51 protein-coding genes, 3 tRNA genes and 1 pseudogene (1 of these 55 only partly in view) are annotated in these 56,665 nt (G+C 68.3%); 26 read left to right on the forward strand and 29 right to left on the reverse strand.

The genetic code is table 11. The features are described from left to right. Positions 1 to 357, reverse strand: the start of a protein-coding gene (locus KL771_RS12960; protein ID WP_261968981.1) for a GntR family transcriptional regulator. Its footprint begins 411 nt before the window's first position; the window shows 357 of its 768 coding nt (coding positions 1–357); the start codon lies at positions 355 to 357; the stop codon falls past the left edge of the window. A 231-nt stretch (positions 358 to 588) separates the two neighbouring features. On the opposite strand from KL771_RS12960, the gene KL771_RS12965 reads away from it, so the two are divergent. Both KL771_RS12965 and KL771_RS12970 read left to right on the forward strand, forming a co-directional pair. Beyond that, a complete protein-coding gene (locus KL771_RS12965) occupies positions 589 to 1,620 on the forward strand; it encodes an aminopeptidase (RefSeq protein WP_261968982.1) in 1,032 nt (343 codons plus the stop codon). A 28-nt stretch (positions 1,621 to 1,648) separates the two neighbouring features. Then, positions 1,649 to 2,641 (forward strand): Gfo/Idh/MocA family protein, encoded by a 993-nt coding sequence (locus tag KL771_RS12970; protein ID WP_261968983.1) that lies wholly within the window; start codon positions 1,649 to 1,651, stop codon positions 2,639 to 2,641. A 4-nt stretch (positions 2,642 to 2,645) separates the two neighbouring features. Here KL771_RS12970 and KL771_RS12975 read toward each other — a convergent pair whose 3' ends face one another. Beyond that, complete coding sequence (locus KL771_RS12975; protein WP_261968984.1) at positions 2,646 to 3,617, reverse strand: D-2-hydroxyacid dehydrogenase family protein; 972 nt, start codon at positions 3,615 to 3,617, stop codon at positions 2,646 to 2,648. 505 nt (positions 3,618 to 4,122) lie between these two features. Between KL771_RS12975 and KL771_RS12980 the strand changes: the two genes are divergently transcribed. From KL771_RS12980 to KL771_RS13020, 9 genes are all read left to right on the forward strand, one after another. Beyond that, positions 4,123 to 4,785: a GntR family transcriptional regulator gene (locus tag KL771_RS12980; RefSeq protein ID WP_261968985.1), complete on the forward strand. Its 663-nt coding sequence runs from the start codon at positions 4,123 to 4,125 to the stop codon at positions 4,783 to 4,785. Positions 4,786 to 4,900: 115 nt separating this feature from the next. Further along, positions 4,901 to 5,782 carry an alpha/beta fold hydrolase gene (locus KL771_RS12985; RefSeq protein WP_261968986.1) on the forward strand — a complete coding sequence of 294 codons (882 nt, stop codon included), beginning with the start codon at positions 4,901 to 4,903 and terminating at the stop codon, positions 5,780 to 5,782. Positions 5,783 to 6,034: 252 nt separating this feature from the next. Continuing rightward, positions 6,035 to 7,222, forward strand: coding sequence for a CoA transferase (locus KL771_RS12990; protein WP_261968987.1), 1,188 nt, complete (start codon positions 6,035 to 6,037; stop codon positions 7,220 to 7,222). Positions 7,223 to 7,232: 10 nt separating this feature from the next. Beyond that, positions 7,233 to 8,450, forward strand: coding sequence for a CaiB/BaiF CoA transferase family protein (locus tag KL771_RS12995; RefSeq protein ID WP_261968988.1), 1,218 nt, complete (start codon positions 7,233 to 7,235; stop codon positions 8,448 to 8,450). Then, on the forward strand, positions 8,447 to 9,628 hold the full coding sequence (locus KL771_RS13000) for a thiolase family protein (protein ID WP_261968989.1): 1,182 nt from the start codon (positions 8,447 to 8,449) through the stop codon (positions 9,626 to 9,628). Before KL771_RS12995 ends, KL771_RS13000 begins: the two co-directional genes overlap by 4 nt. A 6-nt stretch (positions 9,629 to 9,634) precedes the next feature. Further along, positions 9,635 to 10,030 (forward strand): Zn-ribbon domain-containing OB-fold protein, encoded by a 396-nt coding sequence (locus KL771_RS13005; RefSeq protein ID WP_261968990.1) that lies wholly within the window; start codon positions 9,635 to 9,637, stop codon positions 10,028 to 10,030. Further along, the gene (locus KL771_RS13010) at positions 10,027 to 12,669 is read left to right on the forward strand and encodes a CaiB/BaiF CoA-transferase family protein (RefSeq protein ID WP_261968991.1); all 2,643 of its coding nucleotides are present in this window, start codon (positions 10,027 to 10,029) and stop codon (positions 12,667 to 12,669) included. The genes KL771_RS13005 and KL771_RS13010 overlap by 4 nt, the downstream gene beginning before the upstream one ends. Positions 12,670 to 12,706: 37 nt before the next feature. Continuing rightward, positions 12,707 to 13,618 carry an SMP-30/gluconolactonase/LRE family protein gene (locus KL771_RS13015; RefSeq protein WP_261968992.1) on the forward strand — a complete coding sequence of 304 codons (912 nt, stop codon included), beginning with the start codon at positions 12,707 to 12,709 and terminating at the stop codon, positions 13,616 to 13,618. A gap of 14 nt (positions 13,619 to 13,632) precedes the next feature. Continuing rightward, positions 13,633 to 14,403, forward strand: a complete 771-nt coding sequence (locus KL771_RS13020) for an alpha/beta fold hydrolase (protein WP_261968993.1) — start codon at positions 13,633 to 13,635, stop codon at positions 14,401 to 14,403. A gap of 251 nt (positions 14,404 to 14,654) precedes the next feature. On the opposite strand, the gene KL771_RS13025 is transcribed toward KL771_RS13020, so the two are convergent. Next, entirely contained in the window at positions 14,655 to 15,200 is a 546-nt protein-coding gene (locus KL771_RS13025) for a hypothetical protein (protein ID WP_261968994.1), read from the reverse strand. Positions 15,201 to 15,517: 317 nt separating this feature from the next. Continuing rightward, positions 15,518 to 16,525, reverse strand: a complete 1,008-nt coding sequence (locus tag KL771_RS13030; protein WP_261968995.1) for an Ldh family oxidoreductase — start codon at positions 16,523 to 16,525, stop codon at positions 15,518 to 15,520. A 213-nt stretch (positions 16,526 to 16,738) separates the two neighbouring features. On the opposite strand from KL771_RS13030, the gene KL771_RS13035 reads away from it, so the two are divergent. The 4 genes from KL771_RS13035 to KL771_RS13050 all read left to right on the forward strand — a co-directional run bounded on the left by KL771_RS13035 (position 16,739) and on the right by KL771_RS13050 (position 19,947). Continuing rightward, on the forward strand, positions 16,739 to 17,788 hold the full coding sequence (locus tag KL771_RS13035) for an amidohydrolase family protein (protein ID WP_261969285.1): 1,050 nt from the start codon (positions 16,739 to 16,741) through the stop codon (positions 17,786 to 17,788). Further along, positions 17,785 to 18,522 (forward strand): SDR family NAD(P)-dependent oxidoreductase, encoded by a 738-nt coding sequence (locus KL771_RS13040; RefSeq protein ID WP_261968996.1) that lies wholly within the window; start codon positions 17,785 to 17,787, stop codon positions 18,520 to 18,522. Before KL771_RS13035 ends, KL771_RS13040 begins: the two co-directional genes overlap by 4 nt. A 314-nt stretch (positions 18,523 to 18,836) precedes the next feature. Next, complete coding sequence (locus tag KL771_RS13045; RefSeq protein WP_261968997.1) at positions 18,837 to 19,607, forward strand: alpha/beta fold hydrolase; 771 nt, start codon at positions 18,837 to 18,839, stop codon at positions 19,605 to 19,607. 266 nt (positions 19,608 to 19,873) lie between these two features. Further along, positions 19,874 to 19,947 (forward strand) — tRNA-Gly (locus KL771_RS13050). A 120-nt stretch (positions 19,948 to 20,067) separates the two neighbouring features. Here KL771_RS13050 and cysE read toward each other — a convergent pair. The 4 genes from cysE to KL771_RS13070 all read right to left on the reverse strand — a co-directional run bounded on the left by cysE (position 20,068) and on the right by KL771_RS13070 (position 23,024). After that, on the reverse strand, positions 20,068 to 20,931 hold the full coding sequence (cysE, locus tag KL771_RS13055; RefSeq protein WP_261968998.1) for a serine O-acetyltransferase: 864 nt from the start codon (positions 20,929 to 20,931) through the stop codon (positions 20,068 to 20,070). A gap of 348 nt (positions 20,932 to 21,279) precedes the next feature. Then, positions 21,280 to 21,364: transfer RNA gene (locus KL771_RS13060), tRNA-Tyr, on the reverse strand. A 230-nt stretch (positions 21,365 to 21,594) separates the two neighbouring features. Then, positions 21,595 to 22,056: a hypothetical protein gene (locus KL771_RS13065; protein WP_261968999.1), complete on the reverse strand. Its 462-nt coding sequence runs from the start codon at positions 22,054 to 22,056 to the stop codon at positions 21,595 to 21,597. Between the two features lie 242 nt (positions 22,057 to 22,298). Continuing rightward, positions 22,299 to 23,024 (reverse strand): hypothetical protein, encoded by a 726-nt coding sequence (locus tag KL771_RS13070; protein ID WP_261969000.1) that lies wholly within the window; start codon positions 23,022 to 23,024, stop codon positions 22,299 to 22,301. Between the two features lie 313 nt (positions 23,025 to 23,337). Between KL771_RS13070 and KL771_RS13075 the strand changes: the two genes are divergently transcribed. Then, positions 23,338 to 24,171: a TrmH family RNA methyltransferase gene (locus KL771_RS13075; protein WP_261969001.1), complete on the forward strand. Its 834-nt coding sequence runs from the start codon at positions 23,338 to 23,340 to the stop codon at positions 24,169 to 24,171. A 35-nt stretch (positions 24,172 to 24,206) separates the two neighbouring features. Here the strand turns inward: KL771_RS13075 and KL771_RS13080 are convergent, their stop codons facing one another. Continuing rightward, a complete protein-coding gene (locus tag KL771_RS13080; protein WP_261969002.1) occupies positions 24,207 to 24,716 on the reverse strand; it encodes a DUF1203 domain-containing protein in 510 nt (169 codons plus the stop codon). Between the two features lie 279 nt (positions 24,717 to 24,995). Between KL771_RS13080 and KL771_RS13085 the strand changes: the two genes are divergently transcribed. The 3 genes from KL771_RS13085 to KL771_RS13095 all read left to right on the forward strand — a co-directional run bounded on the left by KL771_RS13085 (position 24,996) and on the right by KL771_RS13095 (position 27,217). Continuing rightward, positions 24,996 to 25,070 (forward strand) — tRNA-Thr (locus tag KL771_RS13085). A 232-nt stretch (positions 25,071 to 25,302) separates the two neighbouring features. After that, positions 25,303 to 26,271, forward strand: coding sequence for a thymidylate synthase (locus KL771_RS13090; RefSeq protein WP_261969003.1), 969 nt, complete (start codon positions 25,303 to 25,305; stop codon positions 26,269 to 26,271). Between the two features lie 28 nt (positions 26,272 to 26,299). Further along, the gene (locus tag KL771_RS13095; protein ID WP_261969004.1) at positions 26,300 to 27,217 is read left to right on the forward strand and encodes an alpha-glutamyl/putrescinyl thymine pyrophosphorylase clade 3 protein; all 918 of its coding nucleotides are present in this window, start codon (positions 26,300 to 26,302) and stop codon (positions 27,215 to 27,217) included. A 13-nt stretch (positions 27,218 to 27,230) separates the two neighbouring features. Here the strand turns inward: KL771_RS13095 and KL771_RS13100 are convergent, their stop codons facing one another. From KL771_RS13100 to KL771_RS13115, 4 genes and pseudogenes are all read right to left on the reverse strand, one after another. Next, positions 27,231 to 28,331, reverse strand: coding sequence for an ImmA/IrrE family metallo-endopeptidase (locus KL771_RS13100; protein WP_261969005.1), 1,101 nt, complete (start codon positions 28,329 to 28,331; stop codon positions 27,231 to 27,233). Next, on the reverse strand, positions 28,331 to 28,660 hold the full coding sequence (locus tag KL771_RS13105; RefSeq protein ID WP_261969006.1) for a hypothetical protein: 330 nt from the start codon (positions 28,658 to 28,660) through the stop codon (positions 28,331 to 28,333). The genes KL771_RS13100 and KL771_RS13105 overlap by 1 nt, the downstream gene beginning before the upstream one ends. Positions 28,661 to 28,702: 42 nt before the next feature. After that, a complete protein-coding gene (locus KL771_RS13110) occupies positions 28,703 to 29,059 on the reverse strand; it encodes a hypothetical protein (protein WP_261969007.1) in 357 nt (118 codons plus the stop codon). Positions 29,060 to 29,278: 219 nt separating this feature from the next. Then, a pseudogene (locus KL771_RS13115) lies at positions 29,279 to 29,398 on the reverse strand (transposase); the annotation flags it as partial. Positions 29,399 to 29,606: 208 nt separating this feature from the next. Here KL771_RS13115 and KL771_RS13120 point away from each other — a divergent pair. Next, complete coding sequence (locus tag KL771_RS13120; protein WP_261969008.1) at positions 29,607 to 30,902, forward strand: VWA domain-containing protein; 1,296 nt, start codon at positions 29,607 to 29,609, stop codon at positions 30,900 to 30,902. A gap of 21 nt (positions 30,903 to 30,923) precedes the next feature. Here KL771_RS13120 and KL771_RS13125 read toward each other — a convergent pair whose 3' ends face one another. The 4 genes from KL771_RS13125 to KL771_RS13140 form a co-directional block, all read right to left on the reverse strand. Further along, positions 30,924 to 31,529 carry a winged helix DNA-binding protein gene (locus KL771_RS13125; RefSeq protein WP_261969009.1) on the reverse strand — a complete coding sequence of 202 codons (606 nt, stop codon included), beginning with the start codon at positions 31,527 to 31,529 and terminating at the stop codon, positions 30,924 to 30,926. Next, positions 31,529 to 32,836, reverse strand: coding sequence for a TRAP transporter large permease (locus KL771_RS13130; RefSeq protein WP_261969010.1), 1,308 nt, complete (start codon positions 32,834 to 32,836; stop codon positions 31,529 to 31,531). Before KL771_RS13130 ends, KL771_RS13125 begins: the two co-directional genes overlap by 1 nt. 12 nt (positions 32,837 to 32,848) lie before the next feature. After that, positions 32,849 to 33,382, reverse strand: coding sequence for a TRAP transporter small permease (locus KL771_RS13135; RefSeq protein WP_261969011.1), 534 nt, complete (start codon positions 33,380 to 33,382; stop codon positions 32,849 to 32,851). Positions 33,383 to 33,458: 76 nt separating this feature from the next. After that, a complete protein-coding gene (locus tag KL771_RS13140; RefSeq protein WP_261969012.1) occupies positions 33,459 to 34,436 on the reverse strand; it encodes a TRAP transporter substrate-binding protein in 978 nt (325 codons plus the stop codon). A 136-nt stretch (positions 34,437 to 34,572) separates the two neighbouring features. Between KL771_RS13140 and KL771_RS13145 the strand changes: the two genes are divergently transcribed. Next, positions 34,573 to 38,193, forward strand: a complete 3,621-nt coding sequence (locus tag KL771_RS13145) for a hydantoinase B/oxoprolinase family protein (RefSeq protein ID WP_261969013.1) — start codon at positions 34,573 to 34,575, stop codon at positions 38,191 to 38,193. A 3-nt stretch (positions 38,194 to 38,196) separates the two neighbouring features. Here the strand turns inward: KL771_RS13145 and KL771_RS13150 are convergent, their stop codons facing one another. The 9 genes from KL771_RS13150 to KL771_RS13190 form a co-directional block, all read right to left on the reverse strand. Continuing rightward, positions 38,197 to 40,425: an SUMF1/EgtB/PvdO family nonheme iron enzyme gene (locus tag KL771_RS13150; RefSeq protein WP_261969014.1), complete on the reverse strand. Its 2,229-nt coding sequence runs from the start codon at positions 40,423 to 40,425 to the stop codon at positions 38,197 to 38,199. 393 nt (positions 40,426 to 40,818) lie between these two features. Beyond that, a complete protein-coding gene (locus KL771_RS13155; protein ID WP_261969015.1) occupies positions 40,819 to 40,989 on the reverse strand; it encodes a hypothetical protein in 171 nt (56 codons plus the stop codon). Between the two features lie 108 nt (positions 40,990 to 41,097). After that, positions 41,098 to 41,829, reverse strand: a complete 732-nt coding sequence (locus KL771_RS13160) for a hypothetical protein (protein WP_261969016.1) — start codon at positions 41,827 to 41,829, stop codon at positions 41,098 to 41,100. A 135-nt stretch (positions 41,830 to 41,964) separates the two neighbouring features. Continuing rightward, the gene (locus KL771_RS13165) at positions 41,965 to 42,156 is read right to left on the reverse strand and encodes a CsbD family protein (RefSeq protein ID WP_261969017.1); all 192 of its coding nucleotides are present in this window, start codon (positions 42,154 to 42,156) and stop codon (positions 41,965 to 41,967) included. Between the two features lie 127 nt (positions 42,157 to 42,283). Next, the gene (locus tag KL771_RS13170) at positions 42,284 to 43,639 is read right to left on the reverse strand and encodes an L-serine ammonia-lyase (protein ID WP_261969286.1); all 1,356 of its coding nucleotides are present in this window, start codon (positions 43,637 to 43,639) and stop codon (positions 42,284 to 42,286) included. Between the two features lie 93 nt (positions 43,640 to 43,732). Continuing rightward, a complete protein-coding gene (locus KL771_RS13175) occupies positions 43,733 to 44,293 on the reverse strand; it encodes a sarcosine oxidase subunit gamma (RefSeq protein ID WP_261969018.1) in 561 nt (186 codons plus the stop codon). After that, entirely contained in the window at positions 44,283 to 47,285 is a 3,003-nt protein-coding gene (locus KL771_RS13180; protein WP_261969019.1) for a sarcosine oxidase subunit alpha family protein, read from the reverse strand. The genes KL771_RS13175 and KL771_RS13180 overlap by 11 nt, the downstream gene beginning before the upstream one ends. After that, positions 47,282 to 47,596 (reverse strand): sarcosine oxidase subunit delta, encoded by a 315-nt coding sequence (locus KL771_RS13185; RefSeq protein WP_261969020.1) that lies wholly within the window; start codon positions 47,594 to 47,596, stop codon positions 47,282 to 47,284. The genes KL771_RS13180 and KL771_RS13185 overlap by 4 nt, the downstream gene beginning before the upstream one ends. Positions 47,597 to 47,616: 20 nt before the next feature. Then, positions 47,617 to 48,915, reverse strand: a complete 1,299-nt coding sequence (locus KL771_RS13190) for a sarcosine oxidase subunit beta family protein (protein WP_390866708.1) — start codon at positions 48,913 to 48,915, stop codon at positions 47,617 to 47,619. 248 nt (positions 48,916 to 49,163) lie between these two features. On the opposite strand from KL771_RS13190, the gene KL771_RS13195 reads away from it, so the two are divergent. From KL771_RS13195 to KL771_RS13205, 3 genes are all read left to right on the forward strand, one after another. Then, the gene (locus KL771_RS13195) at positions 49,164 to 49,592 is read left to right on the forward strand and encodes a ketosteroid isomerase-related protein (protein WP_261969022.1); all 429 of its coding nucleotides are present in this window, start codon (positions 49,164 to 49,166) and stop codon (positions 49,590 to 49,592) included. Between the two features lie 162 nt (positions 49,593 to 49,754). Beyond that, a complete protein-coding gene (locus KL771_RS13200) occupies positions 49,755 to 50,204 on the forward strand; it encodes a c-type cytochrome (RefSeq protein WP_261969023.1) in 450 nt (149 codons plus the stop codon). A 75-nt stretch (positions 50,205 to 50,279) separates the two neighbouring features. Beyond that, complete coding sequence (locus KL771_RS13205; RefSeq protein WP_261969024.1) at positions 50,280 to 51,194, forward strand: cytochrome c; 915 nt, start codon at positions 50,280 to 50,282, stop codon at positions 51,192 to 51,194. Between the two features lie 90 nt (positions 51,195 to 51,284). Here KL771_RS13205 and cutA read toward each other — a convergent pair whose 3' ends face one another. After that, the gene (gene cutA / locus KL771_RS13210) at positions 51,285 to 51,629 is read right to left on the reverse strand and encodes a divalent-cation tolerance protein CutA (RefSeq protein ID WP_261969025.1); all 345 of its coding nucleotides are present in this window, start codon (positions 51,627 to 51,629) and stop codon (positions 51,285 to 51,287) included. 189 nt (positions 51,630 to 51,818) lie between these two features. On the opposite strand from cutA, the gene KL771_RS13215 reads away from it, so the two are divergent. After that, entirely contained in the window at positions 51,819 to 52,601 is a 783-nt protein-coding gene (locus KL771_RS13215; protein ID WP_261969026.1) for an NAD kinase, read from the forward strand. A gap of 85 nt (positions 52,602 to 52,686) precedes the next feature. After that, positions 52,687 to 53,247: an Hpt domain-containing protein gene (locus KL771_RS13220; RefSeq protein ID WP_261969027.1), complete on the forward strand. Its 561-nt coding sequence runs from the start codon at positions 52,687 to 52,689 to the stop codon at positions 53,245 to 53,247. 64 nt (positions 53,248 to 53,311) lie between these two features. On the opposite strand, the gene KL771_RS13225 is transcribed toward KL771_RS13220, so the two are convergent. Further along, positions 53,312 to 54,766, reverse strand: a complete 1,455-nt coding sequence (locus tag KL771_RS13225) for a DUF2336 domain-containing protein (RefSeq protein WP_261969028.1) — start codon at positions 54,764 to 54,766, stop codon at positions 53,312 to 53,314. A gap of 134 nt (positions 54,767 to 54,900) precedes the next feature. Continuing rightward, on the reverse strand, positions 54,901 to 56,577 hold the full coding sequence (locus tag KL771_RS13230; RefSeq protein WP_261969029.1) for a hypothetical protein: 1,677 nt from the start codon (positions 56,575 to 56,577) through the stop codon (positions 54,901 to 54,903). Positions 56,578 to 56,665 lie beyond the last annotated feature (88 nt).

The raw sequence follows: 56,665 nt of genomic DNA on the forward strand, positions 1-56,665 counted from the left end.
GATCTCGCGGATTTCGGCCAGCGCCGGCGAGGCGACACGCGGCCGCTTGCGCGGCGGCACGTCGACCAGCCCCTCCTTCTCCAGCAGCATCAGCGCCTCGCGGATCGGCGTGCGGCTGGTGCGGTAGCGTTTCGACAGCTCGACCGAGTTCAGGTCGTCGCCCGGCCGGCGGATGCCCTCGATGATCTCCGCGCCGGTCTCCGACGCGATCCGCGCGACCAGGGACGGCCGGTCGTGCCGCTCGGCCACGATCCGGGTGACAAGGGCCTGGGCGCGGGCGAGCGACTTGAGGTCGGGGTCGCGCGCCGCGGCTCCCCCGGTCGTCGCCTCGATCGGCCCTTCGCTATCGGCGCGCATTTCGATCTTCACCCCTCAGAACGTCCCGGAATCTACCAAGACGCCGCGGCTCCCGCCAGACCCTGCCGCCGCGGCATCGACGCCCGTCGGGTGGCTGAATGTCCACACTTAATGCCAACATAGATGATATGCCTTCCAAATTGTCCGCCTCTGTGCATCATAGTGTCGACATATTGAAGATCGACCCCAACAAGAGCGAGGGAGCGAGACGCCATGGTCGGTGGAGCATTGTTGACGGGAAACATGGAACACCTGCGCCGCCCGCTGGTGCGCAACGTGAAGAAGGGGCAGCGCGCGCTGGTTCTCAGCGACACGGCGCACGACCCCCGCGTCTGGCAGGCGGTGATGAGCATCCTGCAGGAGATCGGGGCGGACGTGACCGTGACCCTGTTTGAGCGCCGCCCGGCCGACTACTACGATCCGCCGGCCGCCGTGTGCGAGGCGATGCTGAAGTCGGACGTGAACGTGCTGATCGCCTCGACCGGCATGCTGCATTGCGCGGCGAGCCTGCGCTCGATGGAGGCCGGCATCCCGTCGATCTGCCTCGACGGCGGCATGCAGCTCGAATGGATGCAGTCGGGCGCGATCACCGAGGACATGCGCCAGGTCGCGGTGCGCAAGCACTATGTCGGCGCGCGCATCTTCGGTGCCGATGCCAAGATGTGCCGCGTCACGTCGCGCTATGGAACCGATTTCACCTATAGCGTCGAGAACAAGATCTGGGTGCCGCCGCTGCCCGGCCCGGACTACGACGCCTACAAGATCGTCAACTTCCAGAAGGACGAGAACCGTCCGGCCGGCAAGCTCTACTACTATCTGTACCCGACCGGCGAATTCAATGTCGCGCCGAACGAATATACCGCCAACGGCAAGCTGGTCATCGACCTGACCATGCACCATCTCGGCCGCCTGTCGAGCCCGATCGAGCTGACGGTCGAGGCCGGCAAGGTGATCAAGATCGACGGCGGCGCGGATGCCCGCATCCTGCGCGACTTCCTGGCCACCTATGGCGACGAGAACGCCTATATGTGCCCGGCGGAAGCCTCGGTCGGCGTCAACGCCAAGGCGGTCATCCGCGGCATCCAGCGCGAAGACAAGAACATCATGGGCACGATGCATTTCGGCCTCGGCACCAATGTCGATGTCGGCGGCTCGATCTTCTCCAAGATCCACATGGACGGCGTGATCCTGCACCCGACCCTCTATGTCGACGGCGTCAAGCGCATCGAGGACGGCAACTTCCTGGTCGACATCGAGGGGTAGCCGCACAAATCCAACGGGAGGAACCGTCGTGCGCGTCGCATTCGCCGGGGCCTCCCATTGGCATCTGCCGCTCTATCTGGAACCGCTGCGGCGGCTCGACGGCATCGACCTCGTCGGCATGGCCGATCCCGACCCGGACTGGGCCGCGGCCTGCCGGGAGCGCCACGGCTGCCCGGGCGAGACCGATCTCGGCACTCTCCTCGCCCGCACCCGTCCGGATTTCGTCTTCGCGCTCGGCCAGCATGCCGACATGGCGCGGCAGGCCGCCATCCTGATCGAAGCCGGCATTCCCTTCGCCCTGGAGAAGCCCTGCGGCCTCGATGCCCGTGAGGTGTCCGGCATCGCCCGACAGGCAGAAGCGCGTGGCAGCTTCGCGGCCGTGCCGCTGGTGCTGCGCAATGGCGGCTTCCTTCCGCACATGAACCATCGGCTGGCGGACGATCCGCTGCATTACGCCAGCTTCCGCTTCGTCGCAGGCCCGCCGCAGCGGTATCGCGATACCGGCTGCGCCTGGATGCTCGACCCGGCCCGGGCGGGCGGCGGCGCGCTGATCAATCTCGGCGTCCATTTCATGGATATCGCGCGCTGCTGGCTGCCCGGCGCGCAGACCCGCGTCATCGCGTCTGTGATGGGCAATGCAGCCGCCGGCCTGCCGATCGAGGACTATGCCGCCGTGACCGTTTCCGACGGCCGGCGCACCGTGACGGTGGAGACCGGCTACCTGACGCCGGCCGCCACCCACCAGTTCGACATGCACTATGCCGTCGATATGGCAGGCGGCTACGTCACCGTTGCCGGACCCGGCGCGGTCGACATCGCCGACCGGTCGGGCGGCCGCGAGACCCTCGCCATGCCGACCACCAACGTGCCGCTCTACGAGGTCTTCGTCGCCGACGTGCTCGACCGCGCCCGGTCAGGGCGCCCGCCCCTCGCCGGTCTCGACGCCATGGCAGAGGCTTTCGGGCTGATCGACCAGGCCTATGCGATGGCCGCGCCGTTCCGGGTCGCCCGGCCGGCGTGAGCCGTCAGGCGCCCCGCGGCGCATTCAACGGGCGGACCGGGGTGCCGGCCTGGAAGCCCTCCACGGCTTCGATGGTATCGGCATAGATCAGCCGGTAGTTCTCCTCGACGACATAGCCGAGATGCGGCAGCAGGACGGCGTTGTCGAGGCTGCGCAGCGGGTGGTCGGCCGGCAGCGGCTCCAGATCGAAGACGTCGAGGCCGGCGCCGGCGATGCGGCCGGCCTGCAGGTGGGCGACCAGCGCGGCCTCGTCGACGATCGGTCCGCGCGAGGTGTTGATCAGATAGGCGGTCGGCTTCATCAGACCGAGTTCGCGCGCGCCGATCAGGCCGCGGCTGCGCTCGGACAGGCGCAGGTGGATGGAGACCACGTCGGCGGCGGCGAGGAGGTCCTCCTTGTCGACACGGATCGCCCCTGCGGCGGCGGCCTTCTCGTCGGTCAGGTTGGCGCTCCAGGCGATCACCTTCATGCCCAGCACCTGCCCGAAAGCCGCCATCCGGCTGCCGATGGTACCGAGGCCGATCAGCCCCAAGGTGCGGCCGTGGAGGCCGACACCGACGGTCTCCTGCCAGCGCCCGGTGCGCATGCCGAGCGCCTCGCGCGGGATGTGGCGGACGAGCGCGAGCATCAGGCCGAGGGTCAGTTCCGGCGTCGCATGCGGCCAGCTGCGGGTGCCGCAGACCTGGACGCCATGCGCGGCGGCGGCCTCCAGGTCGATCGCCGCATTGGCCATGCCGGCGGTGACCAGCAGGCGGAGCCGGGGCAGCCGGGCGAACAGGGCGGCGGGAAAGGGTGTCCGCTCGCGCATCGCCAGGATGGCGTCGTAAGGGGCGAGCCGTTCGGCCACCCGGTCGATGTCGCCGATCGGCCCGTCGAGCGCGTCGACGGTCACGGCCGGCGCCAGCCGCTGCCAGTCGCCGAGGGACAGGGCGACCCCCTGGTAGTCATCGAGAAGGGCGAGACGCACGGAACGCAATCCTCCGGAGGGCGAACGAATTCGGTCGGACAGGGACGCAAGTCGTCCCCGGGACGGGCAGCCGGACACGCGACGCGGCACCCGGCCGCACGATCCCATGCGGACGGACCGCAAACGGATTCGAAACGCGTGCAAAAGCCGCGCATCAGCCCGGCTAGGACTTGCAGGGCGTTGCACGGATTGCAATGGCCTGCACGGTGTATCCGGGCCGCGTCGATCGCGCATCCAAGCCGGAGACGGGGACGGCAATGGACCCGGCACCCGCGCCGGATGCCCGACCCGGGATCAGCCCGAACCTCCGGCCCCGGTTCGGGATGGGTAGCGGACGACGGGCCGCAGCCTCCCGACGGCCGGGCCGGCAAGCCGCCAACGGGTGGCGGCCGACGGGTGGCGGCCGACTGGGCGCCCGATGCGACCCTGCGTCAATGCGCTTGCGTTCGCAAGCCCGATCGTCGACCATAAAGAATGCATTGTCCATCGGCCGCAGGGCCCATCGCGGATCGTCATGGCAGCCATCACCAAGCAGGACTGGGTCGCGCAGGTGCTGCGCGAGCGGATCATTGCCGGCCAGTATGCCCGCGGCGACAAGCTGAAGCAGGCCGAACTGGCCGCCGAACTCGGCGTCTCGATCACTCCGGTGCGCGAGGCGCTGCTGACCTTGCAGGCCGAGGGCTATGTCGGCGGCAACCCGCACAAGGGCCTGATCGTGCCTCATCTGGTCGCCGGCCAGGTGCGCGAGATCTACGACCTGCGCCTGATGCTGGAGCGCGAGCTGACCGCGATCGCGGTGGCGCGGATCACGCCCGGCCGGTTCCAGGAACTGCAGGACCTGCAGCGCGACGTGGTCCGCGCCATCGAGGCCGGCGACCTGCTCGCCGTGCGCACCGCCAATGTTCGCTTCCATTTCGGGCTCTATGCCATGGCCGAGCGGCCGCAGACGCTGCATTTCGTGCGCGTGCTGTGGTCGAAATATCCCTTCACGGCCCAGGACACCCGGCACGACCGGCCGAACCGGATGCGCCACGAGCATGACGACATTCTGGCCCGCATCGCCGACGACGACCCTTCCGGCGCGGTGGAGGCCATGGTGGCCCATATCCGCAGCGGCTGGCGCGAAGGCCGCCACGGCCTCGCCGCCGTCCCGGCGACCGGCGCCGTGACGGCGTGACGGGCATCGAACTGCCCTCGCCGTCCCACGCCGCGGCGGCCGCCGTCCCGCCCGCCCCACTCCCCGCCCGCCCCACTCCCCGCCCGTCCCCTCCCCGACCGGATACCGACCGACCATGAGTTCTGCCGAAAATCCGCCGTGTGCCGCCGCGATCCCCGCCGCGACATCCACCACGGTGCCCGCCCCGATCGCCGCCCTGGACGCCACCGCCGAGCGGATCGCGACGCCGTGCGGGGCCGGGGCGATGGTCTGGCGCGCCTGGGGCGCGGGGCGGCCTGTCGTCCTGCTGCATGGCGGCTACGGCTCATGGCAGCACTGGGTGCGCAACATTCCGGCGCTCGCCGCCCGGCGGCGGGTCTATGCGGCCGACATGCCGGGGCTGGGCGATTCGGCCGATGCGCCGGAGCCGGTCGTGCCGGAGACGATCGCCGCGATCCTCGCCCGCGGGCTCGACGCGATCGGGCTCGCGGCTGCCGAGACGGACCTGGTCGGCTTCTCCTTCGGCGCGCTGATCGGCAGCCATCTGGCGGCGCTGCGGCCGGGCCACCGCTCGCTGACGCTGGTCGGGGCCGGGGCAATCGGCGCGGCGCGGCGCGCGATCACGCTGGAGCGGACCGATCTCGACCTGTCGCCGGCCGACCTCGCCGCCGCCCAGCGGCGCAACCTGAACCGGCTGATGATCGCCGATCCGGCCCGCATCGACGATCTCGCCGTCGCCATCCAGACCGACAACGTCGCCCGCGCCCGGGTCAAGAGCCGCCGCTTTGCCGCCTCCGCGTCGATCCTGGAAGCGCTCCGGCGCGCCAAGATTGGGCAGTTGCATGTCGTCTGGGGCGAGCATGACGCGATCGCGGCCGGCAATTTTCCGGAGCGCGAACGCCTGCTCCGGGCCATCCGCCCCGACCTGACCTTCGACCTCCTGTCCGATGCCGGCCACTGGGCCGCCTACGAGCAGCCCGAGGCCTTCGACGCCCTGCTCGAACGTCGGATCGGCTGACACCCCCTCCATTGCAGGCAAATCCGCTATGCCGGCCACGTCGGTTGCCGCACGATTTTATAGAATGCATTCTTCCTCGGCGAGACGGGCCGCAGACCTCCTGAAGGGGTCGGCTACAAGACCCCGCCGCCCGAGGAGGCCGAATTGATGCAGGACGACGCGGCGCGATCGGCCGGAGACGGACCCGAACGGCCCCATGCGGGCTCACGTCCGGATGCCGGCGCGGGCCCCCGCCCCTATGCGGGCACACGGGTGCTCGATCTGACCCGCCTGTTCGGCGCCTACGCCACCCGGCTGTTCGCCGATCTCGGCGCCGAGGTGATCCGGGTCGAACCGCCCGGCGGCGCCTCCGACCGGCGCCTGCCGCCCGCCGGCGCCGGCGCACTGACGGCCGGACATGGCGGCGTGCCCTTCGCGTTTCTGGCCCTCAACAAGAAGAGCGTCGTGGTCGATCTGGCCGCGCCGGAGGGCCGCGACATCCTCAGGGCCCTGGTGGCGACCGCGTCCGTGGTGGTGGTCGAGCCGGAGGCCGATGACGGGCTCCTCGCCGACATCCTGGCGGTGCCGGGCGTGCGCGTCGTCACCGTCATCACCCCGTTCGGCCTGACCGGCCCCTATGCGGGCTTCGCCGCCTCCGACCTGGTCGTGCAGGCGCTCGGCGGCATCGTCTGGCTGTCGGGCGAGCCGGGCAAGCCACCACTCAAGATCGCCGGCGAGCAGAGCCTGTTCGTCGCCTCGCTCTATGCCGCGGCCGCCACCGCCATCGCTCTCTGGGACGCGGAGACGCGCGGCGCCGGCCATGTCGTCGATGTCTCGGCGCAGGAATGCATCGCCCACTCGCTGCAGAACGCCGTGCAGGTCTACGACCTCGAAGGCCGCGTCTCCACGCGCGGCGGCGAGGGCACCCGGGACGCGACCGAAAGCGCCTTTGCGTGCCAGGACGGATGGGTCTTCCTGGCCGCGCCGCTCGCCCTGCAGGCCTCCTGGGCCGGCCTTCTCGCCTGGATGAAGGAGGAAGGTTTCGACGGCCATGCCGTGCTGACCGGCGCCCCCTGGCAGGACCGGCCGCGCCGAACGACGGCGGCCATGAAGGCGGAGTTCAAGGTGCTGATCGAGCGCTTCCTGGCCGACAAGACCCGGGCGCGCTGCGCCGCCGAGGCGCTGAAGCGCAAGATCGTGATGGCCCCGGTCGCCTCGATCGCCGAACTCGGCCAGGACCCCCAGCTCCTGTTCCGCCGCTTCTTCCAGACCGTCGCGATGCCGGGCATCGGATCGGACGTGACCATCCCGGGCGCGCCCTACCGCCTGTCCGAACCGGTCTGGGCGATCGACCGCCCCGCCCCGCGGCTCGGCGAGCATGACGGCGAGGTGCTCGGCCTCCATCGCCATGATCAGGACCATCCGGGCCGCGCCGATCCGGCCGGCCGGGCGAGCGCGTGAGGAGACGGCGATGACCCCCGATTTTCTGGCCGGCATCCGTTTCGCCGACTTCACCTGGGCCGGCGCCGGCCCCTTCTCGACCAAGCTTTTTTCGGATTTCGGCGCCGAGGTCCTGAAGATCGAAGGCGTCGCACGGCCCGATCCGGTCCGCGTCGGCGGACCGTTCAAGGACGGCGTCTTCGGCATCAACCGCAGCGGCTACTTCGCCTCGCGCAATACCGGCAAGAAGAGCGTCGCGATCAACATGAAGAACCCGGACAGCCGGGCGACGCTCTACGAGATCATCCGGCAGTCCGACATCGTCAGCAACAATTTCGGACCCGGCGCCATGGAACGGCTGGGGCTCGGCTATGACGACCTCGTTCGGATCAAGCCGGACCTGATCTATCTGTCGATGCCGATGTATGGCGAGGACGGGCCGCTCGCCGGCATGACCGGCGTCGGCATGACCATCAGCGCCGTCACCGGGCTGATGGCGGCGACCGGCTACGAGGGCGAGGGCCCGCTCGGCCCCGGCACCCATTTTCCCGACCATGCCGCCAATCCCTACCACGCCGCCTTCGCGGTGATGGCCGCCCTGCGCCACCGGCGGGCGACCGGCCGGGGCATGAAGATCGACCTGTCGCAGGTGGAATCGACCATCAACTGCATGGGGTTGGCGGTGGTCGAGACGGCCGCGACGGGTCGCGAGCAGCCCCGGCTCGGCAACCGCTCGCTGCACCATGCGCCGCACGGCGTCTTCGCCTGCGCCGGCGAGGACAGCTGGTGCGCGATCACGGTGCTCGACGACCGGCACTGGCGGGATCTGTGCGCCGTGATGGGCGATGCCGCGATGGCGACCGATCCGGCCCTCAAGACCGAAGCCGGCCGGCTCGCCGCCGTCGACCGGGTCGAGGCCGCGGTTTCGGCCTGGACCCGGGGCCTGTCGGCGGAGGCCGTCATGGCGGCCTGCCAGGCGCGCGGCGTGCCGGCGGGCGTCGTCTCCACCTCGCGCCGGCTGATGGAGGATGATCCGCAGCTCCGCCACCGCGACTACTGGCAGGTGGTCGACCATCCGGAGATCGGGCCGGCCCGCTTCACCGCCCCGCCCTTCCGGGTCGACGGCGAGCGGATCGCGCTGAAGCGCCCGCCGCTGATCGGCGAGCATACCGACAGCGTCCTCGCCGACCTGCTCGGCTACAGCGCCGAGCGCATCGCGTCGCTTCGCGCCACAGGAGTCCTCGAATGACCGCCCGCGATCTGGCCAGGGTCGGCGCCGTGATCGGCGTCGGCGAGAGCGACTATGTCGGCGACCATGCCCGCGTGCGCGCCGGCGAGAAGCCGGCGGATTCCTACGGCTATGCGGCGACCGCCTTCCGGGCGGCGCTCGCCGATGCCGGGATCGGCCGCGACGAGATCGACGGCCTGATCGTCGGCCCGACGCTCGCCTACGAGCGCACCGGCGAGATCCTCGGCATCAATCCGCGCTGGGGCGGCCAGGCCGACGCCATGCTGGCGGTGATCGAGGCCTGCATGGCGATCCGCTCCGGCCTCGCCGAGGTGGTCGCGCTGGTCTACGGCAACGACCAGCGCTCCGCGGCGATCCAGTATGGCGGGCCGGAGGCGATGGGCGGGAACATGTTCCTGTCCTACGTCTACCACGCGCCCTGGGGCTTCACCTCGCAGGGCGCCCTCTACGCCATGATGTTCCGCCGCTTCGGCGAACTGACCGGCTGCACGGAGCGCGATCTCGGCGAGGTCGCCGTCGCCCAGCGCCACGCGGCCAGCCTCAATCCGCATGCCCTGATGCGCAAGCCGATCACCATCGAGGACTACATGGCGGCGCGCTACATCTGCGAGCCGCTGCGGCTGTTCGACTATTGCCTGATCAACGATGGCGGCGTGGTGCTCATCATCGCCGAGGCCGAGCGCGCGCGAAAGATGGCCCGCAAGGCGCCGGTGCTGATCCACGGCGTCGGCCGCTCCGACCTCAACCGCGGCGCCACCAGCCTGGAGCCGCGCCTGCTCGAATTCTACCGCCCGGCCCAGGAGGCCTGTGCGGCGCAGGTCTATGCCATGGCGGGCGTCGGCCCCGAGGACATGAGCGCGCTGCAGATCTACGACAGCTTCTCCTGCCACGTCCCCTTCGCGCTCGAAGGCTACGGCTACTGCCGCCCCGGCGATGTCGGCCGCTTCATGCGCGAGGACGGCATCGGGCTCGGCGGGCGCATCCCGGTCAATACCGGCGGCGGCCATCTGTCAGAAAGCTACATGCAGGGCTGGGCGCACCAGGTCGAGGCCGTCCGGCAGGTGCGCGGGGAATGCGGCGCCCGGCAGGTCGCGGCGCGCGGCGCCGGCGACAGCCGCTTCGTCCATTACAATTCGGACGTGGCCGGCAAGGCCGTCTCCATCATCTACGGGAGCTGAGCCGCCATGGCCAATTCTGCCGCCGTCATGTCCATGTATGACGAGCCGATGTGGGAGAGCATCCGCGCCCATGACTGGCACCTGCAGCAATGCGACGACTGCGCGGAATGGCGCTATCCGCCGGGGCCGTGCTGTCCGCATTGCCTGTCGCCGCGGTCGACCTGGCGTCCGCTCTCCGGACGCGGCGAGATCGCCTCCTGGGTGGTGTTCCACCGCCAATATTTCGACAACTGGCCGCCGCCCTACAATGTCGTCGCCGTCAAGCTCGCCGAGGGACCGCTGGTCATCTCGAATCTGACCGGACCGGAGCCGGAGGGCAGTTGGATCGGCCGGCCGGTCGCGGTGGCCTACGGAACGGATGCCGCCGGGACGCTCATCCCGCAGATGCGGCTCGCCGAATGACCGAGGCCGCAGCGGCCGAAGGGCGGAAGGCAGAAGGGGGCAGCGGGCTGCTGCCCGGGATGCTGGATGGGTTGCGCGTCATCGAGACCGCCGACGAGCGCGGCGAGTATTGCGGCCTGATCCTGGCCGGGCTCGGCGCCGAGGTGATCAAGCTCGAACTGCCGCAGGGCTCGCCGACCCGGGCAATCGGCCCCTTCATCGACGATCGTCCAGGCCCCGACCGCTCGCTGCACTTCCTCGCCATGAACCGCGGCAAGCGCTCGGCGGTGATCGAGGACGGCGAGGCGATGCGGGCCCTTTTGGCCTCCGCCGACATCCATCTCGACGCGACCGGCGGCGCGGCGCTCGCCCGCTTCGGCCTCGATGCCGCGGCGGCGCGGGCCCTGAACCCGCGGCTGATCACCGCCCGGATCACGCCCTTCGGCGATACCGGACCGTGGCGGGACTTCAAGGGCTCGGACCTCGTCCATCTGGCGCTCGGCGGCATCATGATGAATTGCGGCTACGACGCCGCGCCGGACGGCTACGACCTGCCGCCGATCGCCCCGCAGCTCTGGCACGCCTATATGATCGCCGGCGAACAGCTGGCCGTCGGCATCGCGGCCGCGCTGATCCGGCGATTGAAGGACGGCGCCGGTCAGGACGTGTCGGTCGCGATCCACGAGGCGGTCGCCAAGAATACCGAGCTCGATCTGATGTCCTGGGTCATGCGCCGGGCGCCGCTGCACCGCCAGACCGCACGCCACGCCGTCGAGACGCCGAACCGGACGCCCAACATCGCCAACACCAAGGATGGCCGCTGGGTCATGTCCTGGGGCGTCTCGGCGCGCGACAAGGCCAAGCTGGTGCCCTTCCTGAAGCGCTGGGACATGGCCGCCGACCTGGAACCGCCGCCGGCCGACGCCGACCTGTCGGCGCGCAACGTGCCGGGTTCGACCGACGCCGACGAGGCTGCGAACCATGTCCAGGATGTGGTCCAGCGCTTCGTGCGCGCCTTCCGCTACGAGGCCGTGCCGTGGCGGGCCGCGCAGGAGGCCGGGCTGCTCTGGGCGCCGGTGCGCAAGCCGCACGAGAATGCCGAGGACCCGCACTGGCTGGCACGCGGCACCTTCGCCGATCTCGACCACCCGGAGCTTGGCCGGACGCTGCGCTATCCGGTCTCGAAATGGTGCGCCTCCGCGACCGCCTGGCAGGCCGGCAACGCCGCGCCCCGCCTCGACGAGTACGGACCGGCGCTGCGCGCCGCCCTCCGGGCCGGCGGCACCCCGCCGGCCGCCACCTCCGCGCAAGCCACTCCCGCCCGGCGCTCCCCAGCCACCGTGCGCGCACCGCTGGCCGAGCGCGCGGACGTGGTCTCGGCGCGCGGTCGGCCGATGCCGCTTGGCGGCGTGCGCATCTTCGACTTCTCCTGGTTCCTGGCCTCGGCCGGCGGCACCCGCTTCCTCGCCTCGCTCGGCGCGGAGGCGATCAAGGTCGAATGGAAGGAGAACCCCGACACCCGGCTCGCCGCGATGGCGCCGGTCGGCGGCCGGGCGGCGCGCGACGCCGCGACCGGTCCCCTGAAAGGCGTGACCGATCCCGACATGGGCGGCCAGTTCAACCACAAAAATGCCGGCAAGCGCGGGCTGTCGCTCAACATCCGGCATCCGAAGGGCCTGGCCATCGCCAAGGACCTGATCCGGCTGTCCGACGTGGTCGCCGAGGGCTTCTCGCCCGGCGTCCTGGAACGGCTCGGCCTCGGCTGGGACGTGCTACGGGCGATCCGGCCGGACATCATCTATGTGCAGCAGTCCGGCATGGGCTCGGCCGGCCACTATGGCCGGTTCCGCACCGTCGGACCGGTCGCCGCCTCCTTCGCCGGCACGACCGACATGTCCGGGCTGCCGGAGCCGGCCATGCCGGCCGGCTGGGGCTATTCCTATCTGGACTGGGCCGGCGCGCACGGCTTCGCGCTCGCGATCCTCGGCGCGCTGCATCACCGGGAGCGGACCGGCGAGGGCCAGTGGATCGACAGCTCGCAATGCGAGGCCGGCATCTACCAGACCGCGATTCCCGTGCTCGACTGGTCGGCCAACGGCCGGCCCTGGTCGCGCATCGGCAACCGCTCGCCCTACAAGCCGGCCGCCCCGCACGGCGCCTACCGCTGCCGCGGTACCGATCGATGGCTCGCCATCGCCTGCTTCGACGAGGCGGAATGGCGCGCCCTGCTCGGCGTGATGGACTGCACGGCCCTGGCCGACGATCCCCGCTTCGCCACCCTCGCCGACCGCCTGCGCCACCAGGATGCGCTCGACCGGGCGGTGACTGCCTGGACGCTCGATCAGGATGCCGGCGCGGCCATGCTGCGCCTGCAGGCCGCGGGAGTGCCGGCCGGGCTTTGCCAGACCGCCGAGGACCGCATCGACCACGACCCGCAGCTGGCCGCGCTCGACTGGATGACCGAGGTGACCGGCAGCCGGATCGGCCGCTGGCCGGTGCCGGAATTCCCGGTCCGCCTGGAGCGCACGCCGGCCCATGCGGGCGGGCCGATCGATCGCGGCGCGCCCTGCTACGGCGAGGACAATATGAGCATCCTGACCGGCCTCCTTGGGTTTTCGGAAGCCGACGTCCATCGCCTGGCCGAGGACGGCGTCCTGTGAGGCCCGCAACGATCCGCACCATCCGGGGAGAGCACCGATGAGTCCCGCCGTCGAAATCATCGACTACCAGCGCTTCCGGCCCTGCGTGGTCGGCAATGCCCGGATCGAGGTCCTGCACACCGGCATGCTGTGGGCGGAGGGCCCGGTCTGGTTCGCCGACGGGCAGTATCTGCTCTGGAGCGACATTCCGGCCGACCGGATCTATCGCTGGTGCGAGGGCGGCGGGGTCAGCGTGTTCCGCAGCCCGTCCAACAATGCCAACGGCAACACGCGCGACCGGCAGGGCCGCCTGGTCACCTGCGAGTCCGGCGCGCGCCGCCTGACACGGACCGAATATGACGGCTCGATCACGGTGCTGGCCGACCAGTATCGCGGCCAGCGGCTCAATTCGCCGAACGACGTGGTGGTCAAGTCCGACGACACGATCTGGTTCACCGATCCCGACTACGGCATCCTGTCGGACTATACCGGCACCAAGGCGCAGAGCGAGCTCGGCTTCCGCCCGGTCTTCCGCTACGACCCGAAGACCGGCGATCTCACCGTCGCCACCGACCAGATGGTCCGGCCGAACGGCCTCGCCTTCTCGCCCGACGAGAGCATCCTCTACGTCGCCGATACCGGCGGCTCGCACCAGCAGGGCGGGCCGTTCCACATCCTGGCCTTCGACGTGGTCGAGGGCGGCACGCTGGCCAATCCGCGCGTCTTCGCCAAGCCCGATGTCGGCGTCTCCGACGGCTTCCGGATCGACGAGGACGGCAATCTCTGGACCAGCGCCGGCGACGGCGTGCACTGCTTCGCGCCCGACGGCGCCCTGATCGGCAAGATCCGGTTTCCCGAGGTGATCAGCAATCTGACCTTCGGCGGCGTCCGGCGCAGCCGTCTCTTCGTGACCGGCGCCTCGACGCTCTATTCGATCTTCGTCGGCCGGCGCGGCATCCAGACCCCCTGAAGCGAGGCGAACCGATGACCGAGCCCCTGTTGCATTCCGACCGGCGCGGCGCCGGTCCGCTGGCCGTGCTGCTCCACCCCGTCGGCCTCGACGGGACCTTCTGGGGCGCCCTGCCCGACCGGCTCGCCCGGACCCATACGGTCGTGGCGATCGACATGCCCGGCCACGGCCGGTCGCGACCCGCGGCGCGGCCCGGGCGGATGGACGCCTGCGTGACGGCGGTCGCAGCGGTGATCGAGGCCGAGGCAAAAGGGCCGGCGGTGGTGATCGGCCTCTCCTTCGGCGGCATGGTGGCGCAGAATCTGGCCCTCGCCCGCCCGGACCTCGTCGCCGCGCTGATCCCGTCGGGCTGCGGCGGCCGCATCCCGGAGGCGGCGCGGCCGGCCATCCTGGCGCGCGGCACCGACGCGGAGGCCGGCGGCATGGCGGCGGTGGTGGAAGGGACCATCGAGCGCTGGTTCACGTCCGGCTTCCGGGCCACGCCGGCCGCCGATGCGGTGCGCCGGCGGCTCCTCGCCGACGATCCGTCCGGCTGGTCCGCCGCCTGGGAGGCGATCTCGGGGCATGACGCGCTCGACCGGCTCGGCGCCGTGCGGGCACCCGCCCTGGTGATCGGCGGCGAAGCCGATGCGGCGACACCGGTCGAGGCCGCCCGCGCGCTGTCCGCCGCCATCCCGGGCGCCGAACTGGCCCTTCTAGCGGGTGCGCCGCACATGATGCAGATCGAGAGCCCCGACCTCTATGCCGCGGCGATCGAAGGCTTTCTCGCCCGTCGAGGGCTGTGAGAGCCTCGCCTCGTGACCGGTCGCAGTTTGAGAGGGGCGCGCCGGAAACGCGCGGGGCGCCTCCTTCCGGCGCGCCACTTCGTCGATCCGGTGCCCCGAACGGACCAAGCCCCGTTTCACGAGCGGGCTGGGCGGGTCCGGCACGACCCCGCGGTCCCGCAGGTGTCCGGGCGCGTCGAACGCTCCATCGTCAAAGGACGGCTCAGGGTGCCGAGACGGATGGCGAGCAGCCGTCTCGGGTCCATTGGCCGTTAGCGGACCAGCGGTGCGCCCGGAACGAAGAGGCAGCAGCCGGGATGATCGGGATCGACGCGGCCGCGCTTGTTGAACTTGCAGGCATAGAAGCCGGGATCGCAGGCGGAGGCCGCCGGCCGGCTCGCGGGCCCACCGTAGCCACCGCCCCCACCGCCGTAGTTGCCACCGCCGCCATAGTTGCCGCCGCCACCACCACCGCCGTAGTTGCCGCCGCCGCCGTAGTTGCCGCCCCCACCGCCACCGCCGTAGTTGCCGCCCCCACCGCCGCCACCGGATCCGCTGCCGCCGCCACCGCCGAATGAATAGCCCTGGTCGCGGAACCGCTGGCCGTTTCGGTTCAACTCACCCGATGAGACGGGCGACGTATGGCACCCCGAGCAGGCCATGCCGGTCTGCTTGGCAAAGACGGGATGCGAAACGGCACGGTTGGTCGGAAGCACCGACGTGAGAGAGAGTCCAACGAGCAGCACACCGGCCGCCCCCGCGGAAATTGCCAAAGCAATTTTCTTCAATCCCGGCCGATTCACGCCCAGAATATCCATAGCTGTTTCCTCCCGTTATTATTGTATACAGGGTAGCATATATATTTTCGAATTTTTGAATATTATTATTGTTTTGACATTTTAAGGTCGCAAATTTCCTCCTCAGGGACCTGGACAAGAAAATTATCTTGTGATTTCAAAGAAAATCGTCGGGTTTCAACAGAGCGCGCCTGGGCCTTGTACGCTCGATCCCGTCCATCCAGGACCACGACGCGGCGTCAGGACGGCCGGCTGAACAGCCGTTCAGCATGCCGTTATGGGGGCGCGGAGAGCTGCCGCTGCGTCGGGCAACAGCAACGTCGATCGGCGCGCGGCCGTCAGAGCCCGAGCGGCGCGGGCACCGGCTCGCCGGCCAGGGCCGCCAGCCGCGCCACGATGGCGTCGTCGGCTTCGAACCAGCCCGCGGCCTCGATGCGGGCGCGCGCCGCGGCCGAGCGGTCGAACGGCATGCGCACCGGCTGATCGGGGCGCTCCGGCCGGGCCGAGCGGACCGCGGCCGCGTAGGCGGACACCCGGCTGCGGAAATCGGCCGCGTCGCCGAACAGGCTCGGATCGACCGCCAGGAAGAAGAAGCCGCAATCGCGGTAGTCGGCCGGCAGCGCGCCGCCGCCGACCATCATGCCGAGCAGCTGCACCACGAGCGCGATGCCCGAGCCCTTGTGGCCGCCCCAGACCCGCACCGCGCCGGCGAGTGCGGCGACCGGATCCTCGGTCAGCGCCCCGCCCGCATCGAAGGCCATGCCGGCCGGCAGCGGCTTGCCGAGCCGGTCGGCGAGAACCAGTTCGGCGATCATCATCACCGAGGTGCCGGCATCGAAGATGATCGGCTGGTCGTCGGACGGGAACGCGAAGGCGATCGGATTGGTGCCGAAGCGGCCCTCGCTCGCCCCGTGCGGCGCGACCCGCGGCGCGGAACTTCCGGCCGCCATCGCGACCAGACCCGCGCGGGTCGCCATCTCCAGATAGTGGGCATACATGCCGCTGTACCAGGTATTGTTGGCGCCGATCGCCGCCAGGCCGTGGGCGCGGGCCTTGTCGATGCCGGTCCGGACCGCGAAGGGCGCGACCAGGTAGCCGTTCTGGTCGCCGCCGTCGATCAGGGCGGAGACCGGCGTCTCGCGCACGATGCGAATCCGCTCCGGGCGCGGCGGCTCGGTCGTCCGCTCGATCAGCGACAGCGCGCGCGACAGGCCCGCGAAGCCGACGCCGCGCAATTCGCAGCCGACGATCTGGTCCGCGATGGTGCGCGCCGCATCCGCCGGATAACCGGCTCGGCGAAAGGCCGCCATCACGAGCCGGTCGGCGGCATCGATCGGAATCCGCATGGTCCATCCCTTCTGTCGACAGATAGCAGGATTTCACGATCCTGCTTGGGGGTCGAGGCGCGGATCGCCGGCGGCAGCCCAAAAAGCCCGAACGCCGATCGCATAACAGCTTGAACATTGATGGATCGCCGGCGGACGGCTAGCATCCGGCCCCGGACGCCCTCGACGTCCGCCGACCAATATGTCGACACTCAAGGACCGTTTCCCGTGACCATGGTCGCCAAGTCGCGTCACCTTCCGGTCCGTCCGGACTGGCTCGCCCTGACCCGCGAACCCGCGCTCGACCCGGACCGCCCGATCGTCGACGCCCATCACCATCTCTGGACGCGGCCCGGCAATCCCTACGGGCTGGCGGAATTCGGGGCCGACATGGCCGACGGGCACCGGATCGTCGCGTCGATCTTCGCCGAATGCCACGCCGAATATACCGAGGATGCCGATCCGGCCCTGCGCTCGCTCGGCGAGACCGCCTACGCGACGCGGCTGGCAGCGGAAAGCGAGGCGGCCGGCGGCCCCCGCGTGGCGGCCGGCATCATCGGCCATGTCGATCTGCGGGTCGGCGACAGGGCCGGCGCCGTGCTCGACCGCCACGTTGCCCTGTCTGGGGGCCGCTTCAAGGGCATCCGCAACACCTCCGCCCATCACCCCGATCCGGAGGCGCGCGGCTCGGACATCTCGCCGCCCGAAGGCCTGCTCTCCGACCCGGATTTCCGGCGCGGCTTCGCCGCGCTCGGGCCGCGCGGCCTCGTCTTCGACGCCTGGATGTACCACCACCAGCTCGGCGAACTCGACGCGCTTGCCGCCGCCTTCCCGGACACCACCATCGTGATGAACCATGTCGGCGGCCCGAACGGCATCGGCCCCTATGCCGGTCGGCGCGACGCGGTCTTCGCCGAATGGCGCGCCGGCATGGCGGCGGTTGCCCGGCGACCGAACGTGGCGGTGAAGCTCGGCGGCCTCGGCATGCGGCTCGCCGGCTTCTCCTTCCACGAGCGGGAGCGCCCGCCCGGCTCGGCCGATCTGGCCGCGGCGTGGCGACCTTATGTCGAAACGGCGATCGAACTGTTCGGCGCCGACCGCGCCATGTTCGAGAGCAATTTCCCGGTCGACAAGGGCACCGCGCCCTACGGCATCTTCTGGAACGCCTTCAAGCGCATCGCCACCGGCACCTCCGAAGCCGAGAAGGCCGCGCTTTTCGCCGGCACCGCCACCCGGGTCTACCGGCTCGGCCCGATTCCCGGCCCGACCGGCGGTGCGTCATGAGCGCGCCGGTCCTCCTCGTGACGGGTGCCGGGCGCGGCATCGGCGCAGCCACCGCCCGGCTCGCCGGCGCGCGCGGCTACCGGGTCGCGGTCAACTATCGCAGCGATGCCGCGGCTGCGGCCGCCACCGTCGCGGCGATCCGGGATGCCGGCGGCGAGGCCGAGGCCTTCGCGGCCGATGTCGGCGAACCGGACGCCATCCCGGCGCTGTTCGACGCGGTGGCGGCGCATTTCGGACCCGTCTCCGATCTCGTCAACAATGCCGGGCTGATGGGCGGGCCGACGCGGCTGGTCGACCTTGAGACTGAAGAGCTCGAGCGCCTGTTCCGCACCAACGTCTTCGGCACCATCCTGTGCTGCCGCGAGGCGGCGCGGCGGATGTCCCTGTCGCGCGGCGGCGTGGGCGGGCGGATCGTCAACGTCTCGTCGATCGCCGCCGTCAACGGCAGCATCGGCGAGCGCGTCCACTATGCGGCCAGCAAGGGCGCGGTGAACAGCTTCACCATCGGCTTCTCGCGCGAGGTCGCCCGCGACGGCATCCGGGTCAATGTGTTCAGCCCCGGGCTGACCGCGACCGAGCTCAACCCGCCGGAACGGATCGCCCGGCTGGGGCCGACCGTCCCCTTCGGCCGCGCCGGCGACCCCGACGAGATGGCGCGCGGCATCCTCTGGCTTCTGTCGCCGGAAGCCGAATATTGCATCGGCGCCAACCTGACCATGTCGGGCGGGCGCTGAGTGGCCATGGCCGTGCGCAGGACCGGGCAAGACCGGCCCCGCGCCGCGCGGGAAATGGCCGCCCGGCGGGAAGTGACCGCCACGCGGGCAACCATCGTCCGGCGGACCTTGACCGCCGAGTGGCCTGTGGCCGCCGAGCGGGCTGCGGCCGCCGAGCGGGCTGCGGCCGCCGAGCGGGCTGTGGCCGGGATCCGGCCAACGGCGTCAGGCGCGGTCCGATCCTCCGGCAGCCACCGGCCGGAACGCGGTCCGGCGGCCGGACGGGCTGATCTTGCAAATGTCTTCGAGCGATCGGGACGGGGACGGAGGCGCCGATGCTGAACCACCGACGTGAGCATGGACCGCAGGGAACCACGCTGCTGCTGATCCATCCGCTGGGCGGCGATGGGGACTTCTGGTCCGACCTGGGGCTCGGAACCGTCGCCCCCGGCGGGAGCGTCGCCGTCGATCTCGCCGGCGCCGGGACGTCCGCACTCGGCGACCGGCCGGCGACGATCGCCCGCCATGCCGAGGACCTGTCGGACCTGATCGACGCGCTTGGTCTGCAGCGTGTGGTGCCGGTCGGCTGCGCCATAGGCTCCATGACGGCGGCCGCGCTGGCGGCACGCCGACCGGACCGGGTCGCCGGCCTGGTGCTCGCCAATGCGGTGGCGTCGACCATCCCGTCCGCGCGCGCCATGCTGGCGGCGCGCGCCGACGCGGTCGAGCGCGACGGCATGGCGGCCGTGCTGCCGGAGGCGGTCGAGCGTGCCTTCCTCGACCAGCCGCAGGACGCGCGCTACCGGCGCTACTACGAGCGCTTCGCCGCGCAGGACGCTGCCGGCTATGCGGCGTCGATCCGCGGCATCCTGGATGCCGACATCCGCTCGGACCTCGCCGCCCTCGCCTGCCCGACCCTGGTGGTGACCGGCGGCAGCGACGTGCTGCTGCCCCCCGAACGCGGCCAGGAGGTCGCCGCCCTGGTCCCGGGCGCCCGCTACGAGACCGTCGCGGAAGCCGCCCATTTCCTCCCCTACCAGGCCCCCGACCGCTTCCGCGCGCTCCTCACCGAGTTCCTGGCCGAGATCGACCGCACCGGCGCGTGAACCGGGAACCGTCCGGGAGCCGCCGCCCGCCGGATTGGCATCGCCCCCCAACCACAGCCAGCCGGGGCGTCAGCCCCCAGAGTCACGGGAACCACCCGACGCGACCGCCTGGCCGCCCTGGCCGCCCTGGCCGCCCTGGCCGCCCTGGCCGCCCTGGCCGCCCTGGCCGCCCTGGCCGCCGCCAGGACATTCTTTCCACCGATGCGTCAAGCTCCGATCCGGGAGGTTGCCTTCGCGCCCGGCCTTCGCTATCTCATGGTCGGACTGCGGGTATAGCTCAATGGTAGAGCAGCAGCCTTCCAAGCTGAATACGCGGGTTCGATTCCCGCTACCCGCTCCAGCACTTAGCGAAATCTGAGCTCTGAAATCACGGCCCATCGAGCCGGGAATCGCGCGTCACCCGTGACGGCGCACAGCGCCGCGGCGCGGGGATCGACCAGCCGCCGGGAAATGCCGCCCTTCAGATCGCATAGGTGAAGCCGTCGTAGTCGGTGCCGGCGAGGGTCTGGTCCATGGACTGGGCCGGGCGCAGGGTGACGGCATGGGGGATGATGCGGGCCGGGATGCCGACGGCGGTCGAGTGGGCCGGCACCGGCTGGGTGACGACCGAGCCGGCGGCGATGCGCGAATAGGCGCCGATCTCGACCGGCCCGAGAATGCGGGCACCGGCGCCGATCATGACGCCGCGCCGGATCTTCGGATGGCGGTCGCCGGCGCCCGTGCCGGTGCCGCCGAGCGTGACATTCTGCAGGATCGAGACATCGTCCTCGATCACCGCGGTCTCGCCGATGACCAGGCCCGAGGCGTGATCGAGAAAGATGCCGCGGCCGATCGGCACGGCCGGGTGGATGTCGGTCTGGTAGACCTCCGACGAACGGCTCTGCATGAACAGGGCCAGATCGCGCCGCCGGTTCGACCACAGCCAATGGGCGATGCGATGGGTCTGGATGGCCGCGAAGCCCTTGAAGAAGATGAAGGGCTCGATCAGCCGCCCGGCGGCCGGATCGCGCTCAACCACGGCCTGCAGGTCCGCCCGGATCGCCTCCCCGATCGAAGGCTCGGCCGCGAAGGCGCGCAGGAACACGTCCTGCAGCAGGTGATAGGGCAGCGTATCGGTGGCGAGGCGCACGGACAGCCGGTCGGCAACCGCGGACTCGAAGCTGGCATGCCCGAGGATGGAATGGAACATCAGCGCGTCGAGCGCGGGGTCGGCCTGCAGGGCGGCGATCGCCTCGCCGCGCAGGCGCCCCCAGAGCGGATCGGCAGGGCCGGCCTCGGGCTCGGCGCCGGCCACCAGTTTCAGGACACGGTTGGAACGGGTCATGATCAGGGTCCTCGGACGGCTTCCCGGTCGACTGGCCGCGCCGACACGCCGTGTCGACCGACCGGCCCCGAAGCCTGTCAATAACCCTATCACCGACTGGACTATCGCCCGTTGCGTTTTGCCGGGACGGCGCGGATCAGCTTTTTGCCTTCCGGCTTGACGGAGGAATATCCGATGCGGACGCTGGTCTTTCGAGCGCGATGCGCGGGCCGTCCGGACGGGGCAGCGTGGACGCGGGAGCGCCGGTGCGGCGATCCGGGTGCACAGGTTCGCAGCCGTCATCCACCGGGGGGACGGGTGCCGAACGGTCGGGTCCCTCGCGGGCGCGCCTGAATTTCGAAAGGAAAGTGGTGGGGGAAGTAGGACTCGAACCTACGAAGGCTTAGCCAGCGGATTTACAGTCCGCCCCCTTTGCCGCTCGGGACATTCCCCCATGTGCCGGACGATGGGGACCACCGCGGATGACACAGGCAGCCGGCTTTCTTGCGAAGCGCCGTTTGCGGGCGGAGTTATGGCGACCCGGCATCGCCCTGTCAACAGCCCTCCGGCGCTTTCAACAGCCTGCCCGGACAGCCGGTCTGTGCCGCACGATCGGCCGGTGGCGAAGCGGCTATCCGGGCCGCCGGGCCTCGGCCGAACGGGCCTCGTCCGTGCCGAAGGGTGTCAGAAGGAGGCCTTGCTGTCGAAGGTCGTGCCGACGATGGTACAGACCACTTCCGGGATGGTCACGTCGCCGGTGAACTGGATCTGCGGGAAGCTGCCGCCCTGCAGGAGATAGTGGGTGTCCATGGCGACCGTATAGATCTGGGTGGCATTGGAACCGTAGAAGAAGCGCGGCTCGATCGGCGTCACCCGGCTGGGCGTGCCGCCGGCGCTGGTCGCCACCCCGATCGTGCCGAAGCGGATCGGCATGTTGCCGGTGACCCGGCACAGCAGGTGGCGCAGCATGATCGGCTTGTTGCCGATGCGCGTGAAGTCGAGCCGGCAGGTCGCCGCCGACGGACAGGCCGCGCTGACCGTCTCCTCATAGTAGCTGCCGTTGCTGACCGTCAGCGCCTGCGCCGGCGCCTGGACGCCCCAGGCCGCGATGGCGAGCAGGATGGCCTTCGAAATACGTCCCGTCATGCCGATACTCCAAAACCGCGTGGATGCAACGACGACAGGCTATGGTTTCACTCATTGATATACAATGATTAAAATTGCAACCAATAGAATATAACCCCGTGCAGCCGGTTCTGTTCGTCATGGCACCCGCCTGGCGTCTTCGCGCGTCTGGTCGCCCCTCGAAAGCGGGCGCCAGCGGTCGATCGGGTCGGACCATCGGGTCGCCCTTCCAATCCCGCGCATGACGAGCCCAACGAGCGGTTTCAGTGGCTCCGAACCCGGAATCGGATCCGCTCACGGTTCTGGTCGTCGCTGTAAGCCGTCAGTCCGAGGACTTGTGCGCCGACCGGAAGTTTTGAGGCCTCCGAAAAGCAGTCACCGTTGATCGTCATCATGGTCCGGTAGTCCGATATGAAGACCGACTTGGCATCGACGTCACGCCGGAAAACGCGGGGCGGCATGACCGACACGCCGTCTTTCATCCCGATGGCGCCATGCTTCTCGACGATGTCCCGATACACATCCTCGTAGATGAAGGCTTCCGGGCCTTGACTGAACAGAACGAAGAAATCGTCCATGGCGCTCGCAAAGACGCTGGGTTCCATGGTTATCGGATCCAGGGAATAGACCGCGGAGGCGGCCGGTCCGTCCCCCGGTACGGTTTCGACCGCGAACTGCTCGCCCATGGCCGTACCGGCAAAGCACCAATAGGGCCTCAGATCGCTTGGCCAGGCGAATTTCCAGCTCGACTCCGCATTCCAATGACGAATGTCGATGCCGCGCTCGCCCCGGACGCCATAGACTTTCAGATAGCCGTTGAAGAATGTCAGGCCTCCGGGACTGCTGCTCCGCAGTCGTCTGAGAATGCGCGAGGATTTGTCAGGGCCCTGAATCGTCTCGATGTCGAAGCCGGGATCCATCGGTCCAGCGGGAAGAGAGGCATCTGCAAAGGACAGAATTCTTCGCAGAAGTTCGGCATCGTCGCTCATCACCTGAAATCCCCGAGAGGGTCGGCCGGACAGAACGACCCCTAGCAGATCGATTCCCATCGGCTTTGCAACCACCGGCTATGCATTCGCCGCCATGGGCCCCTGGACTGATCAGACCGAACGGCGTCCGGGTGAACGTCCGGCGCGCCACGGCGGCTCCAGCGCCCGCCAGGCGCCATCTCGCTCCCGCCGTCCGTCGCGTCGCCCTCGAAGCCTGGAGCGTCGACGGACGGCCTCCCGACGGGCGCTGCGCCCTTCCCCCTGGGGCGCAGGCGGCCTATGGAAGGCGATCACGCACCGAGTGGCCCGCCCCATGACCGAAGACCACCCCGACAAGCCCCGTGCCGCGCGCCCCGGACGCCGGCCGTCCAAACCGCCGGTCGCCCAGCGTCGCCGCACCGGCGGCGGCAATCCGGCGCCGGAGGGCCGCGTCTTCCTCTATGGCCTGCATCCGGTGGAAATGGCGCTCGCCAATCCCGACCGGGTGATCCACGCCATCTATGTCACGCGCAATGCGGAGGCACGGCTGAGGGAGCGCGGGCTGACCTTCCCGGTGGAGCCGCAACAAGTCGAGCCGCGCTGGATCGATGCGCGCGTCGGCGCCGACACCGTCCACCAGGGCGTCCTGGTCGAGACCGAGACGCTGACCACGGACCGCATGTCGGCACTGCGCAAGGCGCGGCTGGTGCTGGCGCTCGATCAGGTGACCGACCCGCACAATGTCGGCGCGGTGATGCGCTCGGCCGTGGCGCTCGGCGCGGACGCGTTGCTCACCACCACGCGGCACAGCCCGGAGGAGACCGGCGTGCTGGCCAAGTCCGCCTCCGGCGCGGTCGATCTCCTGACCCATGTCGAGGTGGTCAACCTGGCACGCACGCTCAACGCGCTGCGCGACGACGGCTTCACGGTGATCGGGCTCGACAGCGACGGCCCGGAGCCGATCGAGGCGGTCCGGCCGGGCGCGCGCGCCGTGCTGGTGCTCGGCTCGGAGGGCAAGGGCCTGCGGCCGATCACCCGCGACGCCTGCGACCAGATGGTCCGGCTCGACATGCCCGGCCCGATCAAGAGCCTCAACGTCTCCAACGCCGCCGTGCTGGCGCTCTATCTGGTCGGCCGTGCCATGCCGGCCGCGGAGGGAGCGGCATAGCCCGCCGCGTCGGGGGGCCCTTTCCCTGGCGCCCGTCAGGCCCGCTCGACCCGGGCGGCGTAGCAGCCGCGGCGGGCGAAATGGACATGCAGATAGGCGATCTCCGGCCGCGCCAGCCAGGCGGTCGCCAGCGGCTCCAGGTCCGCGCCCTCGACGACCTCGGCCTCGACGATCATGTCGGCGCCGTCATAGGCGCGCACCGACAGGAGCCGCGTGCGGATCTGCGCCGGCACATGGTCGAGCACCAGGGGGCCGGCCCGGTCGAGCCCGCGCCGGCGCACATAGATCGGCCCGCGCGCCCCATAGGGGCTCAGGGCCGGCTGGTGCTCGTAGTTCATCAGGAGCAGTTCCTCGCCGGCCTCGGCCTCGTCGAGCGTGACGCGGCACGGATAGCCGCCGCCCGCCTCCGCGATCACCCGCACGGCGCCGATCGCGGCGAGCCCGTCAGCGTCGAGCGCGAAGGCAGCCGCGACGGCGGCCGGATCGATGCCGCAGATGCGGAACGGCAGGGCACGGGTCTCGGGCATCGAAAGCGTGGCGGTCATGGACGGTCTCCCGGACGGGCGTTGAAGCCCGGCCACCCTGCCCGGCCGCGCCCCGTCCGACGACCCGATTTGCGACGCCGCCGGCGCTTCCGTCCGCCGTCGCCGACCGATCCCGCCCGCACCGCGCCGCCGGCGACCTTTCCCTCACCGCCCGGCCGACCGCCACAATGGCTCGCCATCCCCAGCGTCCGGCCTCCCACGAGCCATCCCCAACCGGCATGCCCTCCACCCGATCCGGGGGATGAATCCCGCCGCCGCCTATGCTATGGCTCCGCCGACGCCGGCATAGCTCAGCGGTAGAGCAGCGGTTTTGTAAACCGAAGGTCGGGGGTTCAATCCCCTCTGCCGGCACCAAGTTTCACTTCAAGTGTACCTACAGCACGCAAAAAGTTTTGTATTGGTCGCTACAACGCGTCCGGTCGATCATCGCGTTTGCCGCGTAGGACCCGCGCATCCCGAAACCACGGACCCGTTCTGGGTAGCGCCTCTAGACAATCAAGCCGTGCAGGCAGACGATGCACACAAGTGGCACCCGCAGCGGGTTCTGGCACACTTAACCCAAAGCTCAATCGGATGGAGGGGCATTTTGGAGATTGAAGGCGATAGCCTGGATGCCTTGCTCGTTGAGCTTTATGGGAAGCTAAACAACGGAGCGAACCGGAACGTTGGCACTCGCGGCGAAACACTCGAACAGTTAGGCGTTATACTCCGCTTAGCAAAACCGAGGGCGAGACTCAGCAGATCTGAAGATCGAGGCAAGCCATTCAGCGCGCTAGGAGAGTTTCTTTGGTACCTCTCAGGCTCAAACTCGCTTGATTTTATAGAGTCGTATGTACCGATGTACCGCAAGGAAGCTGAACCAGACGGTACGGTTCATGGTGCATATGGTCCGCGTCTGCTGAACATGCGGGCAGGGATAAACCAGTTCTCAAGTGTTATCGAGCTTTTGCGGGAACGTTCCGGCTCTCGCCGCGCTGTCATCCAAATCTTCAACGCAGAGGATATCGCGACTCACCACAAAGAGGTGCCTTGCACGACCACGCTTCAGTTCTTCGTTCGCAATGATCACTTGAGTATGGCGGTTACCATGCGGTCCAATGATGCATATAAAGGGCTACCACACGACGTATTCTGCTTCACGATGATCCAGGAGATGGTTGCCAGAGCCCTAGGAGTTTGCCTCGGAGAATACATCCACTTCGTTGGCAGTATGCATTTATATGAGTCAGATTTGGCCAAGGCCGCGCACTACTTGAAAGAAGGGCACCAACGAGTCGTAGAAATGCCGCCTATGCCCCTGGGAGATCAGTTTCCTGTAGTGCCGCTTTTGGTGGAATTTGAAGAGAAACTGAGGAACGGCGAGATAGTCGACGCAAATGTGACATTTGACAGCGATTATTGGGCGGACATTGCTCGCCTCCTTCAAGTCTTCTGGCTTTCTGGGAAGCCAGAGCGAATTGATGAGGTGATGGAGAAAATATCAAACAAGCACTACACTGTTTTCGCCGAGAATCGGAAAGGCGTACCTGAGCGACAAACCCTGGGGCGTGTTTAACTTCTCCATCGGGTGGCGAGGAAAGAGAATGTGGCCATCGCGCGAAAATAGACGCCAAGCATTAATGCAGGCGATGAGGCAACATTCCAATCATGTCCGGCCACTGCCAGGAATTGGCGATCCAAATGCATGTGAAGTACTGGCGACCCAATTTGTAGCCAGCGAGCGGAGAGAAGATTATTATAAACGCCTACGGAGCAGGGCCATATCAGCGGATCGGGCTGATCCTAATCATCCGTCCTTTGACGCAGAACGTGCGGTAGTTTATCACATACAGATTGGGAATGTCGAAGAGGCTGCTTGGCTAATCTTTCTGATGACTCACTTCGCAAAACCAGCGGACAGCGGCTGGTTACGGCTCCGCCAAGTTTACGGAGAGCTTGGTTCAGGGGTTTGGAGCTGGGCAAGGGTGTCGGCTGCCCCGAATAGATTCCTCACGTGGATTGAAGCTAATTGGGAGAATATTGGCGGTAAGTTCGGGAACCATCGGAAGTATGAAAGCTTGGATCCAGAAGCTAATCGGAGCTTCAGACGGGTCTTAACCGATTACCTTGCATGGATAGGCCCTGCAGGCCATCTCAGTTTCTTCGGAAATGCGGTGCGTATCGCTGGCAATGCTCCTGGCACGATATTTGATTATCTCTATCGAGATATGGCAGTCATCAGCTTTGGGCGACTTGCTAAATTTGACTACCTTTCGCTCCTAGCCCGATATGAGATAGTACCTATGCACCCAAGCTCAGCTTACTTTAGTGGAGCAACGGGACCTGTCCGTGGAGCACGACTGTTGTTTGACGGGAATCCCGAAAGTCCCACTTCTTCCGCTCGGCTTCAATCCTATGTCGATGCCCTCGACATCGACATCCAAGTGGGTATGCAAGTCATGGAAGATGCGCTTTGTAATTGGCAAAAGAGCCCGACACATTTTGTCCATTTTTTGGGCTGACCGTTCACTAACCTTAGACAAGTATAGGCTCGATTTCTTCCCAGGCCCAATGACGCTTCAAGTAGTTAAGTTGGTGGTGACCGATAACGCCCCGATGCTGCATCTGCCCCACTGTAAGCCCCGGGGCGATCCCTAAAGATACACTGAATCTAACCACTGCATTTTTTGATGCCGACAGTTCCTCTAGTTGCTCAGACATAGGCAAGGGAATTATACAAGAACTTGCAAAAGCGTTTGCTTGGCGCTCAATTTCCTCATCACCCGGTAAATCTTCGCTATCAATAAATGTGCCGCCTTGATGTAGTAAAAGATGCCCAAGCTCATGGAAGAGCGTAAACCAAAACTGATCATCGGCACGATGCCGAAAGCTCATAAGCAGCATTGCTTTGTCTGCAGACACCATACGAGTTGCGCCGCTAGCACGGCAGCCCGGAGGAGCTTTTACGACAACTAACGCAACTCCAGCTTTTGCCAGAGCAGACTTTAGAAGCGGAAGAAACCGTCGAGGGTGGCTGACCTGGGTCAGTTTTCGAATGCTATCTAAACACGACCTTAGTTCTTCAGGGTTCCACTTGTTAGTATCTGCGAGTTCCGCTTCCATTTCTCCGCGCCGGAGCCACAACAATGTGGCATCTTGCTTAGAAGCAAACGCCTGTGATGACCTAAAGCGAGTTGCACCTATAGTATTCCCGTAGCGACGCTCCCATGCATCCATCCTAGGAACGTTGAAGAAAACGAGGCGATTGCGGAGTTCCTGACGGAGTTGAATGTCCGACATTCTTCTTTGCTGATTGCGGCCCGAAGGTGAAGGGACCAAACTTAGCCACTCGTCGCATTCGGTTCTGGCAACTACTTCAATAGCTCGATCCAGAGCTGCATCGAAGTTTGCTTGACGGCGCAACCAGAATTCCTTGCTTGCACCTAGCTTGCTCGCCAGAGCGCTAGCTATGCCCTCGTCGATCGCACAAGTTCCATCGAGAATTGATCTCAGCGTGTTTAGACCGTCGGTCAACGAACCCGCGACCTCGGCAGGCGTCAGTCCACGCCGCTTCATTAAGACCCGCACGCTGTCGCCGGGTTTCGAGAACCAGTCAGCATTGGACTGGGAATCCATCAGCTGGGCCTCTCTATGCTGGTTAGCTTCAGTCGTGACACGGTCTGCCATTCTATAGCGCCCTCGGCGTCGAGGGCGAATCGGTTTCCCACCGGCATAAAGATTGCTCGCAGACCGGAGCCGAAGTCGAGCGACATAGTGCCGTCCCCTGAAACCTGGGCTTCCGGGCCATATATGTCGATCACCTCTTGGCAATTTTCAGCGGCTTCGATGTCTGCGATCAACGTAATGAGCGCAACGCCGTCCAAATGGCCATAGGCATCTACCGCGGTCGCGTACTCGCAACAGCGCTTTTGAAGCTCGATCGTCTCAAATGAAATGATGACCATCGACTCGATGTCTCGAATGACCAGCTCGTGTCAATCGTAGTTCTATTGCGGCAGCGCTGAGTTCGGCCGCCTGTTCGCTTGCTTTGCACGGATCAGTTCAATACGGCGCCAGTTTCGATCCAGTTCAGCCTCTGCTGCCTCATCAAGATCGATTTGCATCGCGTGGCACAGGCCAGCTAATGTGACCATCACTCCTCCCACTTCTTGGCGTCGATTCCCGACTTCGCGCGCGAAAACATAATCGACGAGTTCCAGGGCCTCGCGCTTGCTACACCCTGCCGCTTGAGCCAACTCAAGAGACTCTTCAAGAAATCTGTGCATACGTTCCTGCTGGTCGTTGACCGAACTCGTTGGAAAACAGGCACGTAGCCATTCCACCACCCTCCGCTGGAAGCTCATTGATTGGTCCCTCTTCTCACAATTTTAAGTTTCGGGCAGGGTAGACGACAAATCTCGGAATATCTGCCTGGGGCGGGCCATATCCACAGGTTCGATCTAATTGTTGATCCTGGGTAGCAGCCTGATTAGCCTCTTCCTATTGGGTCATTTCACCGTATTTGAAAAATTTATCAGCATGCAGGTACCCTATCGAGGGTTGCCAACGCATTGGCTCAAGATCCGTAGCCGGTCGTCGAACACGTCGAGATCCCGCGCTGCCTGCGCGACGCTGACGCCACGCTCCCGCACCAGCCTCACCGCCTCCAACTTGGACATTCTGCTGAAACGTCTGCGTACCATCCGATGCCTCCTGTTCCATCATGACACCTAAACTCGGTGTCCGTGAAATCGGCAGCAGGCCACCGCATCCGGTCTCAACACATCCCGCGCCGGGGCCGCCGTCAAAAACATCGGCTTGATTAAAATTGTACGGATCGGATTAACGGCGATTTCGCTTGTCGGCCGGATAGTGCGCCATGGTGCGGTCTCAAACCAGTTGCGTTGTCTCATGATCCGGTCCGTTCCCGATTCCTTTCTCCGCCTCGCGCAGGACAGGCGCGGTTCGCTGACCAGCAGTTTCGCGCTGCTGACCGTCCCGGTGCTCGCCATGCTCGGCGGCATGCTGGATTTCGGCGTCGTCACCAATGCGCGCGGAGACATGCAGAACGTGCTCGATGCTGCCGCACTGGCGGTCGCCAAGGATGCCGGCAACATGACCGAGGCGCAGGTTCAGGCCGCGGTCCTGGCCTATTTCAACAGCACCTACACGTCGAAAGACGTGACCGGGATCACCGTCTCGGCCACGCTCGTGAGCGGCAGCGCCGGCGACAAGTCGGTGACGGTGACCGGCACCGGCTCGGTCAAGACGACCTTCCTCGGCCTGCTCGGCATCGACGACCTGACCTTCTCGACCTCGTCGACCGCGACCTGGGGCTCGACCCGGCTTCGTGTCGCGCTGGTGCTCGACAATACCGGCTCGATGAGCAAGTCCGGCAAGATGACGGCGCTGAAGTCGGCGACCAAGACCCTGCTAACGCAGTTGAAGGCCGCGGCGACCAGTACCGAGGATGTCTATGTCTCGATCATCCCCTTCGCCCGCGACGTGAATGTCGGCACCGGCAATGTGGATGCTTCCTGGATCCGCTGGACCGAGTGGGAATCGGAAAACGGCACTTGGACCTGGGTCAAGTCAGGTCGCAGCGGTTACTATGTTTGGAACACGGCAAGCCATAGCACCTGGAACGGCTGCGTCATGGACCGCGACCAGGACTACGACACCAAGGACACCGCGCCGGATAGCGCGACCTCGGGCACGCTCTACCCGGCCGAGCAGTATTCGGACTGCCCTGCTGCCGTGATGGCGCTCTCGAACAACTGGACCTCGCTGAACAGCAAGGTCGACGAGATGACGCCGAACGGCAACACCAACCAGGGCATCGGCCTGCAATGGGGCTTCTCGTCGCTGACCAAGGGGCCGCTGGCGATTCCGAGCAAGGATTCCAGGTACAAATATACCGATGCGATCGTTCTCTTTACCGACGGTCTGAATACCGAGAACCGCTGGTCGAGCAAACAGTCGAGCATCGACGCTCGCCAGAAGAAGACATGCACCAACGTCAAGGCCGCCGGGATCGTCCTCTATACGGTCCAGGTCGACACCTCCGGCACCGACGGCGTATCGACGCTGCTGCAGGATTGCGCCACCGACACGTCGAAATATTTCATGCTGACGTCGTCGGATCAGATCATTTCGACGTTCCAGTCGATCGGAACCTCGCTGTCGCAGTTGCGGCTCTCAAAGTGACGGGCCGCGTCCGGGCCGCCGTCACAGCGAGGCGGCGGCACGGGCAGCTTGGTCGTAATGGCCGCTGAGCGAGCGGATGCGGCGGGCGACCTCGCTGAGCGCGGCACCCTCGACGCCGGTCGACAGCACCGAATCGACCAGCAGCGCCTCCCGGATCTCCGCATATTTCCGGCAGGCCGCTTCCCCGGCCGGCGTGATGGCGGCAAGCTTCTCCTTGCCGCGCCGGCCGCTCTTGACGAGCTTCAGCCGCTCCAGCTTCTTCAGCGCGTAGGCGACCGTGTGGGTGTCCTCGATATTGAGGACGAGGCAGATGTCGGACAGCGTCTTGGCCTTGGCCCGGTGATTGACGTTGTGCAGCACCAGGACGTCGAGCGGCGAGAGGTCCGGCACGCCCGCCGCCGCCATGCAGCGCACGATCCAGCGGTTGAAGGCATGGATATACATGACCATGCCGAACTCGATCTCCGACAGGGCCGGCATGGCCCCGGCGGCGAGATGGCCGGAGGAGACGATCGGGCCGACGGCCGTGTGCCGCGCCCGCGCCCTATCCGCCGCACCGCGCGGAGTTGCAGCGTCTCCTCCAAGCGGCGTGTCGTTCCGGTCCGGCCGGTCGTCGTCCGCCGCCATCACTTCGCTCCGAGCATCTGTTCGGGCAGCCAGGTGACCAGGCCCGGCGCGACGGTGACGAGCACGACCATGGCGATCATGCCGACGAAGAAGGGCAGCGCGGCCAGCGCGACATAGCCCATGTTCTTCCGCGCCAGCGACTGCAGGACGTAGAGGTTGAACCCGACCGGCGGCGTGATCTGCGCCATCTCGACGACCAGCACGATGAAGATGCCGAACCACAGCAGGTCGATGCCCGCCGCCTGCACGGCCGGCAGGATCACCGAGGTGGTCAGCACCACCATCGAGATGCCGTCGATGAAGCAGCCCATGACGATGAAGACGACGGTCAGCGCCGCGATCAGCGCGCCCTGGCTGAGCTGCATATGGCTGATCCAGTCGGCGAAGAGGCGCGGCAGGCCGGTCAGTCCCATCGCGGTCGACATGAAGGCGGCGCCGGTCAGGATCAGGCCGATCATGCAGGAGGTACGCACCGCCCCGGTGACGCTCTGCCAGAAGGTCTCGGTGGTCAGCCCGCCCGTGGCCAGCGCCAGGACCAGCGAGCCGACCACGCCGAGCACGGCGGATTCGGTCGGCGTGGCGTAGCCGCCATAGATCGAGCCGAGCACCAGCACGATCAGAAGGACGGTCGGGATCAGGCGGCGCGACCGGTCGAGCTTCTGCATGAAGCTCATCGGCGCGTCGGCGGGCGGGATGCGCGCCGGCTGCGTCCAGGCATAGACCATCACGATGCCGGAGAAGATCAGCATCAGGACGATGCCGGGGACGACGCCGGCGATGAACAGGCGCGCGATCGAGACCTGCGCGGCGACGCCGTAGACGATCATGATGATCGAGGGCGGGATCAGCAGGCCGAGAGTGCCCGAGCCGGCGAGCGAACCGACCACCATGAAGTCGTCATAGCCGCGCCGGCGCAGTTCCGGGATGGTCATCTTGCCGATCGTCGCCGCCGTGGCGGCGGAGGAGCCGGAAATCGCCGCGAAGATGCCGCAGCCGTAGACGTTGGTGTGCAGCAGCCGGCCCGGCAGCCGCTGCATCCAGGGGGCGAGGCCCTTGAACATGTCCTCGGCCAGCCGCGAGCGGAACAGGATCTCGCCCATCCAGATGAACATCGGCAGCGCCGTCAGCGACCAGGAATTGTTCGCCCCCCAGGTCGAAGTGGCGAACATCAGCCCGGACGGCCGCGTCGTGAAGCTCTCGATGGCGACGAAGCCGACGGCGGCGAGCGCCATGCCGATCCACAGCCCGCTGCCCAGGAAGGCGAACAGGCAGACGGTGAGGAGGATCGCAAGCGTGGTGGGTTCCATGGCGATCGCTCCTCAGCGTTCGAAGGTCGGCGCGTCTTCCGCCGAGGCAGCCGCATGGGCGAGATGGGACGGCGTGCCGCCCTTGAGCGCGCGCAGGAGATCTTCCGCCAGCGCGACGGCAAACACGGCAAGGCCGACGACCATGGAGAGCTGCGGGATCCAGAGCGGAACGGCGACCAGACCCGAGGCGACATCGTGGAAGCGCCAGGAATCGAAGGCCATGCGGCCGCACCAGAAGGTGGCCCAACCGATCGCCACCATGGCGGCCGCGAGCAGAACGGTCTCGAGCCCGTGGCGGACCGGTCCGCCGATCCGGTCGATGATCAGGCCGACGCGAATGTGCTCGCCGCGCCGATAGGCCGGGGCCAGCCCGAGAAACAGGACCGCGACCAGGCCGTAGCCGGAGAAGTCGTCCGAGGCCGGTACCTGGCTGGCGACCAGACGCAGGCCGACATCGGCCAGGATGATGCACCCGATGCCGATCAGAGCGAGACCGGAAAGGATTTCCATCAGCCGGTAGAGGGGGTTGAGGGGCGACGAGGTCACGGCGGCGGGGCTCCCGGACGGATGCGGCGGTCGGACGGGAAAAGGGCCGGAGCGTCGCCGCCCCGGCCCTTGCGGATCACTTCTTGAAGGCCTCGATGATGGCCTTGCCGTCCGGACCGGCCTTGTCGGCCCATTCGGTCGCCATGGTCTCGCCGATCTTGGTCAGTTCCGCCGCCATCGTGGCGGTCGGCGCGCCGACCTTCATGCCCTTCTCGGCCATGGTCTTCTTGAAGCCCTCGTTGAGCTTCTCGGACTCGGCCCATCCGCGCGCCTCGGCAGCCGCCGCCGCCGCCAGCACCGCCTTGCGGTCGGCCTCGGACAGGGCGTCGAAGGCGGCCTTGTTGGCGAAGACGATGTTCTGCGGCAGGAAGGCCTGCGTGTCGTAGTAGTTGGAAAGGTAGTCCCAGGCCTGGGTGTCGACGCCGGTGGCGCCCGACGAGATCATCGCCTCGGCGAGGCCGGCGCGGAAGGCCTGCGGCAGTTCGGCCTGCTGGACGGTCACCGGCGAGGCGCCGAGCAACTGGGCGAAGCGGGCGGTGGCCGGATTGTAGGAGCGGAACTTCAGGCCTTTCAGGTCGGCCAGCGCGGCCATGTCCTTCTTGGCATAGACACCCTGCGGCGGCCAGGCGACCGAGTAGAGCAGGATCATGCCCTGCTTCTCCAGCCGGGCGGAAAGCGCCGGCTTGGCGATGGCATAGAGCTTCTTGGCCTGCGCGTAGCTGGTGGCCAGGCCCGGGATGGAATCGAAGGCGAAGATCGCATCCTCGTTGCCGAGGGTGGAGACGAGCAGTTCGCCGATCTGAACCGTGCCGGTCTGCACGCCGCGCTTGATCTCGGGCAGCTTCAGCAGCGACGCGTTCGAATGGACCGTGATGGCGAGCCGGCCGCCGGTCGCCTTGCCGACCTCGTCGACGAACAGGCGGTTGTTGGCGGTGTGGAAGTTGCCGTCCGGATAGGGCGTCGGCATGTCCCACTTGACGGTCTGCGCCGAGGCGGCGCCGGAGAGCGATACGGCGACGAGGCCGGCGATGAGGCTGGCGAAGACTGATTTCACGATGTCCTCCGTCAAAGATTCCGGCCTGCCGCGTGGCGTCCGGACCCTGACCGGACTGTTCCATCGGCCTGCCGTCTTGTCAACAAAATCTCGACAAGTTATCGTCGTTTTCAAATCGAATGGCTCGAGGCTGGTTATGGCGAAAGTTTGGGACTTCTGGATCGATCGCGGCGGCACCTTCACGGACGTGATCGGGCGCGATCCGGCTGGCAAGATCCATGCCCTCAAGCTGCTGTCCGAAAACCCCGAAGCCTACCGGGATGCGGCGGTGGCCGGCATCCGCGCCCATCTCGGGCTCGCCGCCGGGGCGCCGATCCCGGCCGGCCTGGTCGGCGAGGTGCGCATGGGCACGACGGTCGCCACCAACGCGCTCCTGGAGCGCAAGGGTGACCGCACGCTGTTCGTCACCACGCGCGGCTTCCGCGACAGCCTGGAGATCGCCTACCAGGACCGCCCGGACATCTTCGCCAAGGCGATCATCAAGCCCGAGCAGCTCTACGAGCGCGTCGTCGAGGTCGACGAGCGCGTGCTGGCCGACGGCACCGTGGAACGGCCGCTCGATCTCGCCGGCGCCCGCGCTGCGCTGACGGCGGCCCGCGCCGACGGCTTCGATGCGGTCGCCATCTCGCTGATGCATGCCTGGCGGCACACCGCCCACGAGAAGGCGCTCGCCGCCCTCGCCCGCGAACTCGGCTTCGCGCAGGTCTCGGTTGGCCACGAGGTCTCGCCGCTGATCAAGCTGGTCGGGCGCGGCGACACGACCGTGGTCGACGCCTATCTGTCGCCGATCCTCGCCCGCTATGTCGGCCAGGTCGCCGAGGAGCTCGATGTCGAGCGCTCGGGCGCGCGGCTGATGTTCATGATGTCGTCGGGCGGGCTGACCGCCGCCAACCTGTTCCAGGGCAAGGACGCGATCCTGTCCGGGCCGGCGGGCGGCGTGGTCGGCCTCGCCGAGACCGGCCGGTCGGCCGGCTTCGAGCGCGTCATCGGCTTCGACATGGGCGGCACCTCGACCGACGTTGCCCATTATGACGGCGCCTATGAGCGCGCCTTCGACACCGAGGTCGCCGGCGTGCGCATCCGGGCGCCGATGATGCTGATCCACACGGTGGCGGCGGGCGGTGGTTCGATCCTGCATTTCGACGGCGCCCGCTTCCGGGTCGGGCCGGATTCGGCCGGCGCCAATCCGGGTCCGGCCTGCTACCGGCGCGGCGGCCCGCTCGCGGTGACCGACGCCAACGTCATGGTCGGCAAGCTGATCCCGGACTATTTCCCGGCCATTTTCGGCCCCGGCCAGGACCGGCCGCTCGATGCCGAGACGGTGCGCGACCGCTTCGCGGCGTTGGCGGCGCAGGTCGGCGACGGACGCAGCGCCGAGGAGGTCGCCGACGGTTTCATCCAGATCGCTATCGCCAACATGGCCGAGGCGATCAAGCGCATCTCGGTGCAGCGCGGCTACGACGTGACCGGCTACGTCCTCAACTGCTTCGGCGGCGCCGGCGGCCAGCATGCCTGCCTGGTCGCCGACGCGCTCGGCATGACGCGCGTGCTGATCCATCCGCTCTCTGGCCTGCTCTCCGCCTACGGCATGGGCCTCGCCGACATCCGCGCCACGCGGGTGCAGGCGCTCGGCGCGGCGCTCGAGGGTTCGGACGCGGCCATCGAGACTTTGGGCGAGGCGCTCGGCACGGTCTGCCGGCAGGAACTCGACGGCCAGGGCGTACCGGCCGACGAGGTCACGACCCATGTCCGCGCCCATATCCGCTATCAGGGCACCGACACGGCGCTGGAGGTCGCCGCCTATGACGTGGCCGGCGGTCGGATCGTCGCCGACCATCGCCCGGCCATGCGCGAGGCTTTTCTCACCGCCCACAAGGCCCGCTTCGGCTTCGTCGATGCCGACAAGCCGATGGTGGTCGACGCAGTCTCGGTCGAGGCGATCGGCGGGGCGGCCCGCTTCGTCGAGCCGGAGCGGCCCGAGACCGCCACGGGTGCGCCCGAGCCGGCGCGGCGGACGCGCTTCTTCAGCCGCGGCCGCTGGCGCGAGGCCGGCGTCTTCACCCGCGACCGGCTCGCCCCCGGCCATGCGATCCCGGGACCGGCGATCATCATCGAGCCGAACCAGACCATCGTGGTTGAGGACGGCTGGCGCGCGCGCCTGACGGCCCGCGACCATCTGGTGCTCGACCGGACCGAGGCGATGGTCCACCGCGCTGCGGTCGGCACCACGGCCGATCCGGTGATGCTGGAGATCTTCAACAATCTCTTCATGTCGATCGCCGAGCAGATGGGCGTCACGCTGCAGAACACCGCCTATTCGGTCAACATCAAGGAGCGGCTCGACTTCTCCTGCGCGGTATTCGACCGCGACGGCGCGCTGGTCGCCAACGCGCCGCACATGCCGGTGCATCTCGGCTCGATGGACCGCTCGGTCGAGACGGTCATCCGCCAGAACCCGGTGATCCGGCCGGGCGACGTCTTCGCCCTGAACGCGCCCTACAACGGCGGCACGCATCTGCCCGACATCACCGTCTGCACGCCGGTCTTCGACGCGGCGGGCGAGCGCATCCAGTTCTGGGTGGCGAGCCGCGGCCATCACGCCGATGTCGGCGGCATCGCGCCCGGCTCCATGTCGCCGCGCGCGACCCGGATTGAGGAGGAAGGCGTCTATATCGACAATTTCAAGCTCGTCGAGGAAGGCCGCTTCCGCGAGGCGGAGTTGGTCGAACTCCTGACCGGCGGCCCCTACCCGGTCCGCAACGTCGTGCAGAACGTCAACGACCTGAAGGCGCAGATCGCCGCCAACGCCAAGGGCCTGGCGGAACTGCGCAAGATGATCGCCCATTTCGGGCTCGACGTGGTCGAGGCCTATATGGGCCATGTCCAGGACAATGCGGCGGAGAGCGTGCGCCGGGTGCTCGACCGGCTCGCCGACGGCGCCTTCGAGTTGGAGATGGACCAGGGCTGCGTCATCAAGGTGCGCATCACGGTCGACCGTGCGGCACGGCGCGCGACCGTCGACTTCACCGGCACTTCGGCGCAGCGCGACGACAACTTCAACGCCCCCGCCCCGGTCACGCGCGCGGCGGTGCTCTACGTCTTCCGGGTCATGGTCGACGATGCCATCCCGATGAATGCCGGCTGCCTGCGGCCGATCGACATCGTCGTGCCGGAGGCGACCATGCTCAGCCCGCGCTATCCGGCGGCGGTCGTGGCCGGCAATGTCGAGGTCAGCCAGGCGGTCACCAACGCGCTGTTCGGCGCGCTCGGCGCCATGTCGTGCAGCCAAGGCACCATGAACAACCTGACCTTCGGCAACGACCGCTACCAGTATTACGAGACCATCTGCTCCGGCGCCCCGGCCGGCCCGACCTGGGACGGCGCCCATGCAGTCCATGTCCACATGACCAATTCGCGCCTGACCGATCCGGAGATCCTGGAGACGCGCTTTCCGGTCGTGCTGGAGGAATTCGTCGTCCGCCGCGGTTCGGGCGGGCGCGGCGCGCATCCGGGCGGCGACGGCACGCGGCGCACGATCCGCTTCCTGGAACGGATGGACTGCGCGGTCCTCTCCGGCCACCGCCGGGTCCATCCCTTCGGCATGGCCGGCGGCGGCCCCGGCGAACTCGGCTCCAACACGGTGCGCCGCCTGGACGGTTCGACCGAGGATCTCGGCGGCTGCGGACAGACCGTGCTGGAGCCCGGCGAGGCGATCACGGTGGTGACGCCGACTTCCGGAGGCTATGGGGCGGCGTGAGCGCTACGGCGTTCGCTGGAGCGGCCGGACGACCCGGAAACCGATGGTGATCGCGGCCGTGGCGGGAGCTGTCGTGGCCCGGGACGCCACCCTCATGTCGACGCCGCCTTTGCCCCAAGACCCTCCGCGCGCGACCCGGTTCCCGCAGTTCGCAAAATCGTGCGCGGACACATCGGCAATCGGAACCGAATAGGTCAACGCACTGTAACAGTCCGCCACCCACTGATAGACATTGCCCTGCATGTCATAGAGGCCGAAGGCGTTGGGCGCGAACTTGCCGACTGGAGACACGCCCGGATAGCCGTCGTCGCATTCGATACTGGCAGCAGTGGCCTTGAACGCCCGTTTCGCCGAAAGGTCGTAGACATTGGCATAGCGGCAGAGCGATTTTTCGTCGTCGCCATGCGCATAGCGTCGCGACGGGGCGGATTCGTCCGTGACCCCGCGTGCGGCATATTCCCATTCCGCTTCGCTCGGCAGGCGGTAGTGCTGCCCCGAATGCCGGGTCAGCCACTCGGTATAGGCTTTGGCATCGAACCAGGACACGCAGGTGACCGGATCCGAGATCTTGTCGACGAACTGCGTCCAGGTGCCGCCGACCTTCTGGCAATTCGTCTTCGACTGATAGTTGCCGATGATGCCGAAGGACTGGAACTGCCGGACCGTGATCGGGAACTTGGAGACGGCGAACGGCCGATGGATCGGAATGACCCGCTGCGGTCCCTCGTCGTCGTGCCGGCCCGCCTCGGTCGGCGGCGAACCCATCCGGAAGCGGCCGGTCGGCAGGACCACCATGACCGGGCATACGTCGCATTCGCGGAATTCGTCGCCTGGCCTCAGGCAACTCTCGTCGAAGGCCGACAGCGTTGCGGGTGGACCGGCGAGCCTTTGCCACACCTTGCCGCATGTCTCTTCAACCCTGCCGGACGCGGGACGATCCGGCTTGCCTACCGGCCCCTCTGGCTGGCCTGCTGGCCCCTCCGGCCGGCCGGTCGGAAGAACGGCGGCAAGCTTGCCGCGTTCGGCGCGCGCCCAGACGGCGTAGCGGCCCGTCCCATGCCGTTCAAGGAAGGCATCCCAGGCCTCCACGGTGGCGATCCGCGCGGCGATCTGGAAGTCGCCCTGCGCCAAGGCATCCAGGTCGGGGGTTTGGGCGGGGGGCGGATTGCCGGTCGTCGTGGTCGCAACCATCGTGGTGGTGGTGGCGTTGGTCGCAGCTGACTTCTCGACCAGCACGACATCCTCGCCGCCCATGCGCGGGAAGTAGACGGCTGGCTCCTGCGGGCCGGTGGGCTCCGCCGCGGTGGCGCGGCGGACATCGTCATAGACGAAGCCGAACAGGCGCCGCACGTCGACACCGGGCTCGACCAGCCGTTTCATCAGCGCGCTCGCATAGGGGCTGTTCTCCCCCTGGCCGTCCCCGGCGGTCTTGCCCTCCGCGGCCGAAAAGGCGATCACCTCGGCGGCGTCGGCTTCGACGCGACCGAGACCGCGGCCCGGGACGACCGAGCGGCGGGAGACCGTCATCCGCTTCACGAAGGGATTGTCGCGGCAGGCATCGAGGATCACGACCCTGAGCCGCCCGGCACCGGCAACCGCATCGCGGACCCGCTGCAGGCCGAGCGCCTCGTCCTCGACATCGGCGCTCGACGCCAGGGCGGCGTCGGTCGGGATCAGCCAGTTGCCGCCGCCGACCTCCATGCCGTGACCGGCGAAGTAGACGAGCGCGACATCGGCCCGCTCCGCCTTCGACGCGAATTGCCTGAGCGCGTCGCGCATCCGCCGTCGATCGAGATCGGAATGGAACGTGACGTCGAACCCGGCCCCCGCCAGCAGCTTGGCGATGGCCGCGGCGTCCCGGGGTGGATTCCGGAGCGGTTCGACAAATCTGTAGGCGCCGTTGCCGATCACCAGAGCCACCCGCGTCTCGGCGCGCGCGCCACCGATCGAGAGCGCGAACAGAACGCAGATCAAGACGAGCCGTAGGATCATGGGCCGGTTCCGCGCGACAGAAACGACTGGTTCGACCCGAAATAGAGCAAAGCCGGCCGACCGCCGCAATCGGCCCACGCCCCAAATCGTTTGCAGCGCATGGGGTTGAGGAGTTCGACCCAGCCTGCCCCACGGCTCTTTCCCGTTGTCCCCCTTGGGCGGAGAAGGGGATAACGCGTTGAGGGATTGGAGAAATCGATTGTGCCGCTCCCGCGGCTCCTTCCCCTTCGCCCCCTGCAAAGGGGGGAAGGTGGCCGCAGGCCGGATGAGGGGCCTGGATGCCGCAGCCTTGCGACAGACCGGTGGCCCGGATCGGCAGGCCGGCGGCCGGACGGCCAACCCGGCATATTGACGCGCGATCGCCCCCCTCATCCGCCCTTCGGGCACCTTCTCCCCCCTTGGGGGGCGAAGGGGATAACGCGCGGGGGGAATTGCGGAAAGCGGCCCGGCCGAGCCCGCGACTCCTTCCCCTTCTCCCCTCAAGGGGGGAGAAGGTGGCCGAAGGCCGGATGAGGGGGTAGATTTGGAAACGCTTGCAGAATCATCGGCCTAAGCTGCCGGATCTCGACCGGATGACTGCGGGCCGCGGACGGTCGGCGCTTCCGTCTCCCTGCGCCGTCCCGTCCGGCATCGTCAGATCTTGGTGATCTTCACCGAGACGGGATCGCTGCCCGGGAAGCTCTCCTCGATGCCCTCGTCGAGGCGCTTGTCCTCGCGGGCCTTGGTGTCTTCCATCTTGGGCTTCTCCTTGAGCGGCACCTGTTCGACCTCGTCCTTGCGAATCGTGCGGGGCTTGATCTGCATGGGGTGTCCCTCCGGGTTCCGGCGGCCGGCACGGGCCGGCGCCTCTCTGAGGTCAACCCGCGAACGGGCCGGAACGTTCCCGCCGCCGGACAATCCGGGCCGCGACCCTCACCAACCCGGGCGAAAGCTCAGCGAGACGCGCGTGACGAGGGCGTCGTAGCGCCGCTCGTCGCGGCGCGGGTAGCGCAGTTCGACGCCGTGCACGCCGTCGCGGCCGCGCGCCAGGCGCAGGTAGAAGACCTCGTCGCCGCGGTTGCCGGAAATCACCAGATGGCCGTTGCGGGTCAGGCGCCGGTAGCCGACCGGCGGGCTGCCGGCCTCGCGCAGATAGTCGGCGGCGACGGCGGTGAGCGGGCGCCCGGCCGGATCCGGCAGGGCGAAGGCGGAAAGCCGCAGGGTGCCGTCGGCGGAGGCCAGCGTCTCGCCGGCCCCGTCGGGCAGCGCCGTTCCGGCGACGAAGAGCCCGGCCGGATAGTCGAAGGCGAAGCCGTGCCGCTCGCTGCGATAGGGTCGCCAGTCCGGCGTCAGGGTGCCGGTCCCCCGCGAGGGGCCTGCCAGGGCCGGCTGTCCCGCAAGGTCCGGATCGCCGACGATAGCCGGGTTTCGCGCGAGATCCGGCATGTCGACATCCGCTGGGGGCCCGGCTGGGGCCGGGGTGCCGGAGCCAGCCGGGGTCCCGGCCGGGGCCCGATCAGCGCCGTCGCCGAATTCGGCCCGGGCGCGGTCGCGCAGGCTCATGCCGGACGGTTCGAAGCGCTCCGCCGCCGACAGCCCGGCCGTCAGGACCGGAAGCAGACAGCAGGCCAGGACGGTGCGGCGCAGGACGGCACGGGTGGGCATCGGCATCCTCGTGAGTTCCTCGAGGCCGCCCGAAGGCCGGTCTCAGCGCGGCGGCGGGGCGGTTCGGGCGATCCTCAAATGAAACGGCGCCGGCCTTGAGGCCGACGCCGCTCGTTTTCATGGCGAAGATGAACGTCAGATCTTGTCGATGTTCTTCTTCACGGCATCCTTGGCTTCGCCGACGGCCTTCTGCGCTTCGCCCTTGCGCTCCTGCACCCAGCCCTCGGCTTGCAGTTCCTTGTCGTCGGTCGCCTTGCCGATACCCTGCTTGACATTGCCGATCGCCTCGTTGGCGACGCCCTTAACCTTGTCGGTCATGCTGCCCATGGGAAAGCTCTCCGTTGTCTGGTGCTCGGTTACGCGCCGTTTTCTTGCGCGTGGCGATGTCCTGACAACGTCCCCACGGGGGCGGGGTTCCATGCTGTCGCCGAAAATCGCGTTGGCCCGATCGGGCTCAGCACTCCGGCACATTGACGGCGAGGCCGCCGAGGGAGGTTTCCTTGTACTTGGTGGCCATGTCCTTGCCGGTCTGGTGCATGGTCGCGATGACCTGGTCCAGGCTGACGCGGTGCGTGCCGTCGCCCTTCAGCGCCATCGAGGCGGCGTTGATCGCCTTGATCGCCCCGAAAGCGTTGCGCTCGATGCAGGGGATCTGGACGAGCCCGCCGATCGGGTCGCAGGTCATGCCGAGATGATGCTCCATGCCGATCTCGGCGGCATTCTCGATCTGCTCGTTGGAGCCGCCGAGCGCAGCGGCGAGCCCGGCGGCCGCCATCGAGCAGGCGACGCCGACCTCGCCCTGGCAGCCGACCTCGGCACCCGAGATGGAGGCATTGAGTTTGAACAGGCCGCCGATCGCGGTCGCGGTCAAAAGGAAGGCATGGATTCCGTCTTCATTCGCGCCTTCGCAGAAGTCGCGGTAGTAGCGCAGCACCGCCGGCACGACCCCGGCCGCCCCGTTGGTCGGCGCGGTGACGACCCGGCCGCCGGCGGCATTCTCCTCGTTCACCGCCATGGCGAACAGGCTGACCCAGTCCATCACCTCATGCGGCATGCGATGGTTGGCCCGGCGGTCCTGCTCCAGCCGCTCGGCGAAGGGGCGCGCACGGCGCTTGACCTTGAGCCCGCCGGGCAGTTCGCCGTCATGGCGCATGCCGCGCTCGATGCACAGGAACATGGTCTCGGCGATCCGGTCGAGATGCGCCGTCACCCGCTCGGCGCGGCGCTGGGCGCATTCGTTCGCCCAGACCATGGCGGCGATCGTCTGGCCCGACCTCTGGCCCATGGCGAGCAGCTGGTCGCCGGAGCGGTAGGGAAAGGGCAGCGGCGTCTCGTCCTCGGCGCCGACCAGATCCTCGCCGGCCCGGACCACGAAGCCGCCGCCGATCGAATACCAGGTCTCCTCGGCGAGCGTCCGGCCGTCGGCCGCGAAGGCCGCGAAGGTCATCGTGTTCGGGTGGCCCTCGGTCGGCGTGACGAAATCGAACACGATGTCGCGCGCGGGGTCGAATTCAATAATCCGGTTGGCGACCGGGAGGAGCTTGTCGGCTTCGACCGCCTCCAGATGAAGACGGGCCTCATCGGGTTCGACCTGGTCGGGGATCTGGCCGGTCAATCCCATGATCACGGCCTTGTCAGTGCCGTGGCCCTTGCCGGTCCAGGCGAGCGAGCCGTAGAGGCGCACCTCGACGCGCTTGAAGCGCTCGCCGACCAGCCCGTCCGCGAAGGACTTGGCGGCCCGCATCGGTCCGACGGTATGCGAGGAGGACGGCCCGATGCCGATCTTGAAGAGGTCGAAGACGCTGATCATCGATGGCCCGCCCTGCCCGTCGCCGTCCATGCCCGCCCTGGCGATCGCCGGAAGCAGCGGCCCCACCCGCCGCTCCGGCCCGTCACCCTTGCTTCAAGCGTATTCCCGCGCCGCCTCGGCCAGGAAGCCGAGCAGATAGGGCGCGAAGGAGCGCCAGCCCTCGATATGGAACCGGTCGGCGGCCTGGCGCCAGAGCACGATCTCGGCCTTGCCGAGCAGGGTGCGGGTGCACATGCCGACCGGGAAGGCCGACGGATGCAGGTCGAGCGGGCAGCCGGCATTGAGCACGTCGACGGCGCGGGCGCCCGACAGGATCAGCCCGGTGTTGCGGTGCCCGACATCGACCGCACTGTGCGGCTCGGCGACCGCGCCGGCAATGGCGGCGAGGATCGCCTCACCTTCTCCGTCGCGGCCGATCAGCAGCCATTCGTCCGGGCCGAGCCAGAGCGCGGCGCGGCCGCCGGCCTCGCCGGCACGCATCGGCACGGTCGACAGGGGCGCGCCGAAGGCCGCGGAGACGGCCGCGGCTGCCGCCGGGCTGCCGCGGAACAGGATGCGGGCGAGCGGACCGGTCGGCACCGCCTTGACGCGCGAGGTGGCCGGAAAGGCCGGCAGGCCCTCGAAGGCGCCGATGCGCCTGATCTCAGGGGTCAAGGCGACCTCCCTCCTTGTCGTAGAAGACCGGGTCGACCACCGTCACGGCAATCGCACCGCCCGGCATGGGCACATGCAGCGTCTCACCGAGCCGCGACCGGCCGCGCTCGACCATGGCGAGCGCGATCGAGCGGCCGAGCACCGCGGAATGGTAGGCCGAGGTGACGTGGCCGATGGCATGGGTGCGCGGCGCCGGATCGGCTTCCTGCGTGATCTGCGCCCCCTCCTCCAGCACGACCTTCGGATCGACCGTGGCGAGGCCGACCAGCTGGGTGCGGCCGGGCTTCAGGAGGTCGGCGCGGGCGAGGCCGCGCTTGCCGACGAAGTCCGGCTTCGACTTGCCGACCGCCCAGCCGACGCCGGCCTCGTCGGGCGTCACCGTGCCGTCGGTATCCTGGCCGACGATGATGTAGCCCTTCTCGGCGCGCAGCACATGCATGGCCTCGGTGCCGTAGGGACAGCCGCCGAGCGCGACGACCCGGGTATGCACGGCCTCCCAGATCGCCTTGCCATAGGCCGCCGGCACGTTGATCTCGAAGCCGAGTTCGCCGGTGAAGCTCATGCGGAACAGGCGGCAGGGCACGCCCAGGATGGTACCGATGCGCACGCTCATATGCGGCATGGCGGCCTTGGAGACGTCGATGCCCTCGATCAGCGGCGCGATCGCCTCGCGCGCCTTCGGGCCCTGGACGGCGATCACCGCCCACTGCTCGCTGGTCGAGGTCAGCCAGACTTTCAGGTCGGGCCACTCGGTCTGGAGATAGTCCTCCATATGCGAGAGCACGCGCGGGGCGCCGCCGGTGGTGGTCGTGACATGGAAGCGGTCGGCGGCGATGCGGCCGACGACGCCGTCGTCATAGACGAAGCCGTCGTCGCGGCACATGATGCCGTAACGGCAGCGACCGACCTCGAGCTTCAGGAACGGATTGACGTAGATCCGGTGCATGAACTCGGCCGCATCCGGCCCCACCACCTCGATCTTGCCGAGCGTCGAGGCATCGAAGATGCCAACCGCCGAGCGTACCGTCCGGCATTCGCGGTCGACCGCCTGGTGCATGGTCTCGCCCGAGCGCGGGAAGTACCACGCCCGCTTCCACAGGCCGACATTCTCGAACTCAGCGCCCGCCGCCGCGGCCCAGTCGTGGGTCGAGGTCTTGCGCACCGGATCGAACAGGTCGCCGCGCGAGGTGTTGGCGAAGATGCCGAAGGTCGTCGGCGTATAGGGCATGCGGAAGGTGGTCAGGCCGACCGCCGGGATCGGCTTGTCGAGCGCGCCGGCCGCGATGGCGAGCGCGTTCATGTTGGAGGTCTTGCCCTGGTCGGTCGCCATGCCGGTGGTGGTGTAGCGCTTGACATGCTCGATCGAGCGGAAGCCCTCGCGCACGGCGAGCTTGATGTCCTTGGCGGTCACGTCGTGCTGGAAGTCGACGAAGGCCTTGACCCGGCCGGGATTGCGGTCGTGCGGCAGGGCGCCGAGTACCTGGCCGTCCGGCGTCGTGGCGCCGGCGACCGCGAAGGTCTTCGTGCCGCGGGTGGCGAGGCCCGCCGCGCGCGCGGCGCTCTCGCCGGCCGCATAGCCCTCGTCCAGCACGGCGCCGAGCGCCATTGTGCCGTTGCAGGCGCCGGCCGAGCGCTCGTGCTCGGCCGAAAGGCCCGGCAGGTAGCGGCCGGTCGCCTCATCGAAGCGCAACTTGCCGCGCGACTGGGAGAACATGTGCAGGGTCGGCGTCCAGCCGCCCGACATGAGCAGGCTGTCGCAGGGTAGCACCGCATCGTGACGGACCGAGCCGTCGGCCTGGACATGGCCGAACTCGACCGAGGCGACGCGCAGCCGGCCGCGCGTGCCGGTGACGGTCGCGCCGGTCTCGACCCGGATGCCGGCGGCCCTTGCGGCCGCCGTCAAGGCGCCGCCTTCGCGGCGGATGTCGAGGATCGCCGGCACTTCGACGCCGGCGCGGTGCAGGTCGAGCGCGGCCAGATAGGCGCTGTCGCAGGCGGTCGCGACGACCGTCTTGCGGCCGGCCATGACGCCGTATCGGTTCAGGTAGGTGCGGCCGGCATCGGCGAACAGGATGCCGGGCCGGTCGTTCTCGGGGAAGACCAACGGGCGCTCGATGGCGCCGGTCGCGATGACGACCTGCTTGGCGCGCACCTGCCACATCCGCTCGCGCGGGCTCGCGGCCGGCGGGGCCGCCATGTGGTCGGTGATGCGCTCGGCCAGCGCGACGAAATTGTCGGCGAAATAGCCGAAGGCCGTGGTGCGGGTCAGGCAGGTGACCCGGTCTGACAGGGCCAGCGCCATGATCACGTCGGTCGACCATTGCCGGCCGCTCTGGCCCTCGATGGCCACGTCCGGATCGGACAGGAGCGAGCCGCCCATCTCGGCCTGCTCGTCGCACAGGATGACGCGGGCGCCGGATTCCATGGCGGCGAGCGCGGCGGCGAGGCCGGCCGGGCCGGCGCCGATGACCAGCACGTCGCAATGGGCGAAGCGCGACTGGTAGCGGTCTGGATCGGGCAGCTCCGGCGCCTTGCCGAGGCCGGCGGCGGCGCGGATGCGCGGCTCGTAGACCGACTTCCAGAACTTCGCCGGCCACATGAAGGTCTTGTAGTAGAAGCCGGAGACGAAGATCGGCGACAAGAGGTCGTTGACCGCGCTGGCGTCGAAGGCGAGGCTCGGCCAGCGGTTCTGGCTCTCCGCCGTCATGCCTTCGTAGATCTCGACCTGCGTCGCACGCAGGTTCGGCGTCGAGCGGGCGGCATCGCGCGAGACGGTGACGAGCGCGTTCGGCTCCTCGGCGCCCGCGGTCAGGATGCCGCGCGGGCGGTGATACTTGAACGAGCGGCCGACCAGATGGACGCCGTTGGCGAGCAGCGCCGAGGCGAGCGTGTCGCCCTCGTAGCCGGTCAGCGCGCGGCCATCGAAGCGGAAGGCGACCGGCTTGTTGCGCTTGATGCGCCCGCCCTCAGGGCGGCGGAAGGTCTGGCTCATCGTCCCGCCTCCCTGGCGGCCAGATCGGCGGCGAGCGCCGCCAGATCGGGCTTCGGCGCGCCGACCTCGTAGACGGTCACGAACTTGTCGGTGACGGTGTGGCGGACCGCATTGAAGAAGCGCGCGCAGCCATGGACATGGCGCCAGCGCTCCGCGATCAGCCCCTTCGGGTTGGAGCGCAGATACAGGAAGGCCGCCATGTCGTCGTCGGTCGTGCCCTCGGGCGTCGGCCGCGCGATATGGGCCTCGCCCATGTTGCGGAACTCGATCTCGGGCCGCGGCCCGCAGATGGGACAGGTGATGAGCAGCATGGTTTCGACCGGGCTCTGGATCAGTGTGCGACGGCGGCAGCCGCGGCTTCGTCGATGAGACGGCCGTCGCGGAAGCGTTCGAGCGTGAACGGGGCGTTCTTCGGGTGCGGCGCGTCGCGCGCGATCGTATGGGCGAAGACGTGGCCCGAACCCGGCGTCGCCTTGAAGCCGCCGGTGCCCCAGCCGCAATTGACGAAAAGGCCCGGGACCGGCGTCTTGGCCAGGATCGGCGAGCGGTCCGGCGTCACGTCGACGATGCCGCCCCAGTTGCGTAGCATGCGCACCCGGCGGAACATCGGGAACAGTTCGCAGATCGCGTCGAGCGTGTGGGTGGTGATGTGCAGGCCGCCGGTCTGCGAATAGGACACATACTGGTCGGTGCCAGCGCCGATGACCAGATCGCCCTTGTCGGACTGGGAGATGTAGGCGTGGATGGTGTTCGACATCACCACGCAGGGGAAGACCGGCTTCAGGGGCTCGGAGACCAGCGCCTGCAGCGGATAGCTCTCCAGCGGCATGCGCACGCCGGCCATGCCCATCACCACCGAGGTGTGACCGGCCGCGACGACGCCGATCTTCTTGGCCCCGATCGGCCCCTTGGTGGTCTCGATGCCGGTGACCGCGCCGTCCGGCCCGCGCCGGATCGCCGTGACTTCGCAGTTCTGGATGATGTCGACGCCGAGCGCGGAGGCGGCGCGGGCATAGCCCCAGGCGACTGCATCGTGGCGGGCGACGCCGCCCTTGCGCTGCAGGGCCGCACCCATCACCGGGTAGCGGATGTCCTTGGATATGTTCAGCGGCGGGCAGAAGGCCTTGGCCTCTTCCGGCGACAGCCATTCGTTCTGGATGCCGGCCAGCCGGTTGGCATGGACGTGGCGCCTGGCGACCTGCACGTCGTGCACGGTATGCGCCAGCATCATGACGCCCCGCGGGGAATACATGACGTTGTAGTTCAGTACCTGGGACAGGTCCTGCCACAGATCGAGCGCGTGATCGTAGAGCGCCTCCGACTCCTCCCAGAGATAGTTGGAGCGGATGATCGTGGTGTTGCGCCCGGTATTGCCGCCGCCAAGCCAGCCGCGCTCGATCACCGCCACATTGGTGATGCCGTGCTCGGCGGCCAGATAGTAGGCCGTGGCAAGGCCGTGGCCGCCGGCGCCGACGATGATCACGTCATAGGCGGCCTTCGGCTCCGGCGAACGCCACTGTTCCGGCCAGCCGGTATGGGCCGAGAAGGCGTTGCGGAGAAGCGAAGCGAACGAGAAGCGCAAGGGGCGAACTCCGGAAAGCGCAGCAGATTCGAGCGGCCCGGCTGGCATGCCGGCGCGGCCGATCCGTCCGGATAACCGCACGGCAAGCCCCCGCGGGCTTGTGCCGATGCGACGGGCCGGGCGTCGTTTTCCGACAAGACCGGCCGCATGGGCTGTTGATATCCCGCCCGGCTTCGGATTTGGTTCCGCCTGCGGCGTGCCGACGCTTTGAAGGTCCGAGGAATGCGGTCTATGGCTTGTGCTGGTCCGCCAGAAGACCAGTCGCGGCAGACGCACGCCGCACGAGGGAAACCGCCATGGCCCGCATGGAAACGCTCGAACTCGTCCGCGCCTACTACGACTGTTTCAATGCCCGCGACATCCCGGGCACGCTCGCGCTTTTGACCGACGACGTGATTCACGACGTGAGTCAGGGGGGCCGCGAGATCGGCAAGGCGGACTTCGCCCTCTGCATGGAGCGGATGAACCGCTGCTATCACGAGCAGGTCGGCGACCTGGTGGTGATGGCGACGGACGGCGGCGAAAATGCCGCAGCGGAATTCACGGTCGACGGCCGCTATCTCGAAACCGACCGCGCCCATCCGTCCGAGATCGAAATGCCGGAAGCGACCGGTCAGGCCTATCGCGTCCGGGGCAGAGCTCTGTTCGAGATCCGCGACGATCGCATAGCTCGTGTGACGGACTGGTATGATCTGCAGGCTTGGCTGCGCCAGGTCACTGATTAGATTGTTTCCAATTATTGAACGCTACGTTCATTGACGCGATCTCACGTTTCTTTGAATCGCTCAAAACGACAGGCTCACCTCATCTTCGCGTCATTCGCGGGCGGATAGGCTTGCGACGGACCCCGACCGGGTCCGCGTTTCGCAAAGAATGGGGAGAACAGCATGAAGGTTTTCGCTGGAATCGTCGGGGCCGCTCTGGCCGTCGTCGTGGCGGGTGGCGTGGCATTCGCCCAGGTCGACGTGATCAAGCAGCGCCAGGAGGCCATGAAGGCGGTCGGCGGCGCGATGGGCGCGCTGGTCAAGATGGTCAAGGGCGAGGAAGCCTATGACTCGGCGAAGGCCAAGGCGGCCGTCGAGACCATGGCGGCCAAGGCCAAGGGCTTCGACGCCCTCTTCCCGGCCGGCAGCGACAAGGGCGCTGAAAATGCTGCGGCCCCGAAGATCTGGACCGACATGGCCGGCTTCAAGGCCGCGCTCGCCAAGCTCGAGCAGGTCGCCGGTGCTCAGGCTGCCGTCGCCGGCAAGGATCTGGACGGCGTCAAGGCCGCGGTCGGCGCGCTCAGCGGCACCTGCAAGGGCTGCCATGACGATTTCCGCCTGAAGAAGAGCTGATCCTCCTCTCTTGACCTCCACGGCCCCGATGTCCACGACATCGGGGCCGTTCGCATCTGAAGGCCATCGACCGGAGTGCCGAGCATGAAGCGCCTGTTCACCGCCGCCCTCGTCCTCGGCGCCCTCGGCGTCGGTGCCTTCTGGGTGCTCACGGCGCCAAATCCGCTGGCCGCCGCCGCACTGCCGAACCGACAGCCGGACATCGCCAATGGCGAACGGGTCTTCTGGACCGGCGGCTGCGCGTCCTGCCATGCCGCCAAGGGTGCCAAGGATGCCGAGAAGCTGAAGCTCGGCGGCGGGCAGGCCTTCGACACGCCCTTCGGCCGCTTCGTGGCACCGAACATCTCTCCGGACGAAACCAACGGCATCGGTCGCTGGTCGGCGCTCGATCTGGCCAATGCCATGACGCGCGGCGTGTCGCCGGACGGCCGGCACTACTATCCGGCCTTCCCCTACGCCTCCTATGCACGGATGAAGCTCGACGACGTGATCGACCTCGCCGGCTTCCTGAAGACCCTGCCCAAGGTCGCGGACGCGGCACCGCCCAACCAACTGCCCTTCCCGTTCAACATCCGCCGCGGCGTCGGCCTCTGGAAGCAGCTCTATCTCGACCCGACCCCGGTCGTGGCGCTGACGGCGCCGGAGGACGTGGCGCGCGGGCGCTATCTCGCCGAGGGTGCCGGTCATTGCGGCGAGTGCCATACGCCGCGCAATCCGATCGGCGGGCCCGACCGGTCGCGCTGGCTCGCCGGCGCCAAGGCGCTGGAAGGCGACGGCAAGGTCCCGAACATCACGCCGGATGCCGGTGCGCTCGGCAAGTGGTCGGCGAGCGACATCGCCTACTATCTGGAGAGCGGCCTGACGCCGGACGGCGACAGCGTCGGCGGCGCCATGACGTCGGTGGTCGACAACATGTCCCACCTGCCCAAGGAGGACCGTGCCGCGATCGCCGCCTATCTGAAGGCGATCCCGCCGAAGCCGAAGCTCTGAAGCCGCACCGCCGGCGTCACCGGACCGGCTCGCCGGAGCGCGGGGTGCGCGCCGGAAGCCGGCCGGCGGCCCGCTCCCGGCCCGGACGCATCACCCGGCATCCGTCTCGCCGCAGATCCAGTCGCCATAGGCGCGCGCCGCAGACGCGATCGGCAGCACGACCAGGGCCGGCACCTCATAGGGATGCGCGGCCCGGATCGCCGCCATGGCCGCCTCGGCCAGCGCAGCGCGGGTCTTGGCCAGGAAGACGATCTCGTCAGCCACCTCGACCGTTCCCTGCCAGGCATAGATGGAGACCATCCCGGGCAGCAGGTTGACGCAGGCGGCGAGCCCCGCCTCGACCAGCCCGCGCCCGACCGCCTGGGCGCCGCCCATCTCCGGAAAGGTCGAATAGACGATGACCAGCGCTTCCCCATCGTAGAGATCCACGGACATCAGCCGTACTCCGATCGCGCCCCGTCCGGTGCCGGCCCCGGAACCGCGTCCTCGGCGGCATTCTTCCGGCACCCGAAGCGCAGGCCCGGCCGCCGAAGCCGGGGTCTCGCCGTCGGGGTGTCGCCGTCACGGTGTCGCCTTGCCGCCATGGCGTCTGCATGATACTCGCCGATCACACGCGAGGCGCCCATGGACGTGTATCGGCCGAAGCTCGACAATATCTGTTTCCTGGCCAGCGCCTCCGAGGAAGCCGAGGCGGCGCGCCGTCGTCTCAGCCACATCTACGGGTCCTCCCCGGCCGACCATGCCGACGTGATCGTCGCGCTCGGCGGCGACGGGTTCATGCTGCAGACGCTGCACCGCTTCATGAATTCCGGCAAGCCGATCTACGGCATGCACCGGGGCACGGTCGGCTTCCTGATGAACGAATTCCGCATCGAGGGCCTGCTCGACCGGCTTGCCGTGGCCGAGGTGTCGTCGATCCGCCCGCTGATCATGAAGGCCGTCGACGTGGCCGGCACGGCCCATGAGGCGCGGGCTTTCAACGAGGTCTCGCTCTGGCGGCAGACCTATCAGGCCGGCCGCCTGAAGCTCTCCATCGACGGCGTCGTTCGGCTGGAGGATCTCGCCTGCGACGGCGTGATCGTGGCGACGCCGGCGGGGTCGACCGCCTACAACCTGTCCGCCCACGGCCCTATCATCCCGCTCGGCGCGCCGCTCCTGGCGGTGACCCCGATCAGCCCGTTCCGCCCGCGGCGCTGGCGCGGCGCCCTGGTCCCCGACCGCGCCCTGATCCGGCTCGAAGTCCTGGAAGGCAACAAGCGCCCGATGAGCGCGGCCGCCGACCACACCGAGATCCGCGACGTGCGCGAGGTCACCGTCCGCCAGGACCGGCATTCGGAAAGCCTGATCATGTTCGATCCCGAGCACAGCTGGGAGGAACGCATTCTGGCCGAGCAGTTCAAGTATTGACGGTCTGAACTGTCAGGCTTTGCACACAGATTGTTAAAGCCCGCTCGGCCATGATCGCGAAGTCCGAGTTCCGGGATTCCGATCGATGGCGCGTTCCAAATCCGCAGCGACACAGGCAGTCGAGCCCGAAGACGACGATTTCGGCTTCGATCTGTCCGATGGCGAGATCGTCGCCCCGGGCATCGATCTGCGCGGCAAGGTGAAGGAGCGCAAGCTCCAGCGCGGCGAGAAGGATCCGGTCGCCCAGGCCGAGGCCGCCATGAAGCGGCTGGAGACGACCTTCGGAATCTGGATCGCCGACGAGACCGAGAAGCTGCTCTCGGCCTGGAAGCAGGCCGCCAATACCAGCTTCGACGCCGCCAGCCGGGAGGCACTGTTCCGCAGCGCCCACGACATCAAGGGCCAGGCGGCAACGCTCGGCTATCCGGCCGCCGGCCGGGTCGCCGCCAGCCTGTGCATGCTGCTCGACCATGCCGCCTCGCCCGACCTGCTGCCCGACGAGCTCGTGCGCCAGCACGTCCAGGCGATCCGGGCAATCGTGATCGAGGATGCGCGCGACGAGAGCAGCCAGACCGCGGTTCGTCTGGCCGACCGGCTGACCGAGGTTACCGACGAATATCTGAGTCATATCGGCCGCGGGTCCTGAGGGCAGTGCCGCCGGCCTCCGCCTGACGGGAGAGCCTTCGGCACGGATCGTTCAGACCGCTCGTTCAGGCCGCTCGGATGCCACGCGCATAGTAGATTTCGGCCGGCAGGTCGGCCTCGGATTGCGTCGCCGCCCAGCCTTCGGTCGGCGATCCTTCCTCGCCGGCCGGTTCGGCCTCCTCCGGAAAGACGTAGTCGGCCAATGCCCGTTCGACCGCCTCCGGCTCGATCGGGCCGTCGGCGTGACCGGAAACCGCGTGACGGACCGCCTCGGCAAAAGCGGTGTCGAAGTCGGGATCCTCCCAGGCCGGGGCCGCCACGGTCTCCCAGGCGTTGCCCTGCCAGTTCCAGTCTTCAGCCGCCATATCGTCGTTGGCCGGCTCGGCGACGCCCTCGTCCGCCGCGGTTTCGAGCGAGCGGGCAATGAACTGGCGCGCGGCGTCGCGGGCCGCCTCCGCCGCCAGACGGCGCAGCATCACGACCAGATCCCGGAATTCCCCATCGGCGTCGCCGGGGCAGCGCGCAAGCACGCGCTCGGTCACGAGCCGTGTGAACGCGGCGTCGTCGAGCGCACCGGCGGCCACATCGGCATGCAGGTCGCGGTTGACCTCGATCGCGGCCCAGAAGGCCGGATGCGACCGCTCGGGCAGACCGGCCTTGCGCGCGAGCGCCCGGAACGGGCCCTCGCCGCCCTCCGCCATCAGGGCGGAGACGCGCGCGGCCGGCATGCCGGCCAGGTTGGCCAGCGCCTCGCCGAGAAGACGGATATTGCCGTTGCAGGCCGCGCGCAGCAGAAGCGCCGTGGTCAGCTGGCCGCGGGCGCGCAGATGCGCGACCAGGATGCCGATCTCCTGCGGTTCGGCGGAGGCGGCAAGCGCGATGGTCGCCTTGTCCTTGGCCTCGCGGGTCAGCGCGTCGATCCGCTCCTCCGACATCCAGTCCCGCTCCAGGACCATCGTCTTCAGGCTGGTGGCCAGTTGATCGAGGAGCGTCTGGCGGATGGCGATCGGCACGCCGGCGCGCGCCAGCATGGCCTGCCGCACGCCGCGCTCGTGGCCGGCCCGCTCGACGATCCGATCCAGGCTGAAATGCGGGATGGCCGCCTGCCGGTTCTCGATCAGCGCGATCAGGGCCGGCACCACCGCCACTTCGGCCAGCGCGGCTGCCAGCGCGGGTGAGACCGGCCGGCGACCGGCGGCCGCGACCTGCACGGCCTCGCCGGCCAGGGCGGCGATATCGACCAGTTCGGCATCGATCAGCACCGGCGAGCGGCCGACCACCAGCGCCGCGATCTCCTCCTCGTCCTGAGCGAGGCCGAGCACGACGGCATGCGGGGCTGCGGGCGCATCGGCGAGCACCTCGGCCAGCGCCAGACGGACGCGCCGATCGGGATCGTCGAGCAGGATGGTCATCAGGGCCTCGATGCCCTGCCGTTCATGGTCGTCGAGCTCGCCGCCGAGCCAGGCGCGGACGAGAGGCCCGGTGGCGGAGGCCCGTTGCTCGGGCCCCACCATCGCCATCCATCTCAGAAACTCGCCGACGATCATCCCGACAGTCCCGCGCACTCGTCACTCTCGTCGCGGAGCTTGCCATCCTAAGGTTTAAAGATTGGTTCACTATAGGGATTCACGAATTGGCAACCACGATCCGACGCTCAGCGCGGCATGTAGCGCGTGAGATCGAGCGGGGCCACGGGCCGGCGTGTCCGGTCGGACGCGGTCGGGGCGCCGTCCGCGCCCGCCGTGCGGGTCGCCGGATCCGGGCCGGAAGCCGCAGATGCCGAGGGGGCGCCGGTGCGCGACAGGCGCGGCACAACCGACGCGGTGGTGAAGAGCGTGCCCTGCCCGGCCGCCCGGGACGCCGCCGCGGCGCTGCGCGAGGCCATATCCCGGCCGGCCGACGGCGCGGCGGCCGGGCCGGACGTGGCGGCCGGCAGGATCGAGATCGGCTCCAGGCGCACCGGATGGGGGACGGCCGCCGCGGACGCAGCAAGCGTCGATGCGTCGGCGACCGGCCGTGCGGAGGTTCGTGCGGCGATGGCCGAGGTCGCCGAGGCGGCGCCGGTGATCCGGCTGGTGCCGCCGAGACCGGCCTCCACCATGGCCGCCATGGAAAACCGGCTCGGCCGCTCGACGCCGAGCCGCGAGGTGACCATCGGCAACGGGGCGTCCGGTGCGCCGCCCTGGGCACGGGCGGCAACGAGACGGCTCGGCCGGACTTCCGCCCGGGTCGCCGCCGAGAGCGGCAGGCCGCCCGCCGCCGCTCCGGAAGCGGCCACGCGGGAGCCCGTCTGACCGAAGGCCAGCGGGCCGGTTTGGGGCGAGCGGGCCTGGAGCGCCGCCCCGCCCGTCGCGATATCGGCATAGCCGAGCGCCCCGCCGGTCGCCAGTTGCGGCCCCTGTCCGGCCGCCGTATCGGTGCGCAGCAGCGCCGAGAAGGCATCCGACGGCAGACGGGCGCGCCAGCCCTGCAGATTGGCGCCGCTGGGCGCCGTCGCGCCGCTGGCCTCGCCGGGCAGGCTGGTCTGGCCGATCGCGGTCCGCACGGCTTTCATGTCGGTGCCGGTGGCCGCGACGCCGAGAATGCCCGTCCTGGACACATCGGCCGCCGCCTGGGCCCTGACGATGTCGGCCAGCGCGGCCGGGCTGACCCGCGGCCTGCCGGTCTCGGTCGAGCGGGCGGCGCGCAGGCGCAGATCGGCGGTTTCCGACGGCAACGGCCGGGCCTCATGCGAGCGGGCCAGGAACTGGTAGACCTCGGCAGCCGATTTCGGCTGGCCATCGCGGCCGTAGAAGATCGTCTGGTTGGCGGCGGCCGCCGCCGGGAAGGCCGTCGCGGCTGCGGCCGTCGGGGTCTGCTCGGCCATCCGGATCAGCTTCGCGCCGCCGGCCGGACCCATGACATGGGCGACGTAGAGATCCTGCTGGCTCGGCGTGCGCCCGATGGCGCGGCTCAGGTAGGCCTCGTTGCGCGCCGTGACCTTGCCGGCCATGACCGAGGCCAGCGCCGGATCCTTGCGCAGATCGAGGATCTGCTGGCGCGCCTGCGGGTCCGCGACCGTGAAACGTCCGTTCTGCTCGCTGATCGCCGCGGCCGCACCGCCGAGCCCGAGCGCCGGCCCCTCCTGCTTGACCAGTTCGAGCCACTGCTGCTCGATGAATTGGTACATGCCGGTGGCCGTCGAGGTCGACGCCTTCAGATCCGGCCGGAAGGTCGATTCGCGATAGGCGGTTGCGACCAGATAGTCGAACGGCGTGCCCGTGGCATCGCTCGCCGCCTTGATGGCGGCCGAGATCTGCGGGTTGCTCGGCTGGATCCGGTCGATCTGCATGGGGCCTGACGGTCCGTTAACGGCCATTAACCTGCCGCGTCATGGTAAAGAGGAGGTTAACGCGCACCCCAGCAGGGCTGCCCGGGTC

Origin of the sequence: Prosthecodimorpha staleyi, from assembly GCF_018729455.1 — a bacterium.
GTDB classification, from domain to species: Bacteria; Pseudomonadota; Alphaproteobacteria; order Rhizobiales; family Ancalomicrobiaceae; genus Prosthecodimorpha; species Prosthecodimorpha staleyi.

Coding starts and splice junctions, on each gene's coding strand:
- KL771_RS12980 (WP_261968985.1), top strand. CDS start 4,123: ATGGCAGCCATCACCAAGCAGGACTGGGTCGCGCAGGTGCTGCGCGAG.
- KL771_RS12985 (WP_261968986.1), top strand. CDS start 4,901: ATGAGTTCTGCCGAAAATCCGCCGTGTGCCGCCGCGATCCCCGCCGCG.
- KL771_RS12995 (WP_261968988.1), top strand. CDS start 7,233: ATGACCCCCGATTTTCTGGCCGGCATCCGTTTCGCCGACTTCACCTGG.
- KL771_RS13000 (WP_261968989.1), top strand. CDS start 8,447: ATGACCGCCCGCGATCTGGCCAGGGTCGGCGCCGTGATCGGCGTCGGC.
- KL771_RS13005 (WP_261968990.1), top strand. CDS start 9,635: ATGGCCAATTCTGCCGCCGTCATGTCCATGTATGACGAGCCGATGTGG.
- KL771_RS13010 (WP_261968991.1), top strand. CDS start 10,027: ATGACCGAGGCCGCAGCGGCCGAAGGGCGGAAGGCAGAAGGGGGCAGC.
- KL771_RS13015 (WP_261968992.1), top strand. CDS start 12,707: ATGAGTCCCGCCGTCGAAATCATCGACTACCAGCGCTTCCGGCCCTGC.
- KL771_RS13020 (WP_261968993.1), top strand. CDS start 13,633: ATGACCGAGCCCCTGTTGCATTCCGACCGGCGCGGCGCCGGTCCGCTG.
- KL771_RS13025 (WP_261968994.1), bottom strand. CDS start 15,200: ATGGATATTCTGGGCGTGAATCGGCCGGGATTGAAGAAAATTGCTTTG.
- KL771_RS13030 (WP_261968995.1), bottom strand. CDS start 16,525: ATGCGGATTCCGATCGATGCCGCCGACCGGCTCGTGATGGCGGCCTTT.
- KL771_RS13035 (WP_261969285.1), top strand. CDS start 16,739: ATGGTCGCCAAGTCGCGTCACCTTCCGGTCCGTCCGGACTGGCTCGCC.
- KL771_RS13040 (WP_261968996.1), top strand. CDS start 17,785: ATGAGCGCGCCGGTCCTCCTCGTGACGGGTGCCGGGCGCGGCATCGGC.
- KL771_RS13045 (WP_261968997.1), top strand. CDS start 18,837: ATGCTGAACCACCGACGTGAGCATGGACCGCAGGGAACCACGCTGCTG.
- cysE (WP_261968998.1), bottom strand. CDS start 20,931: ATGACCCGTTCCAACCGTGTCCTGAAACTGGTGGCCGGCGCCGAGCCC.
- KL771_RS13065 (WP_261968999.1), bottom strand. CDS start 22,056: ATGACGGGACGTATTTCGAAGGCCATCCTGCTCGCCATCGCGGCCTGG.
- KL771_RS13070 (WP_261969000.1), bottom strand. CDS start 23,024: ATGAGCGACGATGCCGAACTTCTGCGAAGAATTCTGTCCTTTGCAGAT.
- KL771_RS13075 (WP_261969001.1), top strand. CDS start 23,338: ATGACCGAAGACCACCCCGACAAGCCCCGTGCCGCGCGCCCCGGACGC.
- KL771_RS13080 (WP_261969002.1), bottom strand. CDS start 24,716: ATGACCGCCACGCTTTCGATGCCCGAGACCCGTGCCCTGCCGTTCCGC.
- KL771_RS13095 (WP_261969004.1), top strand. CDS start 26,300: ATGTGGCCATCGCGCGAAAATAGACGCCAAGCATTAATGCAGGCGATG.
- KL771_RS13100 (WP_261969005.1), bottom strand. CDS start 28,331: ATGGATTCCCAGTCCAATGCTGACTGGTTCTCGAAACCCGGCGACAGC.
- KL771_RS13105 (WP_261969006.1), bottom strand. CDS start 28,660: ATGGTCATCATTTCATTTGAGACGATCGAGCTTCAAAAGCGCTGTTGC.
- KL771_RS13110 (WP_261969007.1), bottom strand. CDS start 29,059: ATGAGCTTCCAGCGGAGGGTGGTGGAATGGCTACGTGCCTGTTTTCCA.
- KL771_RS13120 (WP_261969008.1), top strand. CDS start 29,607: ATGATCCGGTCCGTTCCCGATTCCTTTCTCCGCCTCGCGCAGGACAGG.
- KL771_RS13125 (WP_261969009.1), bottom strand. CDS start 31,529: ATGGCGGCGGACGACGACCGGCCGGACCGGAACGACACGCCGCTTGGA.
- KL771_RS13130 (WP_261969010.1), bottom strand. CDS start 32,836: ATGGAACCCACCACGCTTGCGATCCTCCTCACCGTCTGCCTGTTCGCC.
- KL771_RS13145 (WP_261969013.1), top strand. CDS start 34,573: ATGGCGAAAGTTTGGGACTTCTGGATCGATCGCGGCGGCACCTTCACG.
- KL771_RS13155 (WP_261969015.1), bottom strand. CDS start 40,989: ATGCAGATCAAGCCCCGCACGATTCGCAAGGACGAGGTCGAACAGGTG.
- KL771_RS13160 (WP_261969016.1), bottom strand. CDS start 41,829: ATGCCCACCCGTGCCGTCCTGCGCCGCACCGTCCTGGCCTGCTGTCTG.
- KL771_RS13165 (WP_261969017.1), bottom strand. CDS start 42,156: ATGGGCAGCATGACCGACAAGGTTAAGGGCGTCGCCAACGAGGCGATC.
- KL771_RS13170 (WP_261969286.1), bottom strand. CDS start 43,639: ATGATCAGCGTCTTCGACCTCTTCAAGATCGGCATCGGGCCGTCCTCC.
- KL771_RS13180 (WP_261969019.1), bottom strand. CDS start 47,285: ATGAGCCAGACCTTCCGCCGCCCTGAGGGCGGGCGCATCAAGCGCAAC.
- KL771_RS13185 (WP_261969020.1), bottom strand. CDS start 47,596: ATGCTGCTCATCACCTGTCCCATCTGCGGGCCGCGGCCCGAGATCGAG.
- KL771_RS13190 (WP_390866708.1), bottom strand. CDS start 48,915: ATGCCAGCCGGGCCGCTCGAATCTGCTGCGCTTTCCGGAGTTCGCCCC.
- KL771_RS13195 (WP_261969022.1), top strand. CDS start 49,164: ATGGCCCGCATGGAAACGCTCGAACTCGTCCGCGCCTACTACGACTGT.
- KL771_RS13200 (WP_261969023.1), top strand. CDS start 49,755: ATGAAGGTTTTCGCTGGAATCGTCGGGGCCGCTCTGGCCGTCGTCGTG.
- cutA (WP_261969025.1), bottom strand. CDS start 51,629: ATGTCCGTGGATCTCTACGATGGGGAAGCGCTGGTCATCGTCTATTCG.
- KL771_RS13215 (WP_261969026.1), top strand. CDS start 51,819: ATGGACGTGTATCGGCCGAAGCTCGACAATATCTGTTTCCTGGCCAGC.
- KL771_RS13220 (WP_261969027.1), top strand. CDS start 52,687: ATGGCGCGTTCCAAATCCGCAGCGACACAGGCAGTCGAGCCCGAAGAC.
- KL771_RS13225 (WP_261969028.1), bottom strand. CDS start 54,766: ATGGCGATGGTGGGGCCCGAGCAACGGGCCTCCGCCACCGGGCCTCTC.
- KL771_RS13230 (WP_261969029.1), bottom strand. CDS start 56,577: ATGCAGATCGACCGGATCCAGCCGAGCAACCCGCAGATCTCGGCCGCC.